A 55,085-nucleotide genomic window follows, 5' to 3' on the forward strand; every position below is an offset into this window, starting at 1 on the left:
ATAGAGCGGCAACGTGGCTCAGATTTCAACGTGAAAGCGTCCCGAAATGGCCCAGCTTTGGAAATGAATCAACAACGAGCGGAAAGGCCGAAATCTGATCAGCAGCATTGGCGTCGCGATCGGTGTGGTGTTCGAGAACTCCGCGCATCCGCTGAGGGTGGTGACGTGGCTGGGCATTCTGGCTGCGCTCGCGAACATTGTGTACATCTTCTACATCTTGCTGGTCTACCTGTTCAAGGAAGACGTCATGCCAGGTTGGACCACCATCTCTTTCCAGATGGCCGCTCAGTTCTGTTTCATCACTGCGATTCTTGCCGCCCTGGCCGAATACATCGGTCGGATCATGAGTCGATTGCAGGATCGGCCCAAGTATTTCGTGATGGACGAGCACGAGGGCACCATGAACTTGCCTGGGCAGAAGGGTTGGAACGTGGTCGACACTGCGGGCACTTCTGGTCCGCGCCAGGCGGTTGAAGAGGTCACACTGGTTCTGGAGAAACACCGTGACTGACGCCGGCTCTAGCGCCCTGGTCGGCCATACGGGGTTTGTCGGTGGCAACCTTCTGCACCAAGCGGATTTCGATGCCTTGTACAACTCCCGCAACATCGATGAGATCGATGGCAAGGTTCATTCGCACATCGTCGTCAGCGCTGCACAGGCCAAGAAGTGGTGGGCGAACCGGAATCCGCAGGAGGACTGGAGTGGCATCGAACGGTTGCTCGGTTCGCTCGCACGCTGCAAAGCAAGACGGGTGACGCTCATTTCCACCATTGATGTGCTGGGGTCGGCCGCCGGATTGACCGAACGCGACTCGCCTGCCTCGGAAGAGATGACAGCCTATGGGCTGCATCGATTGAAGCTCGAACAGGCGGTTCGATCACAGTTCGAGCAGGTGCTGGTGGTTCGTTTGCCAGGGCTCTTCGGGCTCGGGTTGAAAAAGAATGTCATCTTCGACCTGCTTCAACACAACGCGCTCGAGAACATCAACCCTCGCAGCAGCTATCAGTACTACGACCTTAGCAATCTCTGGCGTCATATCCAGATCGCGTGGGCGCAGAGGCTGGAACTGGTCCACCTATTTCCTGCACCGATCACGACGAGCGAGCTGATCGACACGTTTTTTCCAGGAACTGCAGTCGGTGCGACGGCCGCGCCGGAGGCGCACTACGACCATCGGACCATTCATGGCGCTTTGTTCGGTGGCGACGACAAGTACGTTTCGGACAAGGCGACCGTGATGCGACAGCTTGAGCACTTTGTCGAGTCCCAACGGAGCCACACCCCGTGAAACTTGCCGTCTCGAACATCGCCTGGACCGATGAGCTGCACGATCAGGCCCTGGCGGTGCTGCTCAGGCATGGGGCCCAGGGCATCGAAGTAGCGCCGACCCGTCTCTGGCCGGCCTGGGAGGGCATGTCCGTGGCCAGCGCTGCGGCGATGCGCGAGAAAGTGGGCAACTCTGGTCTTCAGATTCCCTCCATGCAGTCGCTGCTCTACGGCATGCCGCACCTCAATGTCTTCGGGGACGAAGACACGAAGTCGGCCCTGCTGGCTCATCTGGAACGTCTTTTCCCCATCGCACAGGCATTGGGCGTACGAGCGCTCGTTTTCGGTTCGCCCCGAAATCGCGATCGTTCAGGGCTCACCGACGCAGAGGCGCTGTTCCAGGCGGTGGCGTTTTTCAGGCGCGTCGCTCGACTGGCTCACCAGAACGAGGTGGTTCTGTGCGTTGAGCCCAACCCGCCTCAGTACGGCGCCAACTTCGTCACAGACTGGAGAGAGGCGCTGACCTTGGTGCAAGCCGTTGATGCGCCAGGATTTGGCCTCCATCTCGACACCGGTTGCATTCACATGAATGGCGATGACCCTGCGCAGGCGATTCGCGAATGTGGTGATGCAATTTCTCATTTCCATGTCAGCGAGCCGCAATTGTCCGACTTCTCGAAGCCTGAGGTCGATCATCGCAGCGCGGCGCAAGCGCTGGATAGCGTGGGCTATTCAGGATGGATTTCCATCGAAATGCGTTGCGGCGAAGCGCCTTTGACGGCGCTGGATGCGGCGCTGGGCCTGGTGTCAAAGACCTATCTGCACGTTCAGGCACCGATATGACCACGCAAGAGAAAAACCTGGGCCTGGCCTCCATCGTCATCCCGGCCTACAACGAAGGTGAAACCCTGACCCGGACCATCGAGGATCTGGTCAGCGCCCTTCGAAAGGCGGGGACGCGGTTCGAAATCGTGATCGTCAATGACGGCAGCAAAGACAACACCGCCGAGGTGATCTCGCAGCTGCAGATCAGCTATGCCGAGGTCAAGGGGTTCTACAACGCGCCGAGGCATGGTTACGGTTACGCGGTTCGCAAGGGCATCGACAGTGCGATCGGCGATACCGTGGCGATCGTGATGGCCGATGGATCGGACAGTCCCGAAGATCTGCTCCGGTATCTGGACTTGATTGCCCAAGGCTACGACTGTGCGTTTGGCTCGCGCTTCGGAGGAGGCGCGGTGGTTGAAAACTATCCCCGGCTGAAGCGGATCGTCAACAGGGTCGGCAACTTCGTGCTCGCGAAACTGGCGCGATCTGAATACGACGACTTCACGAATGGATTCAAAGCCTACCGGCGAGAGGTACTGGACAAGATTCAACCTTTGCGCTCAGGGCAGTTCAACCTGACGGTGGAAATGTCCATGAAGGCCGTGCGCACGGGAGCTCGATTTGCGGTCACCCCCAATGACTGGCGACAGCGGGAAGCAGGGGCATCGAGCTTTGCAGTCGTCAAGCAGTCTTTGTTGTACCTGATGACGATCCACTGGGTGGTGACGGGGCGCACCCGGTACATGCCACACATCGAAAAAGCTGCACGCGTCGACCGCGCGTGACGGATGGGTGCCATGACGCCATACCGCAAGACACCGACTGGAAACGCACTGTGGCTCGGCGCGATGCTGACAGGCGTGTTGATGTACCTCTTCTACACGCTCTACATCGACTGGACACTCGGCGGGAATTCCTGGAAGCAGGGCGACTGGTTGATCCATAGCCTGGGCGAGCCGATCCGGCGCGGGCCATTCGGCAGCGCGCTGCTGACGCTCTCTGATGCATTGGGGGGCAATCCGCTCGCGCTCCTGCTTGTTTTTCAGGGGATGGTCATTGCCCTGATCTTTTCGGTGGTCGGCGCCGCTGCATTCAAGCTCGGTGCCCCCGTCAAATTGCTGCTTGTCCTGCTTTCCCCGGCATTTGTGGTGTTGTTCTGGTTCAACGACCCACAGGGGTCGGTGCGCAAGGAAATGCTGGCGTACCTGGCGTTCCTTCCGCTCATTGTGGTCTCGATGACGGGGCGTGGACGCACTTTGGCGCTCGTGCTTTCCGTGGTGGCTTATGGGATCGCCGTCATCGCGCACGAAGGCAATGTGTTCTTCCTGCCATTCCTCTGGCTGGCCATGTGGCTGGTGTTGCCGCCTCACACCAGTCTTTACGTACGCCTCTCCATCCTTTCGGTGCCTGGCTTGCTGGCCTTGGGAGCGGGCATCTACGCCGTCGTTCATCCCAACGTATCGGACACGAAGCTGATCTGCACGCATCTCATCCAGAGAGGCATGGATGCGTCGGTCTGCGATGGCGCCATTGCCTACATGGAAACGACGCCGGAGGAAGGCCGGATGCATCCGGGGCGTTTGTTGTCAACGCATTTCAGAAGCTTCCTGTTGCTCTACGCGGCTTGCCTGCTGTCATTTCGCCTGCTGTTCCAGGGAGCGCGACGTCCGGACGCCTGGTTTGGGGCCGCCCTGGCTTCCGGTCTGGCCTTCCTGCCTCTGTATCTGGTAGCGGGTGACTACGGCCGCTGGCTGAATTTTCACATCAGCGCGATGGTGCTCGTCTTGCTGGTGTTCTTGTCCAGGGAACGTCCTGACTGGCTCTACGAGGTGCCCCGGAAACTGGATATCGCCTGCGTCCTCGTGTTGCAGTTGCTGATCGTCGGCGTATCCCATTCACCCGGTGAACTGATCGATGGCTTCGTCGTCAAGCTCGCCCGGGGGATGGCGTCCTTGATTTGATGGCGTCGACGAGCGTGTGCAGCGGGATGTCATGCTCCAGCGCCAGCCGATCGAGCTGAGCACGTGTGCGCCCCAGAAGGAAAGTCGCGATGGCTGCGTGAGCTTCCGGCTGGAACATGGCCAACGGTCCTGACATCGTGAACGCTGCTGCCTTGCACAAGGCTGCGGCAAAGTGCGGCTCCAGCGCCGCGACCGCCACGCGACCGTCGCGGCAGGGATAAACACGATATCCAGCGTGTGCGCCGCCCACAGCGCCTTGGGGTTGTGTGAGGCCCCACGCGCGGGGCAGGGCCAGCCAATTGGCCGCCTCGGACAGGGCGACTTCCTGGAAAGATCCTTTCCGTCTGGTTTTCTGCACCAGCACGGCGCTCAGCACCGCTTCGCTTGCCATGAGCGCTCCGCCCATGTCGGCGAACAGGGTCGGGGGTAGATCCAGTCCGGTGATCAAGTCCGCGTCGGCCAGGTAAGTGAGGTCGTGCCCTGGTTCCTCGGCGCGCTCGGCGGGCGCGCCCACGATGGCCACCACTGAAAGCGCGGGATGCCGCGCGTGCAACGCCTTCCAGCCAAGGCCCAGCTTGGCCAGTGCGGAAGGGCGGAACGAGGTCAGCAGCACATCGGTGCGCGCCAGCTCCTTGTGCAGCGCCGCCTGGCCACGCTCGGCCTTCAAATCCCAGCTCACGACCTTGATGCCTTCGTGCAAGGTGGAGTAGGCGGTTTTGTTGTATTGCCCCATGGGGTCGCCAGAGGCACCCGCAGGAGCTCCTTTGGGTGCGGGCGGTTCGGCCTTGAGACAAGTCGCGCCCATCTCGCGCAGACGCATGAGCGCCGCCGGACCGGGCAGGTTGAGCGCCAGGCTGAGCACGCGCACACCGCGCAGGGGCCGGGCAGTGGATCTGGAGCGGGAAGTCTGGGTCATGGGAGGTTTTTTGCGGTGGGCATGTCCCGCACTTTACCTACAACCCCCGCGGGGCCGCTCGTTACTCGCCGAAGTTCAGCGGTAGCCCCACGTAATTTTCAGCGATGGTGCGGCGGCCATGTTCAGAATGGATGAGATAGTCCAGTTCGGCTTGCTGCAGCTTGGCCACGATGGGGCCATCTTCGGGGAAGTTGTGCATGATGCCGGTGAACCACCAGGAGAACCGCTCGGCGCGCCAGATGCGCTTGAGGCAGCGTTCGGAATAGCCGTCGATGCCAGCCTCGCTGCGCTCCTGGTAGAACTCGGCGATGGCGGTGCTGAGGTACTTCACGTCGGTCGCCGCCAGGTTCAGGCCCTTGGCACCGGTGGGCGGCACGATGTGGCCGGCGTCACCCGCGAGGAACATGCGGCCAAAGCGCAGTGGCTCGGTGACGAAGCTGCGCAGCGGTGCGATGCTCTTTTCCAGACTTGGACCGGTGACCAGATGCTCAGCGGCTTCAGCGTCCAGGCGCAGGCGCAACTCGCTCCAGAAGGCGTCGTCCGACCACGCCTCCACCTTGTCGGTCAGCGGCACCTGCAGGTAATAGCGGCTGCGCGTGTGGCTGCGTTGCGAACACAGAGCAAAGCCTCGGTCGCTGCGCACATAGATCAATTCATGGTGCACGGGCGGCGTGTCGGCCAGCATGCCCAGCCATCCGAAGGGGTAGACCTTCTCGAACTCGCGGATCGCACCACGTGGCGCACTGGCGCGGCACACGCCGTGAAAGCCGTCGCAGCCGGCAATGAAGTCGCATTCAATGGTGTGTGTCTGGCCGTCCTTTTCGTAGGTGACGCGCGGCTTCGTGGTGTCGAAGTCATGCACCTGCACGTTGACCGCTTCGTAGACGGTGGTGCGTCCCACCTTCTCACGTGCTTCCATCAGATCTCGCGTAACCTCGGTCTGACCATAGACGGTCACGCGCTTGCCACCGGTGAGGGCTTCGAGGTCGATGCGGTGGCGTTGGCCATCGAAGAGCATGTCGAAGCCCACGTGGGGCAGGCCTTCCTTCAGCATGCGCTCGCCCACGTCCACTTCCTGCATCAGATCTGTGGTCACCTGTTCGAGCACGCCGGCACGAATCCGGCCCAACACATACTCCCCGCTCTGGCGTTCGAGGATGATGTTGTCGATACCGGCCTTGTGCAGCAACTGACCAAGCAGCAAGCCGGAAGGGCCGGCGCCGATGATGGCGACCTGGGTGCGCATGGGATGTCTCCAGTAGGGTGATCTGCCTTGGAGCATAGGAAATCCCACCGGCTGGCGCCATGCATTGAGGAGGTGATTGCGCGATCATCGGACCGATTGCGCGATGATCGCGCAATTTGAGAGGGCGGGGCATAATGCCGCGGATGAACAGCGTTCACCCGGTCATTGCCAAGGCCGATTTCATCGAGGGCATGGCCAAGGGCATGGCCGTGCTCGAGAGCTTCGACACCGAGCGCCAGCGCCTCAACGCCACTCAGGCCGCCGAGCGCGCCGGCATCACGCGTGCCGCCGCTCGCCGACACCTGCTCACGCTCGCGCATCTGGGCTACCTGGAGTCCGACGGAAGCCACTACTGGCTTTCGCCGAAGGTGCTGCGCTTCTCGGGCAGCTACCTTGCCTCTGCACGCCTGCCACGCCTGCTGCAACCCACGCTCAACCGCCTCGCGTTCATGACAGGGGAATCGTTTTCAGCGGCGGTGCTCGATGGCGACGAGGTGGTGATCGTCGCGCGCAACGTCTCTCTTGTTGGTCAGCGGCTCATGGCCTATGGCCTGCACCTGGGTGCACGCCTGCCTGCGCACGCCACATCCACCGGCCGCGTGCTGCTCTCGGCCATGCCACGCGCGGCTTTCAATGCCTGGCTCAAGGGCCGTGAGCTGCCACGCCTGACGCCCCGGACTACCGTGGATCACAAGATCTTCCGCGCACTCATTGCGCGTGTGCGCGAGGACGACTTGTGTGAGGCCCAGGACGAGCATGAATTGGGTGTGCATGCCTTGGCCGTTCCGCTGCGAAACATGCAGGGCCGCACGGTGGCGGCACTCAATGTGGTGACGTCGCCAGAAAGACTTGAACTGGCCCGCCTGCAGAAAGACCTGTTGCCCTTGCTGCTGGACGCGGCGCGGGAATTGCGGCCGTTGCTGTAAAGGAATCACACCCCGAGGTGCTGCTCCAGCAATTCCGGCTGTGCATGCAGTTGCGCTGAACTTCCTTCGAACACCACTTCTCCCTTGACCAGAATCACGTTGCGGTCGGTGATCTGGGTGACGTGTTTCCAGTTCTTGTCGACGATGATGCTGCTGATGCCGCTCTCGCGAATCAGGCCGCAGATACGCCAGATCTCGCGCGCGATCAGCGGCGCCAGGCCTTCGGTGGCTTCGTCGAGGATCAGCAGATCGGGATTGGTCATGAGCGCACGGCCAATGGTGAGCATCTGCTGTTCGCCGCCGCTGAGTTGCTGGCCGCCGTGATTCAAACGTTCGGCCAGGCGCGGGAAGGTCTCCAGCACACGGTCGTAGGTCCAGTCGCGCTGACCCTGGGTTCCGGCACGGGCCGACATCACCAGGTTCTCGCGCACGCTCAGGTTGCCGAAGATGCCGCGGCCCTCGGGCACATAGGCCAGACCCTGGCGCGCGATCTCGAAAGTGGGGGCGCCGGTCATGTCGCGCCCCTTCACGTGCACCTGGCCACCGCTCGGCTTGACGATGCCCATGAGTGACTTGAGCAGCGTGGTCTTGCCCATGCCATTGCGGCCCATGAGGCCGATGGTCTGGCCTTTGCCCACGGTGAAATCCACGCCGCGCAGGATGTGGCTGGCGCCGTAGTGGGTGTGCAGGGCAGTGGCCCGGATCAACTCGTTCATCAGTGCTCCTCGCCCAGGTAGGCGGCTTGCACGCCTGCATCACCGCGCACATCGGCCGGCGTGCCGCTGGCGATCACCTGACCATTGACCATCACGGTCAACTGGTCGGCCAGCGTGAACACCGCGTCCATGTCGTGTTCCACGAGCATCATGGCGTGGTCCTTCTTGATCTTCTGGAGCAGTGCCACCATGCTCTCGGCCTCGGCCTGGCCCATGCCGGCCAGGGGTTCGTCGAGCAGCAGCACGGTGGGCTCGGTGGCCAGCGTCATGGCGATTTCCAGCTGCCGTTGTTCCCCGTGGCTGATGGTGCCTGCCACGGTGTGGGCACGGGCGGTGAGGCCGGCGAGTTCCAGTGCACGTTCGCAGCGCTGGTTGACTGCAGACATGCCGTTGGCGGCAGACAGCCAGCGCAATGGATTCCAGGGGCCATGGCGTTCGCGCGACTGCGCGGCCAGGCGCACGTTGTCCCAGACGGTGAAGGGCAGGAAGATGTTGGTCTTCTGGTAGCTGCGGCCCAGGCCCAGGCGCGAGATGCGTTCGGGGCTGAGCCCGGAAGTCTGGGTGCCATTGAGGGTGATGCGTCCGGACGTGGGGGGCAGATCGCCCGAGAGCAGGTTGGTCAGGGTGGACTTGCCCGCACCGTTGGGGCCGATCACCGCGTGAATGCGATCGCGGAAAAGATCCACCGACACGTCGTTCACGGCAGCCAGGCCGCCGAAGCGTTTGGTGAGGTTCTGTGCCGACAGCAGGAGTTCGCTCATGACCCGCTCCGCTTCTTCGAGAGTTGTCCCACGAGGCCGAGCAGCCCGCGCGGCGCGAACACCACCACCAGCACGATGAAACTGCCCATGAGCAGTTGCCAGTGCTTGGTGAGGTCCTTGAAGAAGTGCATCACGTACTCGAAGGCAAACGCACCCACGATGGCACCGGCGAAATTCCCCATGCCCCCGAGAATGACCATCATGATGGCGTGCGCGCTCATGTGAAAACCCATCAGTTCCGGGTTCACGTAGCCGGTCTGCGCTGCCCACAGGAAGCCTGCCACGCCAGCGAGTGCGCCGGCCAGGGTGAAGGCCGCCAGCTTGTAGCCGAAGGTGCCGTAGCCCACGGCGCGCATGCGGTGCTCGTTGACGCGGATGCCCGCGAGCACACGACCGAAGGGCGAGAACAGCAGACGGCGCAGGAAGGCATACACCAGCACGAGCACCAGCAACGTGAAGTAGTAGAAGGTGGTCTTGTTGTCCAGGTCGATGCCGGTCCAGCCGAACAGGGAGGCGTCGGGCCGGAAGTTCACGTACAGACCATCGGAGCCGCCCAGCGCCTTGTTGTCGAAGAACAGGAAGAACACCATCTGCGCGAACGCCATGGTGACCATGATGAAGTAGATGCCGTGCGTGCGCACCACGAAGAAACCGATGACCAGCGCTGCGAGGCCCGCAGCCAGCGCGGAGACGGGCAGCGCCCACCACAGGCTGATAGGCAGGTCGGCTGGCGTGAGGAATGCCAGCGCATAGCCAGCCAGGCCGAAGTAGGCCGCATGGCCGAGTGAGACCAGACCCGTGACACCCTGCAGCAGGTCCAGGCTCATCGCGAAGATGGCCAGAATCATCATCTGCGAGAGCATTTGCAGGTAGAAGTCGGAGCCCGCGATGGGGATCAGCGGAAAGGCTGCGAGTGCGATGGCGCCCAGCAGCAGGATGAGCTGAATGCTGCGAGGCAGCTTTTCGAGTTGTGCTTTCGGAGAGCTCATTGTTTGAAGAGCCCTTCAGGCTTGTAGAGCAGCACGGCGGCCATGAGCATGTAGACGGCCATGCCGGCGATCTGGGGAGCCAGCACCTTGCCAAAGGTGTCCACCAGGCCCACGAGCAAGGCGGCGACCAAGGCGCCACGCACCGACCCGATGCCACCGATGACGACCACCACGAAACACATGATCAGCACCGAGCTGCCCATGCCAGGGTAGACGCTGGAGATGGGCGAGGCGATCATGCCGGCGATGGCGGCGAGGCCCACGCCCAGCGCAAACACCACGCCATGAATCAGGCGGATGTTGATGCCCAGCGACTCGGTCATTTCGCGGTTGAAGGCTCCGGCGCGGATCTTCATGCCCAGGCGCGTTCTGGAGATCAGCAGGTACAGGCCCAGAGCGAGCGCGATGCACACGCCCGACATCACCAGGCGGTAAACCGGATAGGAGAGGTTGTCGGTCAGCGGAATGGACCAGTTGAGCAACTCAGGTACCTGGACCGAGTGCACGTCGTCCCCCCAGAGGATGGAGCGCACCTCCTCGAAGATGTAGATGAGACCGAAGGTCAGCAGCACCTGGTCCAGGTGGTCGCGGTGGTAGAAGTGGCGAAACAGCAGCCACTCCAGCAGCCAGCCAAACACCACGGCCAGAATGGCGCCCAGCACGATGGCCAGCACCAGACTCTCCAGCTGGCCGGCCAGGAACCAGGCGAGGTAGGCGCCCAGCATGTAGAAGCTGCCATGTGCGAGGTTGACCACGCCCATGATGCCGAAGATCAGCGTGAGCCCGGCGGCCAGCATGAACAACAGCAGGCCATACTGCAGACTGTTGAGCAACTGGATCAGGAAGTTGGCGAAATCCATGGTGCGGGATGCAGGCGAGTGGGGAAAAGAGGCGAGCAAAAAGCAGACCAGCGCCGCTGGGGCGCCGGTTTGGAGTGCAATCGGGTGAAGAGCAGCGTGCTCAGCCCATGCGGCAGCCGGCGGCGGAGTCGGCCACGGCCTTCTGGGCGACGCCAATCACCTTGTTTTCCTTTTTCTCGACCTTGCGCAGATAAATGTCTTGCACAGGGTTGTGAGCCTTGCTCATGGTCCACTTGCCACGCGGGCTGTCGATCACAGCACCTTCCATGGAAGCATAAAGCGCCTTCTTGTTGTTGAGGTCGCCCTTGACGGCATTCGCTCCCTTGATGAGCAGCAGGCCGGTGTCATAGCCCTGGACCGCGTAAACGTCCGGTTGCAGGCGGAAGGCTTTGGCGTATTCCAGACGGAATTGCTTGTCGCGCGGCGTGTTCAGCGAATCGCCGTAGTGCATGGTGGTTAGAACGCCGTCGGCGGCCGGGCCTGCGGCCTCGAGCACGCCCTCGGTCAGGAATCCCGAGCCATAGAGCTGAATGGTCTTGTTCAGGCCTGCGGCGGCGTAGTCGCTCATGAACTTGGCCGCACCACCGCCGGCGAAGAAACAGGCCACGGCATCGGGCTTGAGCGAGGCGATCTCGGTGAGCAGCGCCTGAAACTCCACGTTGGGGAAGGGCAGGCCGAGCTTCTTGACGATGGTGCCACCCGCAGCGGTGTAGCTCTGTTCAAAGCCTTCGAAGGCCTCGTCGCCAGCGGCGTAATTCCAGGTGATCCAGACGGCTTTCTTGTGGCCGCGGTCCACCATGGCCTTGCCCAGCGCGAGCGTGGGCTGAGAGTTGGTGAACGAGGTGCGGAACACATTGGGTGCGCACTGGGCACGCGTGGCCACGTGCACGCCAGCGTTCGGGATCAGGTTCAGCACGCCCGTGTCGCGAGCGACTTTGTGAATGCCCATCTGCACGCCGGAGTGCACGGTGCCAATGAGGACATCGACCTTGTCGCGTTGCACCAGACGGGTGGCATTCTCGATGCCCTTGGCCGGGTTGGATTCGTCATCGACCTTGAAGTATTCGATTTCGCGGCCGCCGAGCTTGCCACCTTGTTCATTCACGGCCATACGGAAGCCGTTCTCGATCGCCACGCCGAGCTGGGCAAAAGTGCCGGTGTAGGGAAGCATGAAGCCCACGCGGACCTTGTCCGACTGCGCGCGCACGATCTGGGGCAGCAACAGGCCTGTGGATGCGGCGCCGATCACGGCAGCGCTGCGGGTCAGGACGAGTCGGCGGGTGGTCATGGTGTGTTCTCCTTTGGATGGTTTGCCGGGATGCGATTCACTTTAGACGGCAGGGTGGTGCTTGGCGATCCTGACTTACCCGTACTTTAGATATGAACAATTCAGGAGTGAAATTTGATCGTTTCCTCAGACGCCGCATGAGAAATAGTGCATCTCAATGGCCTGCAATATATTGCATATTTGCTTTGATCAACTGCGGGAAAACCCTCAATCCAAGAGCCGGACGAGCAAGAATTGACGCCATGTTGGCTGCGCCATCGGATCGCAGCTTGCGGCGAAACCTGGCGAGCTTCTCAAGCGTGAGAATTCGCTAGGAAGAAGGTGGTGAAGGTGAAGAGCATGCGCCTCGATGGAGCCAGCGGCGAAGGCTTGGCCTGCCCGGAGGGACTCGAACCCCCGACCTGCTGCTTAGAAGGCAGCTGCTCTATCCGGTTGAGCTACGGGCAGACAGAGTGACTGGTGATACAAAAAAGGCCCACACTGTGGGCCTTTTTGTTTCGATCAATGGTCGGAGCGGCGGGATTCGAACTCGCGACCCTCTGCTCCCAAAGCAGATGCGCTACCAGGCTGCGCTACGCTCCGACTAAGCGGTGGATTGTACCTGTTGCCAGGCACCCCATCGTCCACCTCATCGTTTTTCGTATTGCGTCTTGCCAAACAGCACGTCGCGCGACTTGTCGTCCGTCAGCGGCTTGCGGGCGTCGGCCAGCACGGTCACGGCGCGTTGCACAGCCGGTCGCGCGGCGATGGTGTCGAACCAGACCTTCAGTCGCGGATGGTCGGCCCAGTCGATGCCCTGGTTCTGCCAACTGCGCAACCAGGGAAAGATGGCGATGTCGGCCACGCTGTACTGGTTGCCTGCGATGAACTTGTGTTGGGCCAGTTGGCGGTCCATCACGCCATAGAGGCGCCTGGCTTCATTGGAGTAGCGGTTGATGGCGTACTCGATCTTCTCGGGTGCGTACAGGCGGAAGTGGTGCGCCTGGCCCAGCATGGGGCCCACGCCACCCATCTGGAACATCAACCACTCCAGCACCTTCCATTTCGCGCGGTCCGACCTGGGCAGGAATTTGCCGGTCTTGGCGGCCAGGTACAACAGGATCGCGCCGGATTCGAACAAACTGATGGACTCACCATCCGGCCCCTCTGGATCTACCAGGGCCGGGATCTTGTTGTTCGGGCTGATCTTCAGAAACTCGGGTGCGAACTGATCGCCCTGGCCGATGTTGATGGCGTGCACTTGCCAGTCGCGTCCCAGCCGCAGGCCACATTCCTCCAGCATGATGTGAACTTTGTGTCCATTGGGCGTGGGCCAGGAGTAGACGTCAATCATGAAGAGAGGCCTTTCTGTCAGTAGAGGGCGGTTGGTTATGCTCGGTGGCAATTCACTCTACGGGAAAACACAAGTCCATGTTCGAGCGACTGGGAAAAGCGTTGGGTGCTCTGTTGACATCCTCAGACCCTTCGGGTCCGCTGGCGCACTGGGCCTTGTCGCACGGGCTGGCATTCAAACCCATGTTCGGCGGCGCGTACGCCATGGTGGGTCAGTGGCAGAGCCGAAGTGTTCGCATCGAATGCGGAGCACCTTCGCGGCCCTATTTGCAGGGCATGGAACTCATGGGCCGAGTCGATCTGGGCCTGGCCACGCCGGGCAGTGTGGTGCTGATGAACCGCTCACTCAAGCGTGCATTCGAGCAGCAGGCGACGGCGCTGTATGCCAGCTACACCGACAGCCTGCAGACCAGTGCCGCGATGCTGCCGGAGGAAATCCGGTGGCTGGCGATGTACCGCGATGCGGGTTGGGCCGGGCCCGACGAGGCGTTCTGGGAACGCTATGCCGTGCTCACCGACTCGACCGATGCTGCCAGGTCATGGATCGACGCGAGCGCCGTGCAGCGGCTTATGGACTGGCCGGGCGACACCGTTTCCGCTGCCACGCCGTTGCTGTTCATGCTGCTGCGTGGCAAGGTCTATCTGCGCCTGCAGATCGACCAGACGCGAGACGAGCCCGCGGCGTTGCATGCCATGGAGCTCCTTCGCCACCTGAGCGAGCAGGCCAGCGCGCTGCCCACGTCCTGAGGCGTGGTGAGCGTCTTCAGAAGCCGCGCGTGACCGGCATCTCCACGTCGGTCTTGACCGTCATGTGGCGTGCGAGTTCCAGTTTGGCGATGGACTGGCGGTGCACTTCATCTGGCCCGTCGGCCAGGCGCAGCGTGCGCTGGCTGGCATAGGCGTAGGCGAGCGGAAAATCGCCGCTCACGCCACCGCCGCCATGGGCCTGAATGGCCATGTCGATGACGTCGCATGCCATGTTGGGAGCCACCACCTTGATCATCGCGATCTCGGCCTTGGCCACCTTGTTGCCCACGGTGTCCATCATGTAAGCCGCCTTGAGGGTGAGCAGGCGTGCCATCTCGATGCGGCAACGTGCATCGGCAATGCGCTCGTGCCATACCGATTGCGCTGACACCGGCTTGCCGAAGGCCACACGGCTGTTGAGCCGCTGGCACATCAGTTCCATGGCGCGCTCTGCTGCGCCAATGGACCGCATGCAGTGATGGATGCGGCCGGGGCCGAGCCGACCCTGGGCAATCTCGAAGCCGCGGCCTTCGCCGAGCAGGATGTTGCTGACCGGCACGCGAACGTTCTCCAGCAGCACTTCCATGTGGCCGTGCGGCGCATCGTCGTAGCCGAACACCGAGAGCGGTCGCAACACGGAGATGCCTTTGGTATTCGCCGGCACCACGATCATCGATTGTTGTGAGTGGCGGGGCGCATCGGGATTGGTCTTGCCCATCACGATGTAGACCGCGCAACGCGGATCACCCGCGCCGGAGGACCACCACTTGCGGCCGTTGATCACGTACTCGTCGCCATCGCGCTCGATGCGGCACTGGATGTTGGTCGCGTCCGATGAGGCCACTTCGGGCTCGGTCATCAGGAACGCCGAACGGATTTCGCCGCGCAGCAGGGGTTCGAGCCATTCATCTTTCAATGTTTCGCTGGCGTAGCGCTCCAGCGTTTCCATGTTGCCGGTGTCGGGCGCGGAGCAGTTGAACACCTCTGCCGCGAACGGCACGCGGCCCATGATCTCGCACATCGGTGCGTACTCAAGGTTGGACAGGCCCTGCGGCGCACGCGGGCTGCGTGGCAGGAACAGATTCCACAGGCCTGCGGCCAGCGCCTTGGGCTTGAGCTCCTCAATGATGGCGGTCGGTACCCAGGGGTTGCCCTTGGCCCGATTGGCCGAGATTTCCTCGAAGAAGCGTGCCTCGTTGGGGTACACGTGCTGGTCCATGAACGCGAGCAGGCGCTCGCGCATGTCCTTGACCTTGTCGGTGTAGTCGAAATTCATCGTGTCTCCTGTAGGGTGAGGCTTGGATGCCTGGGAAGGGGATCAGCCGGCGCTGGCAAACTGCCAGGCCAGTTCGGCCATGGGCCGTGCACCTGAGGCCGACTTCACGGCCTGGGCGCTGGATGCGGTGCCGGCCTCCACCCGCTTGGCGATGCCTTGCAGGATGGCCGCCAGGCGGAACATGTTGTAGGCCAGGTAGAAATTCCAGTCCGCCTTGAGCTGATCGGGCTGCACGAAGCCGGTGCGCTCGCAATACAGCGCGATGTAGTCGGCTTCCGATGGAATACCCAGCGCTGGCAGGTCCAGGCCGGCGATGCCGCGAAACGCGCCGGGTGGAATGTGCCAGGACATGCAGTGGTAGCTGAAGTCGGCCAGTGGGTGACCCAGGGTGGAGAGTTCCCAGTCGAGCACCGCGAGCACGCGCGGCTCGGTGGCGTGGAACATGAGGTTGTCGAGTCTGTAATCGCCGTGCACGACAGACAGCAGCGACTCGTCGCGTGCCATGGCCGGCACGTTCTTCGGCAACCACTCCATGAGCCGGTCCATGGCGTCGATGGGTTGCGTGACTGACGCCTGGTACTGCTTGCTCCAGCGGCCGATCTGGCGTTCGAAGTAGTTGCCCGGCTTGCCGTAGCCGTCCAGGCCGATCTCCAGCGGTCGCACGGTGTGCAACGCGGCCATCACGCGGTTCATTTCGTCGTAGATCGCGCCGCGCTGCGTGGGTGTCATGTCAGGCAGGGACTGATCCCACAGCACGCGCCCATCCACACATTCCATGACGTAGAAGGCGCGTCCGATGACCGATTCGTCTTCGCACAGTGCGTGCATCCGGGCCACCGGAACGCCCGTGCCGTGCAGTGCGCTCATCACGCGAAATTCACGTTCAATGGCATGGGCCGATGGCAGCAGTTTCGCCACGGGCCCAGGCTTGGCGCGCATCACGTAGGCGCGTTGCGGTGTGATCAGTTTGTAGGTGGGGTTGGATTGCCCGCCCTTGAACATCTCGACGGTGAGCGGACCGGCGAAGCCAGGGACCTGTGTCTCCAGCCAGGCCGAGAGGGCCGCTTCGTCGAACGCGTGCTGGTCCGCCACGGGCCGGGTACCGGTGAAGTTCTGGTGATCGCTCATGAAGCGGGTCCCCGAGGCGAGGTGAGGTAAGGGGATGACCGCGTCGGCCGTTGACCGACCTTGCTCAGGACTCCGACTCGGCAATGCGCATGAGCATGTCGCGGTTGCGAACCACCAGCCCACCTTGTTCGATGCGGATCGCGTTCTCGCGCTCCATCGACTTGAGCTCCTGATTCACACGCTGGCGCGAAGCCCCCAGCAACTGCGCCAGTTCTTCCTGGGCCAGTTGCAGGCCGATGCGCATCTCGCTGCCATCCGACAGGCAGGGCACGCCGTAACTGCGCACGAGGTGAAGCAACTGTTTGGCCAGGCGTGCGCGCAAGGGTAGGGTGTTGAGGTCCTCCACCAGGCCGAACAGCGTGCGGATGCGCCGCGCCTGCAGGCGCATGAGCGCTTCGTAGAGCTCCACGTGTGTGCTCAGAATCTTCTGGAAATCGGTCCGGGCCACGCAAAGCATGGTCGTGGGTCCGTGGGCGTAGGCATCGTGCGTGCGCTGGTCGCCGTCGAACATCGCCACATCGCCGAACCACACACCCGGCTCCACATAGGTCAACGTGATCTGCTTGCCCGAGAGCGAGGTCGAACTCACGCGCACCGCGCCCTTGGCCACAGCCGACCATTCGGAAGGTGGATCGCCGCGGGCGACGATCAGGTCGCCGTCCTTGAATCGCTTGACGTAGGCGCATCGGAGTATGTCGTGACGCAGGGAAGGAGATAGGCTGCTGAACCAGCGACCGTTGTTGATCGCCTCGCGTTCTTCCATTGTCAGAATCGGTTCGTCCATGGGCTGTCTTTTGAGTGACTGGAAAAGCGATCATTGTCACCACAGGGACGTGGCGGGAGGATCAGGGTATGCGCGCAGGCTCTGCGCTGGGGCGTCGCTCAGCGGTAGCTGGCGGGGCGCTTTTCCATGAAGGCACTGATGCCTTCACCCGCATTGGCGTGGTGCAGGCAGCGCACGAAGTGGTCGCGTTCGGCCGCGAGCTGGGCATGCAGCGCCTGTGTGGATGCGTCGTTGGCCAGCTCCTTGATGCTCGCCAGTGCGTTGGGCGCTCGTGCATTGAGCCGCTCGCTCAAGGCCAGAGCATGGGTCAGGGCCTCGCCGGGTGCGCTGACCTGGTTGATCACGCCCAACTGATGCAGTCGCTCGGCGCCGATGCGGTCCCCGCACATCAGCAACTGCAGCGCGGTGGCGCGTGGCAGGGCGCGCATGAGGCTCCAGGTCGCGCCACCATCTGGCGAGAGGCCGACGGTGCTGTAGGCCATCACAAAAACACTGTTCTGCGCAGCCACCACCATGTCGCAGGCCAACACCAGGGAGAAACCAGCGCCGGCACAGGAGCCTTCCACCGCCGCAAGCACCGGCTTGGGAAAGGTGCGGATGGTCTCGACCCAGTTGTGAAGGCCTTCGATGCTTTGTGCCTGAACCTCGGGCGGTTGCTGGCGATTGTCCAGCAGCCGTTGCAGGTTGCCGCCCGCGCAGAAATGGCTGCCTTCTCCGGTGATCACCACGCTGCGCACTTCGTCGCTGCTCTCGGCCACGTTGAGGGCCTCCACGCCGGCGGCGTACATGTCCGGACTCAGCGCATTCCGGTTGTCGGGGTTGCTGATGGTCAGCACCATGGTCTGGCCATGGCTGTGGCTCTTGAGGCTGGCGGTCATGAACTCTCTCATTCCTCGTGGGTAAGACTCAAGCCCAATGCGCCACGCCGACGCAGCCAGGGAGAAGGGCGGTAGCGTGGATCGCCGTACACGGTCTGCAGGTTGAACAGGATCTCCAGCACGTTGGTCGGCCCGATGCGATCGCCCATGGCCAGAGGCCCTGCCGGGTAGCCCAGGCCGAGTGTGACCGCGATGTCCAGATCGGCGGGTGAGCAGATACCTTGCTGGCACATGTCGGCGGCAATGTTGACGATGGTGGCGACCACGCGCTGCGTGACGAAACCGCCGCTGTCGCGGATTACGCTCACCGGCTTGCCATCGCGCGCGAACAGCGCGTGCGCGGCGTCGCGCATGTCGGCTCGCGTGGCGGGGTTGGTGGCCAGCACGCGACGGCGCGTGGCGGCGTCTTCCAGCATCATGTCGATGCCCAGGGTGCGTGTGGCGTCCAGCCGCTCCACCGCGGCCAGTGTGGTCACGTCCAGACCCAGAGGCGCCACCAGGATCAGCGCGCTGGCCGAGGGGGTGGCCCCGGTCTCGATGCTTGCACCCAGGTTCTTGAGCAACTGGTAAAGCTCCTGGCGCCTGGCTGCCTTGGGCGAGACCCACACAGGTGGAAGTTCAGCGATGCTGGGGGTGGGTGGCTCGGCGGACAAGCGGGCCACGCCCTTGTCGTAGACGTAGAAACCTTCGCCGACTTTCTTGCCCACCACACCGCCAGCGAGGCGCTGGGCGGTGATGACGCTGGGCCGGTAGCGTGGTTCTTCGAAGTACTGGTGGTAGATGGATTCCATCACCGGGTGCGAGACGTCCAGCGCGGTCAGGTCCATCAGTTCGAACGGACCAAGGCGAAATCCCATCTGGTCCTTGAGGATGCGGTCGATGGTGGCGAAATCGGCCACCTGCTCCCCAACCACCCGCAGCGCTTCGGTGCCATAGCCGCGCCCGGCGTGATTGACGATGAACCCGGGCGTGTCCTGGGCCACCACCGGGGTGTGACCGAATTGGCGTGTGTAGTCGGTGAGGCGCTGGCACACCTCGGCACTGGTCTTCAGGCCAGCAATGACCTCGACCACTTTCATCAGCGGTACGGGGTTGAAGAAGTGATAGCCCGCGAGTTGCGTTGGGCGCTTGAGTGCCGCGGCGATCGCGGTGACCGAAAGCGACGAGGTGTTGGTTGCGAGAACCGCGTCGGGCTGCACGATGCCTTCGAGGTCGGCAAACAGCCGTTGCTTCACATCCAGCCGCTCGACCACTGCCTCGACCACCAGATCGCACGGAGCGAGGTCGGTCAGCGCCTGGGCCAGATGAAGGCGTTCCAGGCAGGCCTGCATGGTGGCGGCGTCCATGCGGTTCTTGCCCACGAGTGTCTGCCAGGTGGTCTGCAGGGCGTCCCGAGCGGCCTGGGCGGCACCGGCCTGCACGTCGAAAAGCCAGACCTGGCTGCCGGCCTGTGCCGCCATCTGGGCAATACCGCGGCCCATGGCACCGGTTCCAACAATGCCTGCCGACGGAAAAATGGGTTGCATAAGTGTGTCGTATTTGGAATAAGAGGCCCGGCGGCTATGACAAAATGACCGAACGAAAGAACGAAGGACATCCAACGTGCGCCAGACATGGACAGCCTGTATTTTGCTATCAACTGCCATGGGCAGTTCGGCAGTGACCTTGGGAAGGCACAGTGGCGCAGCCCTCATTGGTCAACCGCTTGATGTCCGGGTGCAGCTTCTGGTCGGTCCTGATGAGGACGCCACCAACCAGTGCGTGACCACCGACGTGTTCTATGGCGACGCCCAGGTCTCGCCGGGCACCGTTCGCAGCACGCCCCAGAAGGCCGCCGGGGCCGATGCCCAGGCCTCGGTCCGCATCCAGTCGACCTTGCCGGTGAACGAGCCCATCGTCACGCTTTATGTGAAGGCAGGTTGCAGCAACCCTTTCACCCGACGCTATGTGCTGCTGGCCGATTTGTCATCGGAACCCGCAACGACCAGTTCTGCTGCACCCTCTGCTCCCTTGGCTGCACCCGTGCGGCCTCCCGCTGCCGAATCGGTGACGCCACCACCCCGTGCCGCGGCGGCGCCACGCTCTGATCGCGGTGCCAGAACCCCTGGCGCTTCCACGCGACCCGCCCCCGGGGCTGCGAGCCAGGCCAATGACCGGTCGGCTCCTGCCTCGAGGCCTCCCAGCGTGGTGCGCCGAGCGCCCACTCCCGTGGCAGCGCCGCGCCTTCAACTCGACCCGGTGGATCTGGACCCCGGCATCGAGCGCGATCCGACGCTCAGGCTCTCACCGTTGATGCTCAGCGAACCTGGAAGCTCCGAAGAAGCGCGGGCCGCCGCGACCGAGCGCTGGAAGGCCATCAACGCCTCGCCCGAGGACATCTTGCGCGATGCCCGCAAGCTGGGCCTCCTGGAGGCCGAGGCTACCGAGCTGCGCAACGCGCAAACCAGGGACCAGGCCAGCCTTGCCGAGCTGAAGTCCCAGCTGGAACAGGCGCGGGACCAGCGGTACAGCAACCCGCTCGTTCATGTGCTGGGTGGCTTGCTGCTGCTCGCGCTGCTGGCGTTGTTGTGGATCTGGCGGCGCAAGGCTCCGGCGGCAGGTTCCGAGGCTTCGCGTGCGTGGTGGTCATCTCATCCCGATGACAAGACGGCGGCCGACAAGCTTGGCGAACCTGTGGTGCGCAGTCCGCCGACGCCTGCCCCGATCGTCGATGAAGGCAAAGAGATCGACTTCAATCTGGACGACGATTCTTCATTTGATGTGCTGACCCCCCCCAGGGCGGGCACGGTGCGCAGCGGCAGGCCTCCCCTCGCAGCGGAGCAGGCTCCAGCTCTGCCCACCCGCGACAAACGCGAATTTTCGTCCAGCGCCATCGGCGGCTCGCGTTCCATCGCTACCGAAGAGTTGTTCGATATCCAGCAGCAGGCCGACTTCTTCGTCTCGCTGGGCGAGGATGGACAGGCCATTGAGGTGCTGCGCAATCACCTTGCCGAAAGCCATGAGCCCAGCGCCTTGGCCTACCTCGATCTGTTCAAGCTGTACCACCGGCTTGGCCGGCGCCACGATTACGACCAGTTGCGCGACGAATTCAACCAGGTCTTCAACGCCGGCGCACCACCTTTCGATCACTACACTGACGCCGGGCGAGGGCTGGAAGCCTATGAGACCGCGTTCAGCCGCATCCAGTCGCTGTGGCCGGAGCCCCGTGTGCTCGATCTGATCGAGCAATCGATCTTTCGCGATGCTTCCGACGACGAAGTCGAAGTCTTCGACCTTGAGGCTTACCGCGAACTCCTGCTGTTGCATGCGATAGCGAAAGATCTCATCAAGCGCGATGGAACCCAGACCGCAGGCAACAGCGAATTCCGCCACACCGCCGTGCAGCCCCTCAAGGCGGCTGGTCGCCTGCTTGAGGGCTCGCCGATTGCCCAGACAGGATCTGCCCACGACGTTCGCGAGCGCAACACCCAACCCATGGGGCTGGACACGATGACACCTGCATCCTCGCGCCTGGGGCTGGACGTGAATCTGGACGACCTCTCGGAGTTTTCGGCATTCGAAGCCTCGCTGCCGGAAGTGGACGTGACCATCGAGCCAACCGTCAAGCCTCCTGAAGAGGAGCCACCTGGCGATTCGGGTGGCAATCTGATTGATTTCGAAGTGCAGGACTTCATGCCGCCCGAGCACCAGGACACCGACCGTCGCGACGGTGATCCCGACAAGAAGCCCTGAACGGCACCGCCGCTCAGCGCCTGACCTGCAGGGCTCCGGGATTGACGATGTTGGTGGGCGTGCCCTTGATGAAGTTGACGACGTTGTCGAACGCCGCTGCGAAATACATCTCGTAGCTGTCCTGCTCCACGTAACCGATGTGGGGAGTGCAGATACAGTTCTCCAGGCGGAGTAAAGCGTGCCCTTGCAGGATGGGCTCCGATTCAAAAACGTCGACGGCAGCCATGCCGGGATGGCCGCGGTTGAGGGCGGCAATCAGGGCTTCGGGTTCGATCAATTCCGCGCGCGAGGTGTTCACCAGCAGCGCACTGGTCTTCATGCGCGCCAGGTCTTCCGCCTTTACACAACCCGCACTCTTTTCACTCAGGCGCAAGTGCAGTGAGAGCACGTCGGAATCTGCGAACAGCGTCGCCTTGCTGTCAACCGTCTCGTGGCCGTCTTCCCTGGCGCGTGCCCGTGCTTCCTCGCTGCCCCAGACCACAACACGCATGCCGAAGGCCCGGCCGTAGCCGGCCACCAGTTGGCCGATGCGGCCATAACTCCAGACGCCAAGGGTTTTGCCACGCAGCACCATGCCCAAACCGAAATTGGCAGGCATTGCCGCCGCCTTGAGCCCGGCCTGCTGCCAGGCACCGTGCTTGAGGTGTGACACATACTGCGGAATGCGGCGCATGGCGGCCAGCACGAGACCCCAGGTGAGTTCGGCAGTGGACACTGGAGAGCCCACACCTTCGGCCACGGCAATGCCTCGCTCGGTACAGGCGCCTACATCGAGATGACTGCCCACACGACCGGTCTGGGCGATCAGTTTGAGTCGGGGGAGTTTCTCGATGAGTTGCCGCGTGACCTGCGTGCGCTCGCGGATGAGAACCAGCACATCCGCATCGCGCAGTCGGATGGAGAGTTGACCCACACCTTTGACCGTGTTGGTGAACACCTTCGCGGGATAGGGTTCCAGTTTCTCGGCGCATCGCAGTTTGCGCACCGCGTCTTGATAGTCATCAAGGATCACAATATTCATGGCCCTATTGTGCCTTCACCACCATCTTGATCGCCCCGCCGCACGGGCGCAGTGCGCTCAGGCGGCGCGCGCAGAAACCTGGGTTTCCTGATCTGCAAGCCGATCCAGTTCGGCGCACACATCGTTGATGCGGCCCGAGATCACCAACCGCACGCCAATCGACGGTGAGGGCAGCGGATCCGTCTGGCGCAACACCCGGACACGGCACGAGCCGGGGTTTTCTGACCGCTTCAGCGGCGGAATGTGCGCTTCTTGTTGTGCGGACACATTCGCCGAGCGGCTCAGCCAGCCGGCACGAGAGAATCGCTGCACCGCACGGCTGGCCAGCGGTTCATTGGCCGCTGGCGTGCGGTGTGTGGAAGGCGCAGGCAGCCAGCAATCGATGAGCTGAAGCGGCGCGCGCCAGGTGTTGGTGTTGAAGAGGATTCCCATGCGAAACTCCTTGGTGGGGTTGAACACAGGCAGGATTGATGGAGAGTTGCCAACGCAGGGATGTGTCCTTGTGCAGGCTGCAGAAGCCCGCTGGACCAAACGCCCGCCACCTGCTGAGGCAACGCTGACCGGAACCGGTCAGAGCTGGAAACTGTTGCGGATCAACCCCACCGCCAGCCCCTCGATCTCGAAGGGCTCGCCTGGTTCGACCACGATGGTCTTGTAGTCGGGGTTTTCGGCATGCAGTTCGATCAGGTGCTGGCGCCTCATGAACCGCTTGACGGTGACGTCGTCGCCCAGGCGAGCCACCACGATCTGGCCATTCTTGGCTTCCTTGGTCGCCTGCACGGCAAGCAGGTCGCCGTCCATGATGCCGGCGTCCCGCATGGACATGCCGCGCACCTTGAGCAAGTAGTCTGGCGCACGCTGAAACAGGCTGCGCTCGACGTGGTAGGTCTGGTCCACATGCTCCTGCGCCAGGATGGGGGAACCCGCTGCCACGCGGCCGATCAGGGGCAACATGAGCTGGGAGAAACCAGGGAGCGGCAGTGTAAGCTGGCGAGCCCTTGAATCATTGATGGAGCGCAGGTCTTCGCTGCGCAACCGGATTCCACGGGACGTTCCACTGACCAGCTCGATGACGCCTTTGCGAGCCAGTGCCTGAAGGTGCTCCTCGGCAGCGTTGGCCGACTTGAACCCCAGTTCGCTGGCGATTTCGGCCCGCGTGGGTGGCGCACCTGTGCGGGCAATGGCGGTCTGGATCAATTCCAGAATCTGCTGCTGCCGGGCAGTGAGCTTCGGGGTGGCATGGGGCATGTCGGACATGAAAACCTCGTCTGGAACGTGGAGAGGGGCCGGAGGACAAGCGGGCTGGGACTGTATACCTATACCTGTTTTCTTATCCAGTGGCTGTATTTTTAACCAGTTTGGGAGACTTGGCAAGTGGCGCAGGCAAATCGGGCTGATCGATTGGTGTTGTTGGGCACGGGTGGGACCATCGCGGGGCGGGCTGCCGAGGCAGCGGACAACGTGGGTTACGTGGCGGGCCAGGTTGACGTGGCCGAATTCGTTGCTGCGGTGCCTGCACTTGATGAGGCGCCTCTCGACGTGGAACAGATCGCCCAGATCGACAGCAAGGACATGGGGCTGGGCGTCTGGCAAGCCCTGGTGCGGCGCATCGCTGCGCATCTGGAACGCCAGGAGGTGAAAGCGGTGATCGTCACCCACGGCACCGACACCATCGAAGAGACCGCCTTCCTGCTGCAAAGCTTGCTGCGACCGGCAAAACCCGTGGTGCTCACGTGCGCCATGCGGCCGTCCACGGCCCTGATGCCAGATGGCCCTCAGAACCTGAGCGATGCCGTGGTGGTGGCTCGTTATGAAGGTGCGGTGGGTGTCGTTGTGGTGTGTGCGGGGCAAGTGCACGGCGCCCGCGACGTGGCCAAGGTCCACACGTACCGGCTGGACGCTTTCGATTCGGGCGATGCAGGCCCGCTGGCATGTGTCGAGGAAGGGCGGGTGCGGGCGTTTCGCAACTGGGATTCGGCGGGTGAAGACCGGCCGTTTGATACAAAAGCGCGGGCGCGCTTTCTGGCCATCAAGGAGCTGCCGCGCGTTGAGCTGATCACCAGCCATGCCGACGCCGACGGCAGTCTGGTGCGGGGCTTGCTCGCACTGCGGCACGAAAGACCTTTGCGCGGCATCGTGGTGGCAGGCACAGGCAACGGCACGGTGCACAGTGCGTTGACGAAGGCCTTGAACGACGCGCAGGCGCAAGGGGTTCGGGTGAGGCTGACCAGCCGCTGTGTGAATGGTCGCGTGGTACCTCATCCAGGACTGGCTTTCGAGGACGCTGGCGGCCTTTCCCCGGTCAAGGCGCGGTTGGCGTTGGCGCTGGACCTGCTGGAGGTCTGATCGTGCTGGCCGCGCTCGGCGCCCATCCTTGGGCCTATCCCATGCTCGAGGTGGCGCATCTGTTGGGCGTCGCGCTGCTGCTGGGCAACCTGGTGCTTCTGGAGCTTCGCGTCTTCGGCTGGGGCGCGGCTCTGCCGGTGGAGCCCCTGGCACGCCTGAGCCTGGGATTGGCGATCAGTGGCTTTGCACTCGCTGCGGTCTCGGGCTTGCTGATGTTTGGCACGCAACCCGGGGAACTGTTGGCAAACCGTGTGTTCACAGCCAAGATGGTGCTGATCATGCTGGCGGGCTGCAACGCTGGCTGGTTCCATGCGCGTCGGTCGTTGCAACGGCAGGACGGCACGGCCCGCGCCTTGATGACGCTGTCGACCGTCTTGTGGCTGCTGGTGCTCACGTGCGGTCGATGGATCGGCTATGTGTGAATCGAAACCTGAAGGAGAACCGCATGCAAAGACGTGAACTGGTACAGGCGGGTGCACTGCTCGGTCTGACGGGCTGGAGCTCCGGTGCCCTGGCTCACCACGGATGGAGCAGCTTCGACCAGGACCGCCCGGTCTACCTCGAAGGCAAGGCCGCAGAGGTGAAATGGCGCAATCCGCACGCGGAACTGGTGCTGGAAGTGGCGGAGAACCTGACGCTGCCGGCCGACCTGGCGCGACGCCCTTTGCCAGCACAGACGGCCGGTATCGATGGGCCGGCCTTGCTGGCCAAGACCGTGTTGCCGAGTCGGCGCGACAAGCGCTGGGAAATCGAACTGGCACCGCTGTTCCGCATGGGCCAGTGGCAGGTGCCTGAGATCAAGAACGGCACCGCGATGGCCGTGGTGGGGTTCACGTTCAAAGAAGAAAAGGGCGAGGCGATCATCCGCGCCGAATACATCTTCGTTGATGGGAAAACCTACGGGCTGCGATCCAGCCCGGCTTGAGGTCTTACTTCGACAGCGCCTCGAAGGCGCGCGTGGTGATATCGTCCACCGAGCCCATGCCGCTGATGGCGCGGTACTTCGGCGCGCCGGCCGGGTCGACGCGGGCCCAACCGCTGTAGTAATCCACCAGCGGACGGGTCTGGGCGCTGTAGACCTCCAGGCGTTTTTTCACGGTTTCTTCCCGGTCGTCGTCGCGTTGGATCAGTGGTTCGCCGGTGAGGTCGTCCTTGCCTTCCACCTTGGGTGGATTGAACTTGACGTGGTAGGTGCGGCCCGAGGCGGGGTGCGAACGGCGACCGCTCATACGCTCGACGATGGCTTCGAAAGGCACGTCGATCTCCAGCACGTAGTCCAGCTTCACGCCGGCGGACTTCATCGCATCGGCCTGCGGGATGGTGCGCGGAAAGCCGTCGAACAGGAAGCCATTGGCGCAGTCGGGCTGGGCAATGCGTTCCTTCACGAGGTTGATGATGAGGTCGTCGCTCACCAAGCCGCCCGATTCCATGACGGCTTTGGCCTGCAGGCCCAGCGGCGTTCCGGCCTTCACGGCGGCGCGCAACATGTCACCGGTGGAGATCTGGGGAATGCCGTACTTCTGGCAGATGAACGTGGCTTGCGTTCCTTTGCCGGCCCCCGGAGCACCCAACAGAATCAGTCTCATCGCTTTCCTTGTTCAAAGTTTTCAATGGCTTGGCCGCTGTCTCCAGCAGCGCGCCCGGACCTGGAATCCGGGGCAACCTTTCGAGGATAGCACGGGCATTCCGGAGTCTGGCTTACAGCATCTGGAGCCGATCCACCCCGGAAAATGGCGATTTCAGCTAGCGCGAAGGAGGGCTCGCACACGTTCCAGATCAGCGGGCGTGTCGACACCCGGGCCGGGCGAAAGCCCCGTCACATGCACGGCGATGCGGTGGCCATGCCAGAGCACGCGCAATTGCTCCAGCGACTCGGTGGCCTCGAGCGGGGCAGGCTCGAGGCGCGGGAACGTGCGCAGGAAATTCACCCGGTAGCCGTAGATGCCGATGTGACGAAGCGGTGCAGGCGAGGGAAGGGCTGCCAGGGCTTTTCCCGCTGCAAGCGAACCCATGCCGTCCCGCCACCATGCGATCGGTGCTCGGCTGAAATACAGCGCCGTGCTGATCCGGTCGAGCACCACCTTGACGACGTTGGGGTTGAGAAACTCGTCCGGTTGCGCGATGGCGTGGGCCGCAGTGCTCATCACGCAGTCGGTGCGACGTGCCAGTTCGGCGGCCACCGCGTCGATCAGCGCCGGCTCTATGAGTGGCTCATCTCCCTGCACGTTCACCACCACTTCGTCATCGTCCAGACCCAGCAACTCACAAGCTTCGGCCAGCCGGTCGCTGCCCGAGGCGTGGTCGGTGTTCGTGAGCACGGCCTCGATGGCGTGGGATTCGCATGCCTGGACGATGCGCGCATCGTCCGCGGCCACCACGCAGCGTCGTGCCGAACTCTGTTGCGCACGCCGGGCCACGCGCACCACCATGGGCAGGCCGCCAATGTCGGCCAGGGGTTTGTCGGGCAGGCGGCTGGATGCCAGACGCGCTGGAATCAACACGGTGAAGCCAGCGCCGGCCACGGCCGAGGGCATCATCCCAGTGGTGCGGGTGCCGAAGGTCGCGCCGCTTCCTCTTCCGTCAGTGGACGCGCTTCGTGTTCGAGCAGGACCGGGATGCCGTCCCGCACCGGGTAGGCCAGCCGCGCGCTGCGCGAGATCAGCTCCTGTTTCTCGCGGTCGAAAATCAAAGGCCCCTTGGTCACGGGGCAGACCAGCAGCTCAAGCAGTTTGGTGTCCATGGCGCGATGATAGTCGGGAGAGGTGTGCATCAACCGCCGCAAAGAAGGTAGGGTCTGGCACCAGTTCCAGCGGTATGGCCCACGCCGGCAGCGAGCCGTCGGGCGGCAGCATCGGGAACAGTTTGACAGCGTCTTTCTCGGTGCAGATCAGGGGATGGCGCGCGGTCTTGACCACGTCTGCATAGGCTGAGACGTCCGCATGGTCTGGCAAGGCGACGCAATCAGCCAGTTTGAAGCCGCGTTCACGCAGCATGTTGAAGAACACTTCAGGGCGCGCGATGCCGGCGACAGCGATCAGCGGTTGCTCCCGCAGTTGGGCCAGCGTCGGGTTTTCACCTGCAGGCCCGACGGCAGAAGCCGCGAGTTGGCGCACGGCGTTGAAGATGGGTATGCCATTCAGCACCGGCGGACGGTTGGCCGCTGCGTTGGTACGGCCTTGCTGCAGCACCATATCGGGTCGGCCCGGTGCCCCGGCGCGGAGCGGCCACGGCTCACGCAGCAAGCCTGCGGGCAGAAGCCAGCCGTTGCCGATCCCACGGTCGTCGAACACCGCCACCGTCAGGTCGCGACCCAGGGCCAGGTGTTGCATGCCGTCGTCGCAGACCAGCAGGTTCACCTCGGGATATGTGGCCAGCAGGGCATGCGCAGCTTCCACCCGATAGCGTGCCACACAGACGGGTGCTCCGGTGCGCTGCCGGATGAGCAGCGGCTCGTCGCCCGAGTGGTGGGCAGGCGTGTCCGGCTCGACATGCACAAGGCCGTCACCCTGTCGACCATGTCCACGCGAGATCACGCCCGGACACCAGCCGCGGGCCTGCAGGTGGGACACCAGGGCCATGGTGGTGGGCGTCTTGCCTGCGCCGCCCACCACGACGTTGCCGATCACGATGACTGGCACGCCCGGCTTGACCGACACGAACAGGCCAAGCGCGTAGAGTGCCCGGCGAGATGCAATGAGGGTGCGGTACACGAGAGAGAGGGGCCACAGCAGGCAGGCCAGTGCCCCACGGCGTTGCGCGCTTTGAAGCCACGCCGACTGCCAGCGCGCATGCCACTTGCCCTGGCTCATGGCTGGCGCCGTGCGGACACGGCCTGCTTCAGGGTTTGCCGCGGGCGGCAGATGCACCCGACTGCTGCGTGGCAAACGTGATCTGCACCAGGCCGGCGCGGCGTGCGGCGTCCATCACGTTGATGACCGACTGGTGGGTGGCGGCCGCGTCGGCACTGATGACGATCACGGTCTCGCGGCTGCTCTGGGCGGCCAGCGAGAGCACGCGGGTGAGAGCCTCTACGCCCACACCTTCAAGCACTTGCTTGTTGATCGAGTAGCGGCCATCGGAGCCAACGGCCACCACCACCTCGCGCGGGTTCTGCTTGGGGGCCTGGGCATCGGCCACGGGCAGGTTCACCTGGAGTTCGGTGAACTTGCTGTACGTGGTGGTGAGCATCAGGAAGATCAGCACCACCAGCAGGATGTCGATGAACGGGATCAGGTTGATCTCGGGCTCATCGCGCGTTCCGGGCCGGAAGTTCATAGCGGCGTCCTGCGCAGGCTCAGCAGGTGGCGGGTGAAGCGTTCGGCGGCCAGTTCCATGCCCAGCAGGTAGTCATCCACACGCGCGCGGAAGTAGCGCCAGAAGATCAGTGCAGGGATGGCCACGATCAGGCCGAACGCGGTGTTGTACAGAGCGATCGAGATGCCGTGGGCCAGTTGCCCGGGGTTGCCCACGCCAGGCACCACGCCTGCGCCTTCGGAGGCTTGCGAGCCGAAGATTTCGATCATGCCGATGACGGTGCCCAGCAGGCCCAGCAAGGGCGCGGCCGAGGCAATCGTGGCCAGGGCCCCCAGGTAGCGCTGCAGTTTGGCGGCGGCCTGACGGCCCGCACCTTCCAGGCTGGCGCGAAGGTCGTCCTCGCTGGCGCGTGGGTTGCTGTTGAAGGTGCGAAAACCGCTGGCCAGCACCGAGCCGAGCACCGAGTTCTGCTCGAGCTGGGTCACCACATCCGGGCCAGGGATGCCATTGCGTGACACCATGATGGCTTCGTCGAGCAGCTTGGGCGGCATGATCTTGCTGGATTTCAGGCTGATGAAGCGCTCGATGACCAGGGCCAGACCCAGCACGGAACAGATGATCAGAGGCCAGATCGGCCAACCGGCGGCTTGTATGATGGAAAACAAATCAGGGCTCCAGTCGACGGCCGCCCGAAGGGGGGCCCGTACGGTCGGACGATTATGTCTCAGCACCTGATGCATCCCTCGGTGGCCATCCCCCCGAACGCACCGGGTGTCGGACCAGTTCCACACGACATGGAGACCGAACGCCATGCACAGATTCTGTGGATAACTTTGTGAAGAAATCACCTGAATGGGCTATCGAGGGCGCGTCTGGCGCGGCCTGCGACAGATCGATGACAAAACAGGCAGGTCAAAAGACTTTGAAATCAACGCACTTGCCGCAACGCCGTGGGTCTTCTGGGTGCAGGCATGCGAAATCCAGTCACGGCGCGGCTTGTGGACACATTTGCATGGGAAAGCCCCGTGGCTGAATCATTTTCTGACGATGATGCGCGCGCGACGCGGCGCGTGTGGGCAGTTGGGCCGCTGATGCGAGCGGTGGCGGACACCCTGGCCGCGCGCTTCAATCCGGTAGCGGTCCGCGGCGAACTTTCCGGCTTCTCGCGCGCGGCCAGCGGGCATTGCTACTTCTCCCTGAAGGACGACGGCGGACAAGTGCGCTGCGCCATGTTCCGGCGAGCCGCCGACCAGCTCGACTTTGCACCGCGCGACGGGCAACTCGTTGAGGCGCGCGGCAAGCTCGATGTCTACGGACCTCGGGGCGACTTGCAGCTCATTGTGGAGAGCCTAAAGCCCGGAGGGCAGGGCACGCTTTTCGAGCAGTTCCTCCAGCTCAAGGCCCAGCTGGAAGACGAGGGTCTGTTCGAGGCGGCGCGCAAGCGGCCGCTGCCTGCCCAGCCACGTGGCATTGGCGTGGTGACTTCGCTGGGCGCCGCTGCGCTGCGCGACGTGGGGACTGCGCTGCGGCGACGAGCGCCGCACATTCCCGTGGTGATCTACCCCGCCGCGGTGCAGGGCCAACAGGCGCCCGGCGAACTGTGTGCGGCACTGCGCACGGCCTACGCACGCGCCGAATGCGATGTGCTCCTGCTCGTGCGCGGGGGCGGGTCGCTCGAAGACCTGTGGTCCTTCAACGATCCCACGCTGGTGCGCACCATTGCCCAGGCACCCATGCCGGTGGTCTGTGGCGTCGGCCACGAGACCGATTTCACCCTGGCCGATTTTGTCGCCGACCTGCGCGCACCCACGCCCACCGCCGCCGCCGAGCTTTGTGCGCCGGCCCGCGAGCAACGTCTAGGCGAACTGGAATACATCCATGAGCGCCTGAGCTCGACGGTTCTGGGCGTCCTTGACCAGCAAGGCCAGCGACTGGATCGGCTGGCGCAGCGGCTCGGTCGCCCATCGACCCGCCTGCACGACAGCCAGCAGCAACTCACCCGTCTGCAACACCGTCTGCAAAGTGGCGTCATGCTCGCGGCGCAGTTGCAGCGCAATCGCCTTCGTGCCTTGCAGACGGCCCTGCCGCTGGCGCGGCAACGGGCGCTGGATCGCCAGCACACCCGACTTCAGCGTGCCGAGGTGGCGTTGGGCATGCTTGACCCGCGCCTCGTGCTGCAGCGGGGTTACGCCTTCCTCACCGACGAGGGTGGACATGCGCTCACGCGCGCCGCGCAGGCCCAGCCAGGGCAAGCTTTGCGCGCCACCCTGGCCGACGGTGAACTCGGGCTGCACGTCGATCCCTGAGACGTGGGGACGGCGCGAGAAACCATGCTCGCCTTGCCGTTAGTGGCCTTGCCTACAATGCATCGCTGTTGACCTGCTGCTCCTTCGCGTGGCAGTCAGGCACGTTTCACAACACCAACACAAGAGGACCCCATGGAACACACGCTCCCCGCACTGCCTTACGACCTCGATGCCCTGGCTCCCCATTACAGCCGCGAAACCCTGGAGTTTCACCATGGCAAGCACCACAACGCCTATGTGGTGAACCTCAACAATCTGCAGAAGGGGACCGAGTTCGAAAGCCTCGACCTCGAATCCATCGTGAAGAAGTCCAGTGGCGGCATCTACAACAACGCCGCGCAGATCTGGAACCACACCTTTTTCTGGAACTGCATGAAGCCCAATGGCGGCGGCGAGCCTTCCGGCAAGCTGGCTGAGGCCATCACCGCCAAGTGGGGCAGCTACGCTGCATTCAAGGAAGCCTTCGTCAAATCGGCTGTGGGCAACTTCGGCTCGGGCTGGACCTGGCTGGTGAAGAAGGCTGACGGCACCGTCGATATCGTCAACATGGGCGCCGCCGGCACCCCGCTGACCACGGGCGACAAGGCCCTGCTGACCGTGGACGTGTGGGAACACGCCTACTACATTGACTACCGCAACCTGCGTCCGAAGTTTGTGGAGACCTATCTGGACAAGCTGGTGAACTGGTCCTTCGCCGAAAAGAACTTCGGCTGAGCCACCGTCGATGCACAAGCCGGGCTCGAAGGGCAACCTTCGGGCCCTTTTTGTTGAGTGCAGCTGAAAAAAAATGAAGATTTTCGAGTCGCCTTTCTGCATTGTGGGAATGGCGTTCCAAAATGGGCACTCCTGCCGGACCGCTGAAAGCAAAATCACGGATGGTGCCGAGCCCGAGCCCGGACAACACAGCCGGCCCGGCCGGCGGCATACCCCAACAATCTCTGGAGATACGCAATGAGCAGCCAGCAACCCACCATCATCTACACGCTTACGGACGAAGCACCCCTGCTGGCCACCAGTGCGTTCCTGCCCATCATCCGCACCTTCGCGGCTCCCGCTGGCGTGAACGTGGCCACCAGCGACATCTCTGTGGCTGCGCGTGTGCTTGCCGCCTTCCCGGAGAGCCTGACCGAAGCTCAGCGCGTCCCGGATCATCTGGCCGAACTGGGCAAGCTCACGCTCAAGCCGGAAGCCAACATCATCAAGCTGCCCAACATCAGCGCCTCTGTGGCGCAACTCATGGCCTGCATCAAGGAGTTGCAGGCCAAGGGCTACAAGATCCCGGATTACCCCGAGAACCCGAAGACGGACGAGGAAAAGGACATTCGTGCGCGCTACGCCAAGTGCACCGGCAGTGCGGTGAACCCTGTGCTGCGCGAAGGCAACTCGGATCGGCGTGCGCCCAAGGCGGTGAAGGAATACGCGCGCAAGAATCCCCACAGCATGGGTGAGTGGAGTCAGGCCTCCCGCTCGCACGTCTCGCACATGCACGCGGGCGACTTCTACCATGGCGAGAAGTCCATGACCTTGGACAAGGCGCGCGACGTCAAGATGGAACTGCTCACCGCGAGCGGCAAGACCATCGTCCTCAAGCCCAAGGTTTCGCTGCTGGACCGCGAGATCGTGGATTCCATGTTCATGAGCAAGAAGGCCCTGCTGGCCTTCTACGAGAGGGAAATCGAGGACGCCCACAAGACTGGCGTGATGTTCTCGCTGCACGTCAAGGCCACCATGATGAAGGTGTCCCACCCCATCGTTTTCGGCCACTGCGTAAAGATCTTCTACAAGCAGGCCTTTGAGAAACACGGCAAGCTCTTCGACGAGTTGGGCGTCAATGTCAACAACGGCATGGTCGATCTGTACAACAAGATCGGCACCCTGCCGCAGAGCAAGCAGGACGAGATCAAGCGCGACCTGCATGCCTGCCACGAAGGCCGGCCGGAACTCGCCATGGTTGATTCTGCCAAGGGCATCACCAACTTCCATTCGCCCAACGACGTGATCGTTGACGCGTCCATGCCGGCCATGATCCGCAACAGCGGCAAGATGTGGGGCGCCGATGGTCGCCTGAAGGACGTCAAGGCCGTGATGCCCGAGTCGACCTTCGCCCGCATCTACCAGGAGATGATCAACTTCTGCAAATGGCACGGCGCGTTCGATCCCAAGACCATGGGCACCGTGCCCAACGTGGGCCTGATGGCCCAGCAGGCCGAGGAATACGGCTCGCACGACAAGACGTTCGAGATTCCCGAAGACGGCGTGGCCAACATCACCGACCTGGCCACCGGCGAGGTGCTGATGAGCCAGAACGTGGAGCAGGGCGATATCTGGCGCATGTGTCAGGTGAAGGACGCTGCCATCCGCGACTGGGTCAAGCTTGCCGTCAACCGCGCGCGCAACTCGGGCATGCCGGTGGTGTTCTGGCTCGATCAGTACCGCCCGCATGAGGCACAGCTGATCACCAAGGTGAGGATGTACCTGCACGAGCACAACACGGCCGGCCTGGACATCCAGATCATGAGCCAGGTGCGCGCCATGCGCTACACCCTGGAGCGCGTGATCCGTGGCCTGGACACCATCAGCGCCACCGGCAACATCCTGCGCGACTACCTCACCGACCTGTTCCCCATCATGGAACTCGGCACCTCGGCCAAGATGCTGTCCATCGTGCCGCTGATGGCCGGCGGTGGCATGTACGAAACCGGTGCCGGCGGCTCCGCGCCCAAGCACGTGCAGCAGCTGGTGGAAGAAAACCACCTGCGCTGGGATTCGTTGGGCGAGTTCCTGGCACTCGCGGTTTCGCTCGAGGACCTGGGCCTGAAAACGGGCAATGCGCAGGCCAAGATCCTGGCGCGCACGCTCGATTCAGCCACCGGAAAACTGCTGGACAACAACAAGAACCCGTCGCCCAAGACCGGCCAGCTCGACAACCGGGGCAGCCAGTTCTACCTGGCGCTGTACTGGGCGCAGGAACTGGCGGCTCAAACGGAAGACCCGGCCCTGGCCGCCAGGTTTGCGCCGCTGGCGAAACAGCTGGCGGACAACGAGAAAACCATCGTGGCCGAACTGGCCGAGGTGCAGGGCAAGGCCGTGGACATCGGGGGCTACTACAAGCCCGATTTCGACAAGCTCGAAACCATCATGCGCCCCAGCAAGACCTTCAACGCCGCGCTAGCTTCGATGAAGGCCTGAAGTTCCCTGGGCCGCGGGAAACCGCGGCCTATCGGGTGAAGGGCGAGCCGGCCAGCTTCGAGCCGGCCTTGAGACCGCGCTTGGCGAACCAGCCCTGGTGCATTTCCAGTACGAAGCGCACCGGTTTTGCCGAGCAATGGGAGTCCAGGCTTTGCGGGTGCATGTCCGCCAGGTTGACAATGGTGCCGTCGTCGGCGATGAAGGCGGCCGTCAGCGGAAGGAAGGTGTTCTTCATCCAGAAACATTGCCCGCCCGGCTGCTCGAACACGAACAGCATGCCCTCGTTGGCCGGCATTTCCTTGCGGAACATGAGGCCGGTGGCTCGCTGCTCCGGCGTGGACACCACCTGAGCGTTGATCAGGTACATCCCCGCCGACAGCTGCACCCTGGGCAGTTGCAACTGCGGCGATTCCGACTGCGCCCAGGCCGGACCGGCGAAGACGATGAGCAGGCAGAACAGGTGGATGAGCAGGCGTTTCATGGGGGCAGGGCGGTAGATCGCATCGACGTTGCATTGTGCGTCAATCGACCTTGTCTCCAGGGGCGCAGACTAGAATTTCCCTTTCCCTCGACTCCATTCCCTCCCAGAGACGCCCGTCCATGTACCAGCACATCCAGGTTCCCGCCCAGGGCCAGAAGATCACCGTCAACGCCGACATGTCCCTGAATGTGCCCGACGAACCTATCGTGCCATTCATCGAAGGCGACGGGACGGGACTGGACATCACGCCGGTGATGCTCAAGGTGGTGGACGCCGCCGTGGCCAAGGCGTATGGCGGGAAGCGCAGAATCCACTGGATGGAGGTGTACGCGGGCGAGAAGTCGACCCGGGTCTATGGTCCGGATGTCTGGCTTCCCGAGGAGACCCTTGCGGTGCTGCGTGAGTATGTGGTTTCCATCAAGGGGCCACTGACGACGCCGGTGGGTGGTGGCATCCGCTCGCTCAACGTGGCTCTGCGCCAGGAACTCGACCTCTACGTCTGCCTGCGCCCCGTGCAGTACTTCAAGGGCGTGCCCTCGCCGCTGAAGGAGCCCGAGAAGACCAACATGGTGATCTTCCGCGAGAACTCCGAAGACATCTACGCCGGTATCGAGTACGAGGCCGAATCCGACAAGGCGAAGAAGCTGATCAAATTCCTGACCGAAGAAATGGGTGTCACCAAGATCCGTTTCCCCAACACGTCGGGCATTGGCGTCAAGCCGGTCTCGCGCGAGGGCACCGAGCGCCTGATGCGCAAGGCCATCCAGTACGCCGTCGACAACGACAAGCCCAATGTGACCATCGTGCACAAGGGCAACATCATGAAATACACCGAGGGCGGCTTTCGCGACTGGGCCTATTCACTGTCGCAAAAGGAGTTCGGCGCCCAGCCGATTGATGGTGGCCCCTGGTGCCGGTTCAAGAATCCCCGCACCGGACGCGACATCATCATCAAGGACAGCATTGCCGATGCCTTCCTGCAGCAGATCCTGTTGCGCCCCGCCGAGTATTCGGTGGTGGCCACGCTCAACCTCAACGGCGACTACATCTCCGACGCCCTGGCCGCGCAGGTGGGCGGCATCGGCATCGCCCCGGGTGCCAATCTGTCGGATACCGTGGCCTGCTTCGAGGCCACGCACGGCACGGCCCCCAAATATGCGGGTAAGGACTATGTGAACCCGGGCTCGGAAATCCTTTCTGCCGAGATGATGCTCCGGCATATGGGCTGGAAGGAGGCCGCAGACCTGATCATCAGTTCCCTGGAGAAAGCCATCCTCAGCAAGAAGGTCACTTACGACTTTGCCCGGCTGATGGATGGCGCCACGCAGGTGAGTTGCTCGGGTTTTGGCGAGGTGATGATCGACAACATGTAGGGGGGTAGTCGCCGACTCCTGCTACAGGCTGCGCCAGCCTGCGAACAAGCGTTCAAATGACGCTTTTCTTCACGGTTTTCCTGTCCGCTTTGGATTCACAATGAGGCATGGACGATCGCGCCGCCACCGCTGCTCCACGGAGTCCGGGTCAAGCCATCTCATGCTCGATCCAGGTTTTCCCATTCCCGCACGTCGCTGCGGACACAGGCGCGCCGCTAGAATCATTTTCATGGCCACCCAGAACCCGAAAAAACCACCCAACCCCGTCGCTCCACCCAGCGTGGGCAGCGACGACGCGGTGGTGCTTGAGCGGCGCGCTCAGCGCACGCTCCCACCCCAGATGTTCCAGGTGGTGCTGCTCAACGACGATTTCACACCCATGGAATTCGTGGTGCACGTCATCCAGGAGTACTTCAGCAAGGACCGTGAAACCGCCACCCAGATCATGCTCAAGATCCATCTGGAAGGGAAAGGCATCTGCGGGGTGTATTCCCGCGATGTGGCCAGCACCAAAGTGGACCAGGTCCTGCAGGCAGCCCGCGCGTCGGGGCATCCACTGCAATGCATGAGTGAGCCTGTTGAATAAGCCCGAACCCCCCCCATCTGCACGCCGTACCCCATACTTGTATCCAACCGATTGCTTGTCAAATCATCCCCATCCCAAAGGACGTGCCCATGATTGCCCAGGAACTTGAAGTCAGCTTGCATATGGCCTTCGTTGAGGCCAGGCAGCAGCGGCACGAATTCATCACCGTCGAGCACCTGCTGCTCGCGCTGCTCGACAACCCCAGCGCCGCTGAGGTCTTGCGCGCCTGCTCGGCCAACATCGACGACCTGCGCAAGTCCCTGACGAACTTCATCAAGGACAACACCCCCCAGGTGGCTGGTACCGACGAAGTGGATACCCAGCCCACGTTGGGTTTCCAGCGCGTGATCCAGCGCGCCATCATGCACGTGCAGTCCACGGGCAACGGCAAGAAGGAAGTCACTGGCGCCAATGTGCTGGTGGCCATCTTCGGCGAGAAGGACTCGCACGCTGTGTATTACCTCCACCAGCAGGGAGTGACCCGGCTGGACGTGGTGAACTTCATCGCCCATGGCATCCGCAAGAGCGATCCGCCCGAACCCACCAAGTCGGGTGAGAGTGCGGCTGAGAACGAGGAAGCTGGCGAAGCCAAAGGCAACGAGAAGGCCTCGCCGCTGGAGCAGTTCACCCAGAACCTCAACCAGCTTGCCAAGGACGGCAAGATCGATCCGCTCATCGGACGTGAGTATGAAGTCGAGCGTGTCATCCAGATCCTGTGCCGCCGCCGCAAGAACAACCCGCTGCTGGTGGGCGAAGCCGGTGTGGGCAAGACCGCGATTGCCGAGGGCCTGGCCTGGCGCATCACCCAGGGTGACGTGCCTGAGATCCTGGCCGAGTCGGCTGTGTACTCGCTCGACATGGGGGCGCTGCTGGCCGGCACCAAGTACCGCGGTGATTTCGAGCAGCGCTTGAAGGGCGTGCTCAAGTCGCTCAAGGACAAACCCAATGCCATCCTTTTCATCGATGAGATCCACACGCTGATCGGGGCCGGTGCGGCCTCAGGCGGCACGCTGGACGCGTCCAACCTGCTCAAGCCGGCGCTCTCCAGCGGCCAGCTCAAGTGCATCGGCGCCACCACGTTCACCGAATACCGTGGGATCTTCGAGAAGGACGCTGCCCTGTCCCGTCGCTTCCAGAAGGTCGACGTGGTCGAACCTACGGTGGAACAGACCGTGGACATCCTCAAGGGACTGAAGTCGCGCTTCGAGGAGCACCACAACGTGAAATACGCCCTGGCTGCCCTGCAGGCTGCGGCAGAGCTCAGCGCCAAGTACATCAATGACCGTCACCTGCCCGACAAGGCCATTGACGTCATCGACGAAGCGGGCGCGGCACAGCGCATCCTGCCGGTGTCCAAGCGCAAGAAGACCATCAGCAAGGCCGAGGTCGAGGAAATCGTGGCCAAGATCGCCCGCATTCCCCCGGCCAACGTGTCCAACGACGACCGCAGCAAGCTGCAGACGCTGGAACGCGACCTCAAGAGCGTGGTGTTCGGCCAAGACAAGGCACTGGAAATCCTGGCCTCGTCGGTCAAGATGGCGCGCTCTGGCCTGGGCAAGAGCGACAAGCCGATTGGCGCTTTCCTGTTCAGCGGCCCCACGGGCGTGGGCAAGACCGAAGCCGCCAAGCAGCTGGCCTACATCATGGGCATCGACCTGATCCGCTTCGACATGTCGGAGTACATGGAGCGCCACGCCGTGAGCCGCCTCATCGGCGCGCCTCCCGGCTACGTGGGTTTCGACCAGGGCGGTCTGCTGACCGAGGCCGTCACCAAGAAGCCGCACTGCGTGCTGCTGCTTGATGAAATCGAAAAGGCGCATCCGGACATCTTCAACGTGCTGCTGCAGGTGATGGACCATGGCACGCTGACGGACAACAACGGACGCAAGGCCGACTTCCGCAACGTCATCATCATCATGACGACGAACGCGGGTGCCGAGACCATGAACAAGGCGACCATCGGATTCACCAATCCGCGCGAGTCGGGCGACGAGATGGCCGATATCAAGCGCCTGTTCACGCCCGAGTTCCGCAACCGTCTGGATGCCACGGTCAGCTTCAAAGCGCTCGATGAGAACATCATCATGCGCGTGGTCGACAAGTTCCTGCTCCAGCTGGAAACGCAACTGGCCGAGAAGAAGGTGGAAGTCACCTTCACCGATGCGTTGCGCAAGCATCTGGCCAAGAAAGGTTTTGATCCGCTGATGGGCGCGCGTCCGATGCAACGCCTGATCCAGGACACGATCCGCCGTGCCCTGGCCGACGAACTGCTGTTCGGTCGCCTGACCGAGGGTGGGCGCCTGACGGTGGACATCGAGACCAAGCTCGACGAAGCCGGCAAGGAAACGCAGGAAGTCCAGCTCGACATCCAGCCCTTGCCGAAGAAAGAGGGCAAGGCCAAGCCCGAGGAAGCCACCGCGGGTTGAACGCGGCGGTTCACAGAAACAAAAAAAGCCCGGTGCAAACCGGGCTTTTTCTTTTCCAGCAGCTCGCGGATCAGCGTGACTTGCCGCCCAGCAGTCCACCCAGCACGCCACGCAGGAGTTGCCTGCCCAGGCCGCTGGCGACGGTTCGCGCAGCGGTCTTTGCCATGGTCTGCACGAGCCCGTCGTACTGACCGCCTCGAGGACCGGTCCGACCGAAGAGCACCTCGTTGATTGCGCTTTTCTCTTCTGCAGGCGCTTCTCTGGACGCGCCCGGAATGCGGGGCGCCTTGGCCGCAGGTTTGCCGGCCGCCTCGGGTGTTTCCGCTTCGCCGCGTGCGCTCGCGTGCGACTGGAACATCTCGTAAGCGCTTTCGCGGTCCACCACCTTCTCGTACACGCCGGCCACCAGGGAATTCTGGCGCAGTTGCCGGCGCTGGTCGTCTGTGATGGGGCCGAGCTGGCTGCCCGGCGGGATAACGAAGACCCGCTCGGTTTCGCTCGGCCGGCCCTTGGCGTCGAGCAGGCTCACGAGCGCCTCGCCAACGGCGAGCTCGGTGATGGCAGCTTCGATGTCCAGCCCGGCCTTGGGTCGCATGGTTTGCGCGGTGGACTTCACGGCTTTCTGGTCGCGCGGGGTGAACGCACGCAGCGCGTGCTGCACGCGGTTGCCGAGCTGGCCGAGCACGCTGTCGGGGATGTCCAGCGGGTTCTGCGTCACGAAGTAGACCCCGACGCCCTTGGAGCGCACCAGGCGCACCACCAGTTCGATGCGTTCGATCAGCACCTTGGGCGCCTCGTTGAACAACAGGTGGGCCTCGTCGAAGAAGAACACCAGCTTCGGTTTTTCCGGGTCACCGATCTCGGGCAGCGTCTCGAACAGCTCGGAGAGCATCCAAAGCAGGAAGGTGGCGTACAGGCGCGGCGCGTTCATGAGCTTGTCGGCCGCCAGGATGTTGATCACGCCCTTGCCGTCCACGGTCTGCATGAAGTCGCTGATGTCGAGCATGGGCTCGCCGAAGAACTTGTCGCCGCCTTGCTGCTCGACCTGCATCAGCCCGCGCTGGATGGCGCCGATGCTGGCCGCGCTGATGTTGCCGTACTCGGTGGTGAACTGCTTGGCGTTGTCACCGATGTGCTGGAGCATGGCCCGCAGGTCTTTCATGTCGAGCAGCAGCAGGCCGTTGTCGTCGGCGATCTTGAAGACGAGATTCAGCACGCCGGCCTGCGTGTCGTTGAGGTTGAGCATGCGCGCGAGCAGCAGCGGGCCCATGTCGCTGATGGTGGCGCGCACCGGGTGGCCGAGTTCACCGAACACATCCCACAGCGTGGTGGGGCAGGCCTGGGAAGCGGGCAGGGTGATGCCACGGTCCTGCAGCACCTTGGCCAGCTTCTCGCCAAAGCTGCCTTTCTGGCTGATGCCCGAGAGGTCGCCTTTCACGTCGGCCATGAACACCGGCACACCGATGTTCGAGAACTGTTCGGCCAGGGTCTGCAGCGTCACGGTCTTGCCGGTGCCGGTGGCGCCGGTGATGAGACCGTGGCGGTTGGCCAGCCCGGGCAGCAACTGGCACGTGGTGTTGGCATTCTGGGCGATCGGCATCGGTTCGGCCATGGTGATGTCTTCCTGGAGGGGCGTTGTTCGGGGCGCAGTGGGTGAAAACGTAAAATCGCAGGCTTATTAGATCAAAGCCAGAACAGGCTGAAGGACAATTTCGTGGCCGGACACAGCAAATGGGCAAATATTCAGCACCGCAAGGGACGCCAGGACGAGAAGCGGGGCAAGATCTGGACGCGAGTCATCCGTGAAATCACGGTGGCAGCCCGCCAGGGTGGCGGCGACCCTGCCATGAATCCTCGCCTGAGGCTGGCCATCGACAAGGCCAAGGCCGCCAACATGCCGGCCGACCGCATCAAGTACAACGTGGACAAGGCCTCGGGCAATCTGGAAGGCCAGGCGCTGGAGGAAATCCGCTACGAGGGCTACGGCATCGGCGGCGCAGCGGTGATTGTCGACACCATGACCGACAACCGGGTTCGCACCGTGGCCGAGGTGCGTCATGCCTTCAGCAAGTACGGCGGCAACCTGGGCACCGACGGCTCGGTGTCCTTTCAGTTCAAGCACTGCGGCCAACTCATCTTCGCGCCTGGCACCTCCGAGGACAAGGTGATGGAAATCGCCCTGGAAGCGGGTGCGGACGACGTGATCAGCGACGACGAAGGTGCCATCGAGGTGTTGACCTCGCCCATCGAGTTCGAGGCGGTGAAGAACGCACTGGAGGCCGCAGGACTCAAGTCCGAGGTGTCCGAGGTCACCATGCGCGCCGAAAACACCATCCCGCTTGCCGGTGATGACGCAGCGCGCATGCAGAAGCTGCTGGACGTGCTGGAAGACCTGGACGATGTCCAGGAAGTCTTCCACAACGCTGAAATCTCGGAATAAGGCGACCGCTGATGAAAGTTCTCGTGATTGGCAGCGGTGGCCGCGAACATGCGCTGGCCTGGAAACTCAAGCAATCTGAAGGCGTGAGCCAGGTCTTTGTGGCGCCGGGCAATGCCGGCACCGCCCGCGACGCGGACCTGCGCAACCTGGCGCTCACCGACAAGGTGGTCCTGCGCGAATGGGTGCAGGCCAATGGCATCGGTCTCACGGTGGTCGGCCCCGAAGCGCCTTTGGCCGCGGGCGTGGTGGACGAATTCCGCGCCCATGGCCTGGCCATCTTCGGTCCCACCAGGGCGGCCGCGCAACTGGAGAGCTCCAAGGCCTTTTCCAAGGCCTTCATGGAGCGCCACGGCATTCCCACGGCCAGGTACCAGAGCTTTACCGATCCCACTGCCGCGCATGCCTACGTGGACGCCGAAGGTGCCCCCATCGTCATCAAGGCCGACGGCCTGGCCGCTGGCAAGGGTGTGGTGGTGGCCATGACGGTGGCCGAGGCGCACGAAGCCATCGACTTCATGCTGGTGGACAACACCCTGGGCGTGGCGCACAACGAAGGTGGTGCGCGGGTGGTGATCGAAGAATTCCTGAGCGGTGAAGAAGCGAGCTTTATCGTGTTGTGCGATGGCGAGCACGCCCTGGCCCTGGCCACCAGCCAGGACCACAAGCGCCTGCTCGATGCCGACCAGGGACCCAATACCGGCGGCATGGGGGCCTATTCGCCCGCACCGGTCGTCACGCCTGCGGTGCACGAGCGCGCCATGAACGAAATCATCCTGCCGACGCTGCGTGGCATGGCGGCCGACGGCATTCCTTACACCGGCTTCCTGTATGCGGGCTTGATGATCACGCCGGACGGGCGGGTCAGGACGCTGGAGTTCAACTGCCGCATGGGCGACCCCGAAACCCAGCCCATCCTGATGCGTCTGCGCAGCAATCTGGCGCAAGTGCTTCTAAGCGCCACTCGCGCCGAACTGGACCGTGTCAGCCTCGAGTGGGACCCGCGCGTGGCGCTCGGTGTGGTGCTGGCTGCCGCCGGCTATCCGCTGAATCCGCGCAAGGGTGATGCCATCGCCGGCCTGCCGGCCGACGCATCCGACTGCATGGTGTTCCACGCAGGCACCGCGCAGGTGGACGAGCAAGTGCAGGTGTCGGGAGGGCGCGTGTTGTGCGTCACCGCGCTGGCAACTTCGGTGGCCCAGGCGCGAGAGCGTGCCTACGAGGCGATCGGATCCATCGGTTTTGACGGCATGCAGTACCGCCGCGACATCGGGTACCGCGCACTTTGAACGCGCCCGCCGACTACCCCGGCCCGCACGAAGTTCGCTTCAAGGGCTCGGCCCTGGCTCGATGGCTCCTGGGGTGCGCTGGCTGGAAACTGCAATACGAAGGCTTCCCCTCGCTTCAGGGGGTGGCCATCATCTATCCCCACACCAGCAACTGGGATTTCGTGGTGATGATCCTGGCCAAATGGACGATCGGCGTGCCGGCCCACTTCTGGAGCAAGGATTCGCTGTTCCGCGTGCCGCTGCTCGGGCGCTGGCTGAGCTGGCTGGGCGGTATCGCCTTGCAGCGTGGGTCGCCGCAGGGCATGGTCGGCAACATGGTGAATCTCATGAACCAGCACCGGCAAGAAGGGCGTGTGCTCTGGCTGGCGCTCTCGCCCGAGGGCACGCGGCGGCGCATGCCGGGCTGGCGCAGCGGGTTCTACCGCGTGGCCCTGGGCGCCGATGTGCCCGTCGCGCTGGTTCACCTGGACTACAGTCGCAAACAGGTCAAGGTCATGGATTTTCTGCGCATGAGTGGTGATATCGACGCCGATCACGCCCGCATCGCGGCCGCCTACGAAGGCGTGGGTGGGTTGCGGCCGGAAGGCGCCAGTCCGGTGCAACCTTTGTCCAAGGCTTTTTCTGCCGATACGGTGTGAGCATGCAACAGACCCCTCAGTCCCTGGTTCGTGAGTACCTCGTCGATCTGCAGGAGCGCATCACCTCCACGGTGGCGCTGGTCGATGGCGGTCGATTCCTCGTGGACAGCTGGACCAAACCGCGCGGCGACAAGCTGCAAGGCAGCGGCATCACCCAGATCCTCGAGGACGGTGTGGTCTTCGAGCGCGCGGGCTGCGGCTTCTCCCATGTGAGCGGGCCACGCCTGCCGCCCTCAGCCACCCAGCACAGGCCAGAACTGAGTGGCGCACCCTTCGAAGCCATGGGCGTCTCACTGGTGTTCCATCCGCGCAATCCCTACGTGCCCACGGTGCACATGAACGTGCGCATGCTGGCGGCCACGCCTGCGGGCGGTGAGCCGGTGTGCTGGTTCGGTGGTGGCATGGACCTCACGCCGTACTACGGCTTCGAGGAAGACGCCGTGCATTTCCATCGCTCAGCGAAACAGGCCCTCGATCCCTTCGGTGTCGACAAGTACCCTCGCTTCAAGCGGTGGTGCGATGAGTATTTCTACCTCAAGCACCGCGAGGAGCAGCGTGGCATTGGCGGCGTGTTCTTCGACGACTTTTCCGAGCTCGGTTTCGATGGCAGCTTCGCCATGATGAGTTCGGTGGGCGATGCCTTCCTCGACGCGTACCTGCCTCTCGTGGATCGTCGAAAGAACACGCCCTATGGCGAGCGCGAGCGCAGCTTCCAGCTCTACCGGCGTGGCCGCTACGTTGAATTCAATCTGGTGTGGGATCGCGGCACGCACTTCGGTCTTCAGTCTGGCGGGCGCAGCGAGTCCATCCTGCTTTCCATGCCGCCGCTGGTCAGCTGGGCCTACAACCGCAAGACGAAGAAGGGCACGCCGGAAGAACGCCTCTACAAGGATTTCCTGGTGCGCAAGGACTGGATCTGATGGCCGCCCGGCGAGTGGGCATGTTCGGCGGCGCCTTCGACCCGCCCCACCGCGCCCATCGCGCGCTGGCCGAGACGGCGCTCGAGCAACTGGAGCTGGACGTCCTGCACATCCTGCCCACTGGCCAGGCCTGGCACAAAACGCGCGCACTCTCACCCGCAAAAGACCGCGTGGCCATGTGCCAGCTAACTTTTGGAGATTTGCCGCGTGTGGTGCTCGACGAGCGAGAGATTCATCGCGAAGGACCCAGCTACACCGCCGACACCCTGAGCGAACTGCAGCGTGAGTACCCGGGAGCCGAACTCTTCCTGGTGCTGGGCGCCGACCAGTTGCTCGCCTTCAAGACCTGGGTGCGCTGGCAGGAAGTGTTGCAACTGGCCACGCTGGCGGTGGCCAACCGTGCCACCGACATCGGCGCCCACGCGTCCCTGGACCAGACCACCGAGACCGATCTCTCGGCGGTGGATATTCCCTTTCAATCGCTGCGCATGCCGCTGAAAAACATCAGCGCCACCGACGTGCGGGCCCGCGTGGAACGGTCCACGCTGGACATCGGAGCGCTGGACGTTCTGGTGCCAGAGGCCGTCGCACGCTATATTTCACAACACCACCTTTACCAGCCTCCTCAATGACCAGCGAAACCACAGCCAAAAAAGACATCCAGAAACTCCAGCGAGCCATCGTCGACGGCCTGGAGGACGTGAAGGGTCAGGACATCGTGGTCTTCAACACCGAGCACCTCTCCCCCCTGTTCGAGCGGGTCATCGTCGCCAGTGGCACTTCCAACCGGCAAACCAAGGCCCTGGCCGCGAGCGTGCGCGATTCGGTGCGCGAAGCCGGCTTCGACAAGCCGCGCATCGAGGGTGAGGAAAACGGCGAATGGATCATCGTGGACTGTGGTGCGGCTGTGGCGCATGTGATGCAGCCCGTGATTCGGCAGTACTACCGCCTCGAAGAAATCTGGGGCGCCAAGCCGGTTCGTTTGAAGCACGGTGCTGAAAAGCCCGCTGCGCCAGTGAAACCTGCTGCGAAAAAGAAGCCGTCGAAAAAGCCTGAAGCTGCACCTGTTTCTGCCAGGACCGTGGTGCGCAAGGCCGCTTCCAAAGCCGCCCCGGCTCCGGTGGCTGCAAAGAAGGCGCCGGCGCGCAAGGCCACGCCGGTCAAGACCTCCTCGCCCAAGAAGGTGGTTGTGGTTGGGAAGCCGGTGGCGAAGAAGTCCCCTGCGAAGCCCGCTGCCCGCACCACCAGCAAACCGGCCGCCAAGAAGAAGACATGAAGCTGCTGATCGTCGCGGTCGGGCTGAGGGTGCCCGACTGGGCCCAGACCGCCTACGACGATTACGCCAAGCGCTTTCCCCCCGAGTTGCGGGTGGAGATCAAGACCGTCAAGACCGAGCCGCGGGCTTCCCGCACGCTGGAGACTTTGCTCACGGCCGAACGTGAACGCATTGAAGCCGCCATTCCCCGGGGCAGCCGCGTGGTCGCGCTCGACGAGCGCGGCACCACGCTCACCACCAAGGCGCTGGCCCTGCAACTGCAGCAGTGGCAACTGGAGGGCGACGACGTGGCGTTGGTCATCGGCGGGCCCGACGGGCTTGACCCCGCGTTTCGCGCCGCGGCGCACCAGCGCATCCGCCTGTCTGACCTGACGCTGCCGCACGCCATGGTGAGGGTGCTCCTCATCGAACAGCTCTACCGAGCCTGGTCCGTCAACGCCAATCACCCCTACCACCGCGAATGACCGACTTCATTTATCTCGCCTCCCAGAGCCCGCGCCGCAAGCAGTTGCTGGAGCAATGGGGCGTGCGCTGCGAACTGCTGCTGCCTGACGCCTCAGAAGATGCGGAGTCGCTCGAAGCGGTGTTGCCTGGCGAGGCTCCGGCGGCGTACGTCCAGCGGGTCACCGGGCTCAAGTTGCAGGCTTCTCTGGCGCGGTTGAAGCGCCGGGGCCTACCGAGTGCACCCGTGCTGTGCGCAGACACCACCGTGGCCCTGGGGCGGCGCATTCTGGGCAAGCCGGGCGATGCCGCCGAGGCGCGTCGCATGCTGGCCGATCTGGCGGGGCGTCGCCATCGCGTGCTCACTGCTGTGGCGGTGGGGAAACCCGGCGCGCGCACCAACCGCACCTGGGCCGCCCTGTCTACGTCGTGGGTGAGTTTCGAGGCGTTGAGTGCCGCGCGCATCCGTCGCTACGTGGACAGCGGTGAACCCATGGGCAAAGCCGGCGCCTATGCCATCCAGGGCAAGGCTGGCCTCTGGGTCAGCCACATCAGTGGCAGTTATTCGGGCATCATGGGCCTGCCCGCGCACGAAACCGCCCAGGTGCTTGAAGCGGTCGGTGTTCAGCTGGACTGAATCCATCAAAAACAACGCCACGGAGACGGCCTTCATGAGCCAGGACATTCTGATCAATTGGTCGCCGCAGGAGACGCGCGTGGCCGTGGTGGAGCAAGGCGCGGTGCAGGAAGTGCACCTGGAACGCACGCTGGAACGCGGGCTGGTGGGCAACATCTACCTGGGCAAGGTTTCGCGCGTGCTGCCGGGCATGCAGTCGGCGTTTATCGACATCGGCCTTGACCGCGCGGCCTTCCTGCACGTGGCCGACCTCATGCCCAACATCGCGGCCAAGCACGCCGCGCCACGCGAGCGCGCGCCGCAGCAGACTTCTCCGGACGCGGAGGCCTCTGCGCCAGCCGTGCCTGCCGCGGTCGTCAACAGCGCGCCGAAGGTGCTCACACCCAACCCGGTGCTGCCGATCGAACGGCAGATCTTCGAAGGCCAGGCCCTGATGGTTCAGGTGCTCAAGGACCCGATCGGCACCAAAGGCGCGCGTCTGACGGCGCAGATCAGCATCGCGGGGCGCCTGCTGGTGTTCCTGCCGCAGGACAACCACATCGGCGTGTCGCAGAAGATCCCGCCGGCCCAGCGCGAGGCCTTGCGCCAGCGCCTGGTGCGGCTCACCGCCACGGCCGACGGCAGCGCAGCGGGCGGCTTCATCCTGCGCACCAACGCCGAAGACGCCACCGACGAGGAGCTGGTGGAAGATACCGCGTACCTGCGCAAGACCTGGCTGCGCATCAAGGAAGCGTCCACGCGGCAGCCTTCGGCGACCTTGCTGCATGAAGACCTGAACCTCATGCAGCGTGTGCTGCGCGACCTGGTGGGCGCGCAGACGCAGTCGATCCGCATCGACTCGCGCGAGCAGCACGGCCTGTTGACCACCTTTGCCGCCGAGTTCATGCCCGACACCGTGACCAAGCTGCAGCACTACAGCGGCGAGCGTCCGATCTTCGATCTGTTCAACATCGACGAAGACATCGTGCGCGCGCTCAGCCGACGCGTGGACCTCAAGTCCGGCGGATATCTGGTGATCGACCAGACCGAAGCGCTGACCACGGTGGATGTGAACACCGGTGGCTTCGTGGGAGCGCGCAATTTCGACGACACCGTCTACCGCACCAATCTGGAAGCGGCGCAGGCCATCGCGCGGCAATTGCGACTGCGCAACCTGGGAGGCATCGTCATCGTGGATTTCATCGACATGGTGCGCGACGACCACCGCGAATCGGTGCTTTCCGAATTCCGCAAGCAGCTCGCGCGCGACCGCGTAAAGACAATGACCGGCGGATTCTCCCAGCTCGGCCTGGTGGAGATGACGCGCAAGCGCACCCGCGAATCGCTGGCCCACATGCTGAGCGAATCCTGCGTGGCGTGTTCCGGGCGCGGCGTGGTGAAGACAGCGCGCAGCGTGTGCTACGACATCCTGCGCGAGATCCTGCGAGAGGCGCGAGCCTTCAATCCGCGCGAGTTCCGGGTGGTGGCCTCGCCCAAGGTGATCGAGCTTTTCCTGGACGAGGAACGCGCCCACCTCGCTGGCCTGTCGGATTTCATCGGCAAGCCGATCTCGCTGCAGAGCGAGAACTCGATGACGCAGGAGCAGTACGACATCGTGCTGCTTTGACGGGGCCCCGTGCGTTCAGGTACCGGTGCTCAGACCTTGCGAGTGCAGCCTGGCGTACAGGCCATCGGCTGCCAGCAGCTGCGCATGCGTACCCTGCTCGGTGATGCGACCCTCTGCCAGCACCACCACGCGATCGGCATGTTCGATGGTGGAGAGCCGGTGCGCGATTACCAACGTGGTGCGGCCCTTCATGAGGCGGGCCAGGGCGTCCTGCACCAGCCGCTCGGACTCGTTGTCCAGCGCGGAGGTGGCTTCGTCCAGGATCAGGATGGGCGCGTCCTTGTAGATCGCGCGGGCGATGGCCAGCCGTTGGCGCTGACCACCCGAGAGTTCGGTCGCGTTGTGGCCCACGGTGCTGTGAATGCCCTGGGGCAGGCGAGCGACGAGCTCGCTGAGGTTGGCTGATGCCAGCGCGGCGTGCACGCGCTCGAGGTCAATCTCGGCATCGGATGCACCCAGGGCCACGTTGGCCGCGAGCGAGTCGTTGAGCATCACCACGTCCTGGCTGACCATGGCGAACTGGCGCCGCAGGCTGGCGAGTTCCCATTGTGTCAGGGCCACGCCGTCGAGCAGGATCTCGCCTTCATCCACTTCCACGAAGCGCGGAAGCAGGTTCACCAGCGTGGTCTTGCCCGAGCCGGACGGGCCTACCAGGGCCAGCACTTCGCCTGGGGCAATGTCGAGCGAGATGCCGCGCAGCGCGGTGCGGCCCTGTTCGGCGGCTTCGTTCTGCGCCGAGCCCTCTTTGGCCGGATAACGCACCCACACCGAGTGCAACTCGATCTGGCCCCGAACGCGATCGGCCTGGTGCCTGCCTCCGGCCTGCTCGGGTGTGTGCTCGATCAATTCGAGCCCACGCTCCAGCGCGACCAGGCCGCGCGTGACGGGTGCGGTGATTTCGGCCAGGTGCCGGATCGGTGTGATCAGCATCAGCATGGCGGTGACGAAGGCGACGAAGTTGCCCACCGTCACGCCGCTGGAACTGCTTTGCCACAGGGCCACGGTGATCACCGCCGACAGCGCCGCCGAGGCCAGCAGCTGGGTGAGTGGCGTCATGGCGGCCATCGCCACGGTGGATTTGAGCGCCAGGCGCCGCAGCGCCACGCTGAGCACACCGAAGCGTTCGGACTGGCGCCGCTGCGCGCCGTGCAGGCGCACCATGCGGTGGGCGAGGGCGTTTTCCTCCACCACGTACGCCAGTTCGTCGGTGGCGTGCTGGTTGTCGCGCGTGAGCTGGTAGAGCCGGCGCGAGAGCACGCGCATCATGAAAATGAGGGCCGGAAACACCGTGAGCACGATCAGTGTGAGGCCCCAGTTCAGGTAAAAAAGGTAGCCCAGCAGCGCCACCACGGTCAGGCTGTCCTTGGTGAGCGTCAGGATGGCCGAGACCAGCATCTGCGAACCGTTCTGCACCTCGTAAACGAGCGTATTGGAGAGCTTGCTCGCGCTCTGGCGCGAGAACAGCGTCATCTGCGCATCGTTGAGTTTGGCGAACATCGCGCGCCGCAGGTTCAGCAGCCCGAGGCTGGCGGTGTACGAGAGCGAGTATTGCGCCACGAAGGTGGCCATGCCCCGAATGCCAAAGAGGCCCATGAGCGCCACCGGCACGGCCCACAGGGGAATGTTGCCCTCGGTGAAGCCTTCGTCGAGCAGGGCCTTGAGCAGGATGGGAATCATCGGCTCCGTCAGCGCGCCCACCAGGGTGCTCACGGCCGCCAGCACGATGCCTGCCTTGGCCGATCGGAAATAGGGCCACAGGCGCATGAGGCGCTGAGACAGCGTGCCCTCCAGAGGCTTGTGCGGGGTGTTGGTGTCGTTCAAGAGCAGGTCGATTCGGGAATTCGCAGGAATCTGCGGAACATTGCGGGTCGGTCGGGATCAAGAAGCCACGGCGCGAACCCTTGGTCGCGCTCACATCTTGTCACGGGACGGGGTAAACCCTCCGTTATTATCAGCCGGTTGGATTTGGCAACCCGAGCCGAGCCGCCACCCAGGAAAAAGCGACACACACAGGATGCTGGATTTGACCCCAACCAAAATGCTGGCCACCCTTCCAAGACGACGCGTGCTCGGCCTGGTTTCTTCCTTGCCGTTGCTCACCTGGCCGTTGACCGATGCCCGCGCCCAGTTCCGCGTCGAGGTCTCCGGCGTCGGCCTGACCCAATATCCGATTTCTGCCGTCGCTTTTCGGGGCAACGACGTCGCCACCGAGAACATCGCGGCCATCGTTCGCGCCGACCTGGAACGCAGCGGCCAGTTCCGTTTTGTTGAGCCGGTCAGCTCGGGCCTGGACGAGACCTCGCGCCCCGACCTCGGACCGTGGCGCGAGAAGGGCGCCGATTCGCTGTTGACGGGCAGCGTCACCCGGCTCGCCGATGGACGCTTCGACGTGCGTTTCCGCCTCTGGGACGTGGTGCGCGGACAGGATCTTGGCGGCTTGAGCTATCCCGTCAGTGCCCAGGATCTGCGTCTTGCAGCGCACCGCGTTGCCGACCACATCTTCGAGAAGATCACCGGCGTGAAAGGTGTCTTCTCCACCCGCATCGCCTACGTGACCAAGGCCGGTCCACGTTACAACCTCTGGGTGGCCGATGCCGATGGCGAGAACGCCCGTGCTGCGCTCACCAGTCCCGAACCCATCATCTCGCCGAGCTGGGCGCCCGGCGGTGCGCAACTCGCCTACGTTTCGTTCGAGGCGCGCAAGCCGGTCATCTACGCCCACGATGTCGCCTCTGGAAAACGCCGCCTGCTGGCGAACTTCAAGGGCTCGAACAGCGCACCTTCCTGGTCGCCCGACGGCCGCTCCGTGGTGGCCACGCTTTCCCTCTCGGGCAACACGCAGATCTATTCCATGGATGCCGCCGGTGGCGAGCCCCGCCGCCTGAGCCAGACCGCCAGCATCGACACCGAGCCGGTCTTCAGCCCCGACGGCAACAACATCTATTTCGTGAGCGACCGCGGTGGCTCCCCGCAGATCTACCGCATGAGCGCGCAAGGCGGCAATGCGCAGCGGCTCACCTTCAACGGCAACTACAACATCTCACCCGCCCCCAGCCCGGACGGGCGATGGCTCGCGTTTGTCTCGCGCATCGGCGGGGGCTTTCGCCTGCACGTAATGGAACTTGCCAGCGGCACCGTGACCGCCTTGAGCGAATCCAACGCCGACGAAAGCCCGAGCTTCGCCGCCAACAGCCGCATGATCATCTACGCCACGCGCGATCGCGGGCAGGAAGCGCTCATGACCACCACCGTCGATGGCCGCATCAAGACCCGCCTGGCGGGTTCGCAAGGCGACATCCGTGAGCCGGAATGGGGCCCGTTCCTGCGCTGAGTTGACGCTCGCCAGCCGGCCCGAATCCTGCATAGTTTTCCCATTTTTTTCACCCATTCGTTTCAGAGGAATTTCCATGTTCAATACCGACTCATCCGCTCGACTTGCTCCCCGCAACCGGCTGACCCAGCGCTGGCTGCGCTTGATCGCTGGCCTGGGTCTTGCCGCCGTGCTGGCTGCCTGCAGCTCGGGCGTCAAGCTTGACGACGTGCCCGTGGAAGACCGCACGGGCACCTCCACAGGAGCTGGCGCCGGCGGCGCCGGTGGTCAGGGCGGTGCGGTGGACCCCCGCGGTGTGTCAGGCGTTTCGGTGGCCGGTTCCGACGCCGCTCAGCCCAATGCCCTGACCCGCGTGGTGTACTTCGACTACGACAGCTTCGAGGTGAAGGCCGAGTTCGCTGCCACGCTGGAAGCCAATGCGCGCTACCTCAACGCCAACCGCACCCGCCGCGTGAACCTCGAAGGTCACACCGACGAACGTGGTGGCCGCGAATACAACCTCGCTCTGGGCCAGAAACGTGCAGAAGCCGTGCGCCGTGCGCTGAGCCTCCTGGGTGTGAGCGAGGCGCAGATGGAAGCCGTGAGTTTCGGCGAAGAAAAGCCGGCACAGACGGGGCTGGACGAAGCCGCCTTCGCCAAGAACCGTCGCGTTGAACTGACCTACCGCTGATCCCTATGGTGAACCCACTGCGCTCCGCATCCGGCCTGCTGGGCTTTTGCTCCCTAGCCATCGCAGCTGTCTGGCCCCTGCAGGCTCACGCGATCTTTGGAGACGACGAGGCGCGCCGGGCCATCATTGAATTGCGTCAGAAGGTCGACAAGAACCAGGCAGATACGGCGGCCGCGAACGCGGAGGCCAGAGAGAACGCCGCCGCCACCCGGCGGAGTTTGCTGGAGCTGTCCAACCAGATCGAGCAGTTGCGCGCCGAGCTTGCCCGCCTGCGCGGACAAAACGAGCAACTGGCGCGCGAAGTCTCCGAACTGCAGCGGCAGCAGAAGGATGTGCAGGCGGGGGTCGACGAGCGCCTGCGTCGGGTCGAACCGCTGCGCATCGAGCACGATGGGCAGGCCTTCAATGCCGCGCCCAATGAAAAGCGCGACTTCGACGCAGCCATGGATCTGCTGCGCAAGTCCGACTTCGTCCCCGCCGCGACCGCCTATGCGGTCTTCCTGCAGCGCTACCCCTCCAGCGGCTACACACCCTCGGTGCTCTACTGGCAGGGCAATGCCCAGTACGCCAGCCGTGCGTACAAGGAAGCGGTGGAGAGCCACCGCCGTCTGCTGCGCGATTTCCCCGATCACGTGCGCACGCCAGAGGCCATGCTTGCCATGGCCAACAGCCAGTTCGAACTGAAGGACCCCAAAGGGGCGCGCAAGACGCTCGAAGATCTGGCCAAGGCTTATCCGAACTCTGAAGCCGCTGCCGCAGCGCGCGACCGTCTGGCTCGATTGCGCTGAAGTCCAGCGCATGTCCTCGCGGACATGCGGCTGAGGGGCCGCCACCTACAATGGCGGCCATGGAAATTGCCGATCTTCTCAAGCTGCAGACCCAGGTGCTCTGGGCTGCCTTCGCCGTGGCCATGGCCTTCGGCTTCATTGCCCAGCGCACCCACTTCTGCACCATGGGTGCCGTCAGCGACATCGTCAACATGGGCGACTGGACCCGCATGCGCATGTGGGGCATGGCGGTCGGCGTGGCCATGATCGGGTTCTATGGCATGGCCTGGCTCGGCTGGATCGACGCCGGCAAAACCATCTACACCTCGGGTCGCATCATCTGGCTGTCGGCGCTGGTGGGCGGAGTCCTGTTCGGTTTCGGCATGGTGCTGGCCTCGGGCTGCGGCAGCAAGACGCTGGTGCGCATCGGCGCGGGCAGCCTGAAATCGCTGGTGGTGTTCTTCGTGATGGGTTTTGCCGCCTTTGCCACACTGCGCGGCGTCATGGCGGTGCTGCGCGTCAACACGGTGGATCGGGTTGCCTTCGAGATTCCCGCTGGCGGCGCCATCCCTTCGTGGTTTTCCAATGGCCTCGGGCTTGACCCGGCCATCACCGGTCTGGCGGTGGCACTGCTGGTGGGTGGTGCGCTGGTGATCTGGGCCCTGGCCGGGCCTGGCTTTCGCACCTTCAACAACCTGCTTGCCGGCCTGGGCATCGGCCTCGTGATCGTGACCATGTGGTGGGTCAGCGGCAGTTTCGGTTTTGTTCCCGAACACCCCGAGACGCTGGAAGCCGTCTACCTGGCTACCAACACCGGCCGCATGGAGTCGCTCACCTTCACTGCACCCATGGCCTACACGCTGGATTGGGTCATCTTCTTCAGCGACACCTCCAAGTTGCTCACCTTCGGCGTGGTCACTGTCGCGGGTGTGGTGGTCGGGTCTCTGGTCTGCGCACTGATCGAAGGCAGCTTTCGCTGGGAGGGCTTTCGCACCACACAAGACACGGCATTGCACCTGGCCGGTGGTGCCTGCATGGGCGTGGGCGGCGTGACGGCACTGGGCTGCACGGTGGGGCAGGGCCTCTCGGGCCTGTCCACACTGAGCATCACCAGCGTGATTGCCGTCACCGGCATCATGCTGGGTGCGGTGGGTGGTTTCCGCTTCCAGATGTGGCTGCTGGACCGAGAGTGAATCGCACAACCGCCGACGAACAGTTCGAGCGCCGTTTCGGCGGGCTGCGCCGCCTCTACGGCATGGAGGGCGTGCAGCGCATCTTCAACGCGCACGTGGTGGTGGTCGGCATCGGTGGTGTGGGCTCCTGGGCGGTGGAAGCCCTGGCACGCAGCGGCGTGCACCGCCTCACGCTGATCGATCTGGACCATGTTTCCGAATCCAACATCAACCGCCAGATCCATGCGCTGGAGCCCACGCTGGGTCGGGCCAAGGCCGAGGCC

The 55,085-nt window shown here is 63.6% G+C and carries 56 protein-coding genes and 2 tRNA genes (1 of these 58 running past the window's edge); 31 read left to right on the forward strand and 27 right to left on the reverse strand.

What is annotated here, in order from left to right:
- The first annotated feature begins 127 nt into the window (after nt 1-127).
- Genes ACTIF6_RS18745 through ACTIF6_RS18765 form a run of 5 tightly spaced genes read left to right on the forward strand, consistent with a single transcriptional unit; the run spans nt 128 to nt 4,056 of the window.
- Nucleotides 128-511, forward strand: coding sequence for a hypothetical protein (locus ACTIF6_RS18745; RefSeq protein WP_439589448.1), 384 nt, complete (start codon nt 128-130; stop codon nt 509-511).
- On the forward strand, nt 504-1,289 hold the full coding sequence (locus ACTIF6_RS18750; RefSeq protein ID WP_439589449.1) for an NAD-dependent epimerase/dehydratase family protein: 786 nt from the start codon (nt 504-506) through the stop codon (nt 1,287-1,289). Before ACTIF6_RS18745 ends, ACTIF6_RS18750 begins: the two co-directional genes overlap by 8 nt.
- The gene (locus ACTIF6_RS18755) at nt 1,286-2,110 is read left to right on the forward strand and encodes a sugar phosphate isomerase/epimerase family protein (protein WP_439589450.1); all 825 of its coding nucleotides are present in this window, start codon (nt 1,286-1,288) and stop codon (nt 2,108-2,110) included. Before ACTIF6_RS18750 ends, ACTIF6_RS18755 begins: the two co-directional genes overlap by 4 nt.
- Complete coding sequence (locus ACTIF6_RS18760; protein WP_439589451.1) at nt 2,107-2,880, forward strand: glycosyltransferase family 2 protein; 774 nt, start codon at nt 2,107-2,109, stop codon at nt 2,878-2,880. The genes ACTIF6_RS18755 and ACTIF6_RS18760 overlap by 4 nt, the downstream gene beginning before the upstream one ends.
- Nucleotides 2,881-2,892: 12 nt before the next feature.
- Nucleotides 2,893-4,056 carry a hypothetical protein gene (locus tag ACTIF6_RS18765; RefSeq protein WP_439589452.1) on the forward strand — a complete coding sequence of 388 codons (1,164 nt, stop codon included), beginning with the start codon at nt 2,893-2,895 and terminating at the stop codon, nt 4,054-4,056.
- Here ACTIF6_RS18765 and ACTIF6_RS18770 read toward each other — a convergent pair.
- Entirely contained in the window at nt 4,022-4,972 is a 951-nt protein-coding gene (locus ACTIF6_RS18770) for a CoA transferase (RefSeq protein WP_439589453.1), read from the reverse strand. The genes ACTIF6_RS18765 and ACTIF6_RS18770 overlap by 35 nt on opposite strands.
- Nucleotides 4,973-5,033: 61 nt before the next feature.
- Nucleotides 5,034-6,218: a 4-hydroxybenzoate 3-monooxygenase gene (gene pobA / locus ACTIF6_RS18775; RefSeq protein ID WP_439589454.1), complete on the reverse strand. Its 1,185-nt coding sequence runs from the start codon at nt 6,216-6,218 to the stop codon at nt 5,034-5,036.
- A 143-nt stretch (nt 6,219-6,361) separates the two neighbouring features.
- On the opposite strand from pobA, the gene ACTIF6_RS18780 reads away from it, so the two are divergent.
- Nucleotides 6,362-7,144 carry an IclR family transcriptional regulator domain-containing protein gene (locus tag ACTIF6_RS18780; protein ID WP_439589455.1) on the forward strand — a complete coding sequence of 261 codons (783 nt, stop codon included), beginning with the start codon at nt 6,362-6,364 and terminating at the stop codon, nt 7,142-7,144.
- 5 nt (nt 7,145-7,149) lie between these two features.
- On the opposite strand, the gene ACTIF6_RS18785 is transcribed toward ACTIF6_RS18780, so the two are convergent.
- From ACTIF6_RS18785 to ACTIF6_RS18820, 8 genes are all read right to left on the reverse strand, one after another.
- Complete coding sequence (locus ACTIF6_RS18785; protein ID WP_439589456.1) at nt 7,150-7,860, reverse strand: ABC transporter ATP-binding protein; 711 nt, start codon at nt 7,858-7,860, stop codon at nt 7,150-7,152.
- On the reverse strand, nt 7,860-8,621 hold the full coding sequence (locus tag ACTIF6_RS18790; protein WP_439589457.1) for an ABC transporter ATP-binding protein: 762 nt from the start codon (nt 8,619-8,621) through the stop codon (nt 7,860-7,862). Before ACTIF6_RS18790 ends, ACTIF6_RS18785 begins: the two co-directional genes overlap by 1 nt.
- The gene (locus ACTIF6_RS18795) at nt 8,618-9,610 is read right to left on the reverse strand and encodes a branched-chain amino acid ABC transporter permease (RefSeq protein WP_439589458.1); all 993 of its coding nucleotides are present in this window, start codon (nt 9,608-9,610) and stop codon (nt 8,618-8,620) included. Before ACTIF6_RS18795 ends, ACTIF6_RS18790 begins: the two co-directional genes overlap by 4 nt.
- A complete protein-coding gene (locus ACTIF6_RS18800) occupies nt 9,607-10,470 on the reverse strand; it encodes a branched-chain amino acid ABC transporter permease (protein WP_439589459.1) in 864 nt (287 codons plus the stop codon). Before ACTIF6_RS18800 ends, ACTIF6_RS18795 begins: the two co-directional genes overlap by 4 nt.
- Nucleotides 10,471-10,570: 100 nt before the next feature.
- Nucleotides 10,571-11,758 carry an ABC transporter substrate-binding protein gene (locus ACTIF6_RS18805; RefSeq protein WP_439589460.1) on the reverse strand — a complete coding sequence of 396 codons (1,188 nt, stop codon included), beginning with the start codon at nt 11,756-11,758 and terminating at the stop codon, nt 10,571-10,573.
- Between the two features lie 370 nt (nt 11,759-12,128).
- Nucleotides 12,129-12,205: transfer RNA gene (locus tag ACTIF6_RS18810), tRNA-Arg, on the reverse strand.
- 58 nt (nt 12,206-12,263) lie between these two features.
- Nucleotides 12,264-12,340: transfer RNA gene (locus tag ACTIF6_RS18815), tRNA-Pro, on the reverse strand.
- A 46-nt stretch (nt 12,341-12,386) separates the two neighbouring features.
- Nucleotides 12,387-13,091, reverse strand: a complete 705-nt coding sequence (locus tag ACTIF6_RS18820; RefSeq protein ID WP_439589461.1) for a glutathione binding-like protein — start codon at nt 13,089-13,091, stop codon at nt 12,387-12,389.
- Between the two features lie 113 nt (nt 13,092-13,204).
- Between ACTIF6_RS18820 and ACTIF6_RS18825 the strand changes: the two genes are divergently transcribed.
- Entirely contained in the window at nt 13,205-13,837 is a 633-nt protein-coding gene (locus ACTIF6_RS18825; RefSeq protein ID WP_439589462.1) for a hypothetical protein, read from the forward strand.
- Nucleotides 13,838-13,853: 16 nt separating this feature from the next.
- Here ACTIF6_RS18825 and ACTIF6_RS18830 read toward each other — a convergent pair whose 3' ends face one another.
- From ACTIF6_RS18830 to ACTIF6_RS18850, 5 genes are all read right to left on the reverse strand, one after another.
- The gene (locus ACTIF6_RS18830; RefSeq protein WP_439589463.1) at nt 13,854-15,113 is read right to left on the reverse strand and encodes an acyl-CoA dehydrogenase family protein; all 1,260 of its coding nucleotides are present in this window, start codon (nt 15,111-15,113) and stop codon (nt 13,854-13,856) included.
- Between the two features lie 42 nt (nt 15,114-15,155).
- Nucleotides 15,156-16,241 (reverse strand): phosphotransferase family protein, encoded by a 1,086-nt coding sequence (locus ACTIF6_RS18835; protein ID WP_439589464.1) that lies wholly within the window; start codon nt 16,239-16,241, stop codon nt 15,156-15,158.
- A gap of 64 nt (nt 16,242-16,305) precedes the next feature.
- Complete coding sequence (locus tag ACTIF6_RS18840) at nt 16,306-17,025, reverse strand: Crp/Fnr family transcriptional regulator (protein WP_439589465.1); 720 nt, start codon at nt 17,023-17,025, stop codon at nt 16,306-16,308.
- A gap of 98 nt (nt 17,026-17,123) precedes the next feature.
- Nucleotides 17,124-17,903 (reverse strand): oxepin-CoA hydrolase, alternative type, encoded by a 780-nt coding sequence (locus tag ACTIF6_RS18845; protein ID WP_439589466.1) that lies wholly within the window; start codon nt 17,901-17,903, stop codon nt 17,124-17,126.
- Nucleotides 17,904-17,911: 8 nt separating this feature from the next.
- Complete coding sequence (locus ACTIF6_RS18850) at nt 17,912-19,429, reverse strand: 3-hydroxyacyl-CoA dehydrogenase (RefSeq protein ID WP_439589467.1); 1,518 nt, start codon at nt 19,427-19,429, stop codon at nt 17,912-17,914.
- A 190-nt stretch (nt 19,430-19,619) separates the two neighbouring features.
- Here ACTIF6_RS18850 and ACTIF6_RS18855 point away from each other — a divergent pair, with 190 nt between their 5' ends.
- Nucleotides 19,620-21,635 (forward strand): type IV pilus assembly protein FimV, encoded by a 2,016-nt coding sequence (locus tag ACTIF6_RS18855; protein WP_439589468.1) that lies wholly within the window; start codon nt 19,620-19,622, stop codon nt 21,633-21,635.
- Nucleotides 21,636-21,648: 13 nt separating this feature from the next.
- Here ACTIF6_RS18855 and ACTIF6_RS18860 read toward each other — a convergent pair whose 3' ends face one another.
- The 3 genes from ACTIF6_RS18860 to lexA form a co-directional block, all read right to left on the reverse strand.
- Nucleotides 21,649-22,656: a D-2-hydroxyacid dehydrogenase family protein gene (locus tag ACTIF6_RS18860; RefSeq protein WP_439589469.1), complete on the reverse strand. Its 1,008-nt coding sequence runs from the start codon at nt 22,654-22,656 to the stop codon at nt 21,649-21,651.
- A gap of 57 nt (nt 22,657-22,713) precedes the next feature.
- Nucleotides 22,714-23,088 carry a hypothetical protein gene (locus ACTIF6_RS18865; protein ID WP_439589470.1) on the reverse strand — a complete coding sequence of 125 codons (375 nt, stop codon included), beginning with the start codon at nt 23,086-23,088 and terminating at the stop codon, nt 22,714-22,716.
- A 138-nt stretch (nt 23,089-23,226) separates the two neighbouring features.
- Nucleotides 23,227-23,904 carry a transcriptional repressor LexA gene (lexA, locus tag ACTIF6_RS18870; protein WP_439589553.1) on the reverse strand — a complete coding sequence of 226 codons (678 nt, stop codon included), beginning with the start codon at nt 23,902-23,904 and terminating at the stop codon, nt 23,227-23,229.
- Between the two features lie 156 nt (nt 23,905-24,060).
- On the opposite strand from lexA, the gene ACTIF6_RS18875 reads away from it, so the two are divergent.
- Genes ACTIF6_RS18875 through ACTIF6_RS18885 form a run of 3 tightly spaced genes read left to right on the forward strand, consistent with a single transcriptional unit; the run spans nt 24,061 to nt 25,927 of the window.
- Nucleotides 24,061-25,002, forward strand: a complete 942-nt coding sequence (locus tag ACTIF6_RS18875; protein WP_439589471.1) for an asparaginase — start codon at nt 24,061-24,063, stop codon at nt 25,000-25,002.
- A 2-nt stretch (nt 25,003-25,004) separates the two neighbouring features.
- Complete coding sequence (locus ACTIF6_RS18880; protein ID WP_439589472.1) at nt 25,005-25,424, forward strand: hypothetical protein; 420 nt, start codon at nt 25,005-25,007, stop codon at nt 25,422-25,424.
- Nucleotides 25,425-25,447: 23 nt separating this feature from the next.
- The gene (locus ACTIF6_RS18885) at nt 25,448-25,927 is read left to right on the forward strand and encodes a DUF6152 family protein (RefSeq protein WP_439589473.1); all 480 of its coding nucleotides are present in this window, start codon (nt 25,448-25,450) and stop codon (nt 25,925-25,927) included.
- Nucleotides 25,928-25,931: 4 nt separating this feature from the next.
- On the opposite strand, the gene adk is transcribed toward ACTIF6_RS18885, so the two are convergent.
- From adk to ACTIF6_RS18915, 6 genes are all read right to left on the reverse strand, one after another.
- On the reverse strand, nt 25,932-26,588 hold the full coding sequence (gene adk, locus ACTIF6_RS18890) for an adenylate kinase (RefSeq protein WP_439589474.1): 657 nt from the start codon (nt 26,586-26,588) through the stop codon (nt 25,932-25,934).
- 153 nt (nt 26,589-26,741) lie between these two features.
- On the reverse strand, nt 26,742-27,539 hold the full coding sequence (kdsB, locus tag ACTIF6_RS18895; RefSeq protein ID WP_439589475.1) for a 3-deoxy-manno-octulosonate cytidylyltransferase: 798 nt from the start codon (nt 27,537-27,539) through the stop codon (nt 26,742-26,744).
- Nucleotides 27,536-27,742, reverse strand: coding sequence for a Trm112 family protein (locus ACTIF6_RS18900; RefSeq protein ID WP_439589476.1), 207 nt, complete (start codon nt 27,740-27,742; stop codon nt 27,536-27,538). Before ACTIF6_RS18900 ends, kdsB begins: the two co-directional genes overlap by 4 nt.
- Nucleotides 27,723-28,811 (reverse strand): tetraacyldisaccharide 4'-kinase, encoded by a 1,089-nt coding sequence (gene lpxK, locus ACTIF6_RS18905; RefSeq protein ID WP_439589477.1) that lies wholly within the window; start codon nt 28,809-28,811, stop codon nt 27,723-27,725. Before lpxK ends, ACTIF6_RS18900 begins: the two co-directional genes overlap by 20 nt.
- A gap of 28 nt (nt 28,812-28,839) precedes the next feature.
- Nucleotides 28,840-29,277 (reverse strand): ExbD/TolR family protein, encoded by a 438-nt coding sequence (locus ACTIF6_RS18910; protein ID WP_439589478.1) that lies wholly within the window; start codon nt 29,275-29,277, stop codon nt 28,840-28,842.
- The gene (locus ACTIF6_RS18915; RefSeq protein ID WP_439589479.1) at nt 29,274-29,921 is read right to left on the reverse strand and encodes a MotA/TolQ/ExbB proton channel family protein; all 648 of its coding nucleotides are present in this window, start codon (nt 29,919-29,921) and stop codon (nt 29,274-29,276) included. Before ACTIF6_RS18915 ends, ACTIF6_RS18910 begins: the two co-directional genes overlap by 4 nt.
- A 360-nt stretch (nt 29,922-30,281) precedes the next feature.
- Between ACTIF6_RS18915 and xseA the strand changes: the two genes are divergently transcribed.
- From xseA to ACTIF6_RS18930, 3 genes are all read left to right on the forward strand, one after another.
- Nucleotides 30,282-31,562, forward strand: coding sequence for an exodeoxyribonuclease VII large subunit (gene xseA / locus ACTIF6_RS18920; RefSeq protein WP_439589480.1), 1,281 nt, complete (start codon nt 30,282-30,284; stop codon nt 31,560-31,562).
- Between the two features lie 132 nt (nt 31,563-31,694).
- Nucleotides 31,695-32,276 carry a superoxide dismutase gene (locus ACTIF6_RS18925; RefSeq protein ID WP_439589481.1) on the forward strand — a complete coding sequence of 194 codons (582 nt, stop codon included), beginning with the start codon at nt 31,695-31,697 and terminating at the stop codon, nt 32,274-32,276.
- Between the two features lie 237 nt (nt 32,277-32,513).
- The gene (locus ACTIF6_RS18930; RefSeq protein WP_439589482.1) at nt 32,514-34,751 is read left to right on the forward strand and encodes an NADP-dependent isocitrate dehydrogenase; all 2,238 of its coding nucleotides are present in this window, start codon (nt 32,514-32,516) and stop codon (nt 34,749-34,751) included.
- Between the two features lie 28 nt (nt 34,752-34,779).
- On the opposite strand, the gene ACTIF6_RS18935 is transcribed toward ACTIF6_RS18930, so the two are convergent.
- Nucleotides 34,780-35,232, reverse strand: a complete 453-nt coding sequence (locus tag ACTIF6_RS18935; RefSeq protein WP_439589483.1) for a DUF192 domain-containing protein — start codon at nt 35,230-35,232, stop codon at nt 34,780-34,782.
- A 119-nt stretch (nt 35,233-35,351) separates the two neighbouring features.
- On the opposite strand from ACTIF6_RS18935, the gene icd reads away from it, so the two are divergent.
- The 3 genes from icd to clpA all read left to right on the forward strand — a co-directional run bounded on the left by icd (nt 35,352) and on the right by clpA (nt 39,617).
- Nucleotides 35,352-36,605: an NADP-dependent isocitrate dehydrogenase gene (gene icd, locus ACTIF6_RS18940; protein ID WP_439589484.1), complete on the forward strand. Its 1,254-nt coding sequence runs from the start codon at nt 35,352-35,354 to the stop codon at nt 36,603-36,605.
- A gap of 229 nt (nt 36,606-36,834) precedes the next feature.
- Complete coding sequence (gene clpS, locus ACTIF6_RS18945) at nt 36,835-37,191, forward strand: ATP-dependent Clp protease adapter ClpS (RefSeq protein ID WP_439589485.1); 357 nt, start codon at nt 36,835-36,837, stop codon at nt 37,189-37,191.
- A gap of 89 nt (nt 37,192-37,280) precedes the next feature.
- On the forward strand, nt 37,281-39,617 hold the full coding sequence (clpA, locus tag ACTIF6_RS18950; RefSeq protein WP_439589486.1) for an ATP-dependent Clp protease ATP-binding subunit ClpA: 2,337 nt from the start codon (nt 37,281-37,283) through the stop codon (nt 39,615-39,617).
- Nucleotides 39,618-39,687: 70 nt separating this feature from the next.
- On the opposite strand, the gene ACTIF6_RS18955 is transcribed toward clpA, so the two are convergent.
- Nucleotides 39,688-41,229 carry a helicase HerA-like domain-containing protein gene (locus ACTIF6_RS18955; RefSeq protein ID WP_439589487.1) on the reverse strand — a complete coding sequence of 514 codons (1,542 nt, stop codon included), beginning with the start codon at nt 41,227-41,229 and terminating at the stop codon, nt 39,688-39,690.
- Between the two features lie 102 nt (nt 41,230-41,331).
- Between ACTIF6_RS18955 and ACTIF6_RS18960 the strand changes: the two genes are divergently transcribed.
- From ACTIF6_RS18960 to ACTIF6_RS19000, 9 genes are read left to right on the forward strand one after another with little or no spacing between them, the layout of a single operon-like run.
- Nucleotides 41,332-42,057 (forward strand): YebC/PmpR family DNA-binding transcriptional regulator, encoded by a 726-nt coding sequence (locus ACTIF6_RS18960; protein WP_439589488.1) that lies wholly within the window; start codon nt 41,332-41,334, stop codon nt 42,055-42,057.
- An 11-nt stretch (nt 42,058-42,068) separates the two neighbouring features.
- Nucleotides 42,069-43,343, forward strand: a complete 1,275-nt coding sequence (gene purD / locus ACTIF6_RS18965) for a phosphoribosylamine--glycine ligase (RefSeq protein ID WP_439589489.1) — start codon at nt 42,069-42,071, stop codon at nt 43,341-43,343.
- Nucleotides 43,340-43,981: a 1-acyl-sn-glycerol-3-phosphate acyltransferase gene (locus ACTIF6_RS18970; protein ID WP_439589490.1), complete on the forward strand. Its 642-nt coding sequence runs from the start codon at nt 43,340-43,342 to the stop codon at nt 43,979-43,981. Before purD ends, ACTIF6_RS18970 begins: the two co-directional genes overlap by 4 nt.
- Before the next feature lie 2 nt (nt 43,982-43,983).
- The gene (gene hemF / locus ACTIF6_RS18975) at nt 43,984-44,901 is read left to right on the forward strand and encodes an oxygen-dependent coproporphyrinogen oxidase (RefSeq protein ID WP_439589491.1); all 918 of its coding nucleotides are present in this window, start codon (nt 43,984-43,986) and stop codon (nt 44,899-44,901) included.
- Complete coding sequence (gene nadD, locus ACTIF6_RS18980) at nt 44,901-45,533, forward strand: nicotinate (nicotinamide) nucleotide adenylyltransferase (protein ID WP_439589492.1); 633 nt, start codon at nt 44,901-44,903, stop codon at nt 45,531-45,533. The genes hemF and nadD overlap by 1 nt, the downstream gene beginning before the upstream one ends.
- On the forward strand, nt 45,530-46,177 hold the full coding sequence (gene rsfS / locus ACTIF6_RS18985) for a ribosome silencing factor (protein WP_439589493.1): 648 nt from the start codon (nt 45,530-45,532) through the stop codon (nt 46,175-46,177). Before nadD ends, rsfS begins: the two co-directional genes overlap by 4 nt.
- Nucleotides 46,174-46,641, forward strand: a complete 468-nt coding sequence (gene rlmH / locus ACTIF6_RS18990) for a 23S rRNA (pseudouridine(1915)-N(3))-methyltransferase RlmH (RefSeq protein WP_439589494.1) — start codon at nt 46,174-46,176, stop codon at nt 46,639-46,641. The genes rsfS and rlmH overlap by 4 nt, the downstream gene beginning before the upstream one ends.
- Entirely contained in the window at nt 46,638-47,255 is a 618-nt protein-coding gene (locus ACTIF6_RS18995; protein WP_439589495.1) for a Maf family protein, read from the forward strand. Before rlmH ends, ACTIF6_RS18995 begins: the two co-directional genes overlap by 4 nt.
- Before the next feature lie 34 nt (nt 47,256-47,289).
- Nucleotides 47,290-48,861 carry an Rne/Rng family ribonuclease gene (locus ACTIF6_RS19000; protein ID WP_439589496.1) on the forward strand — a complete coding sequence of 524 codons (1,572 nt, stop codon included), beginning with the start codon at nt 47,290-47,292 and terminating at the stop codon, nt 48,859-48,861.
- Between the two features lie 15 nt (nt 48,862-48,876).
- On the opposite strand, the gene msbA is transcribed toward ACTIF6_RS19000, so the two are convergent.
- Complete coding sequence (gene msbA, locus ACTIF6_RS19005) at nt 48,877-50,625, reverse strand: lipid A export permease/ATP-binding protein MsbA (RefSeq protein ID WP_439589554.1); 1,749 nt, start codon at nt 50,623-50,625, stop codon at nt 48,877-48,879.
- Between the two features lie 250 nt (nt 50,626-50,875).
- Here msbA and tolB point away from each other — a divergent pair, with 250 nt between their 5' ends.
- From tolB to ACTIF6_RS19030, 5 genes are all read left to right on the forward strand, one after another.
- Complete coding sequence (gene tolB / locus ACTIF6_RS19010) at nt 50,876-52,192, forward strand: Tol-Pal system beta propeller repeat protein TolB (RefSeq protein ID WP_439589497.1); 1,317 nt, start codon at nt 50,876-50,878, stop codon at nt 52,190-52,192.
- 76 nt (nt 52,193-52,268) lie between these two features.
- Nucleotides 52,269-52,862: a peptidoglycan-associated lipoprotein Pal gene (pal, locus tag ACTIF6_RS19015; RefSeq protein ID WP_439589498.1), complete on the forward strand. Its 594-nt coding sequence runs from the start codon at nt 52,269-52,271 to the stop codon at nt 52,860-52,862.
- Nucleotides 52,863-52,867: 5 nt separating this feature from the next.
- Nucleotides 52,868-53,650: a tol-pal system protein YbgF gene (gene ybgF, locus ACTIF6_RS19020; protein ID WP_439589499.1), complete on the forward strand. Its 783-nt coding sequence runs from the start codon at nt 52,868-52,870 to the stop codon at nt 53,648-53,650.
- Between the two features lie 59 nt (nt 53,651-53,709).
- Nucleotides 53,710-54,822: a YeeE/YedE family protein gene (locus tag ACTIF6_RS19025; protein ID WP_439589500.1), complete on the forward strand. Its 1,113-nt coding sequence runs from the start codon at nt 53,710-53,712 to the stop codon at nt 54,820-54,822.
- Nucleotides 54,819-55,085 carry the 5' portion of a tRNA threonylcarbamoyladenosine dehydratase gene (locus ACTIF6_RS19030; RefSeq protein ID WP_439589501.1) on the forward strand. It continues 570 nt past the right edge of the window, so 267 of the gene's 837 nt are visible here — the first part of the coding sequence; the start codon lies at nt 54,819-54,821; the stop codon falls past the right edge of the window. The genes ACTIF6_RS19025 and ACTIF6_RS19030 overlap by 4 nt, the downstream gene beginning before the upstream one ends.

It is taken from the genome of Hydrogenophaga sp. (assembly GCF_051860785.1).
Taxonomy (GTDB): Bacteria; Pseudomonadota; Gammaproteobacteria; order Burkholderiales; family Burkholderiaceae_C; genus Hydrogenophaga.

What these genes read in the sequence shown, in the direction of transcription:
- ACTIF6_RS18760 (WP_439589451.1), top strand. Translation starts at nt 2,107, where the DNA reads ATGACCACGCAAGAGAAAAACCTGGGCCTGGCCTCCATCGTCATCCCG.
- ACTIF6_RS18765 (WP_439589452.1), top strand. Translation starts at nt 2,893, where the DNA reads ATGACGCCATACCGCAAGACACCGACTGGAAACGCACTGTGGCTCGGC.
- ACTIF6_RS18770 (WP_439589453.1), bottom strand. Translation starts at nt 4,972, where the DNA reads ATGACCCAGACTTCCCGCTCCAGATCCACTGCCCGGCCCCTGCGCGGT.
- pobA (WP_439589454.1), bottom strand. Translation starts at nt 6,218, where the DNA reads ATGCGCACCCAGGTCGCCATCATCGGCGCCGGCCCTTCCGGCTTGCTG.
- ACTIF6_RS18780 (WP_439589455.1), top strand. Translation starts at nt 6,362, where the DNA reads ATGAACAGCGTTCACCCGGTCATTGCCAAGGCCGATTTCATCGAGGGC.
- ACTIF6_RS18785 (WP_439589456.1), bottom strand. Translation starts at nt 7,860, where the DNA reads ATGAACGAGTTGATCCGGGCCACTGCCCTGCACACCCACTACGGCGCC.
- ACTIF6_RS18790 (WP_439589457.1), bottom strand. Translation starts at nt 8,621, where the DNA reads ATGAGCGAACTCCTGCTGTCGGCACAGAACCTCACCAAACGCTTCGGC.
- ACTIF6_RS18795 (WP_439589458.1), bottom strand. Translation starts at nt 9,610, where the DNA reads ATGAGCTCTCCGAAAGCACAACTCGAAAAGCTGCCTCGCAGCATTCAG.
- ACTIF6_RS18800 (WP_439589459.1), bottom strand. Translation starts at nt 10,470, where the DNA reads ATGGATTTCGCCAACTTCCTGATCCAGTTGCTCAACAGTCTGCAGTAT.
- ACTIF6_RS18805 (WP_439589460.1), bottom strand. Translation starts at nt 11,758, where the DNA reads ATGACCACCCGCCGACTCGTCCTGACCCGCAGCGCTGCCGTGATCGGC.
- ACTIF6_RS18820 (WP_439589461.1), bottom strand. Translation starts at nt 13,091, where the DNA reads ATGATTGACGTCTACTCCTGGCCCACGCCCAATGGACACAAAGTTCAC.
- ACTIF6_RS18830 (WP_439589463.1), bottom strand. Translation starts at nt 15,113, where the DNA reads ATGAATTTCGACTACACCGACAAGGTCAAGGACATGCGCGAGCGCCTG.
- ACTIF6_RS18835 (WP_439589464.1), bottom strand. Translation starts at nt 16,241, where the DNA reads ATGAGCGATCACCAGAACTTCACCGGTACCCGGCCCGTGGCGGACCAG.
- ACTIF6_RS18840 (WP_439589465.1), bottom strand. Translation starts at nt 17,025, where the DNA reads ATGGACGAACCGATTCTGACAATGGAAGAACGCGAGGCGATCAACAAC.
- ACTIF6_RS18845 (WP_439589466.1), bottom strand. Translation starts at nt 17,903, where the DNA reads ATGACCGCCAGCCTCAAGAGCCACAGCCATGGCCAGACCATGGTGCTG.
- ACTIF6_RS18850 (WP_439589467.1), bottom strand. Translation starts at nt 19,429, where the DNA reads ATGCAACCCATTTTTCCGTCGGCAGGCATTGTTGGAACCGGTGCCATG.
- ACTIF6_RS18860 (WP_439589469.1), bottom strand. Translation starts at nt 22,656, where the DNA reads ATGAATATTGTGATCCTTGATGACTATCAAGACGCGGTGCGCAAACTG.
- ACTIF6_RS18865 (WP_439589470.1), bottom strand. Translation starts at nt 23,088, where the DNA reads ATGGGAATCCTCTTCAACACCAACACCTGGCGCGCGCCGCTTCAGCTC.
- lexA (WP_439589553.1), bottom strand. Translation starts at nt 23,904, where the DNA reads ATGCCCCATGCCACCCCGAAGCTCACTGCCCGGCAGCAGCAGATTCTG.
- ACTIF6_RS18885 (WP_439589473.1), top strand. Translation starts at nt 25,448, where the DNA reads ATGCAAAGACGTGAACTGGTACAGGCGGGTGCACTGCTCGGTCTGACG.
- adk (WP_439589474.1), bottom strand. Translation starts at nt 26,588, where the DNA reads ATGAGACTGATTCTGTTGGGTGCTCCGGGGGCCGGCAAAGGAACGCAA.
- kdsB (WP_439589475.1), bottom strand. Translation starts at nt 27,539, where the DNA reads ATGATGCCCTCGGCCGTGGCCGGCGCTGGCTTCACCGTGTTGATTCCA.
- ACTIF6_RS18900 (WP_439589476.1), bottom strand. Translation starts at nt 27,742, where the DNA reads ATGGACACCAAACTGCTTGAGCTGCTGGTCTGCCCCGTGACCAAGGGG.
- lpxK (WP_439589477.1), bottom strand. Translation starts at nt 28,811, where the DNA reads ATGAGCCAGGGCAAGTGGCATGCGCGCTGGCAGTCGGCGTGGCTTCAA.
- ACTIF6_RS18910 (WP_439589478.1), bottom strand. Translation starts at nt 29,277, where the DNA reads ATGAACTTCCGGCCCGGAACGCGCGATGAGCCCGAGATCAACCTGATC.
- ACTIF6_RS18925 (WP_439589481.1), top strand. Translation starts at nt 31,695, where the DNA reads ATGGAACACACGCTCCCCGCACTGCCTTACGACCTCGATGCCCTGGCT.
- ACTIF6_RS18930 (WP_439589482.1), top strand. Translation starts at nt 32,514, where the DNA reads ATGAGCAGCCAGCAACCCACCATCATCTACACGCTTACGGACGAAGCA.
- ACTIF6_RS18935 (WP_439589483.1), bottom strand. Translation starts at nt 35,232, where the DNA reads ATGAAACGCCTGCTCATCCACCTGTTCTGCCTGCTCATCGTCTTCGCC.
- icd (WP_439589484.1), top strand. Translation starts at nt 35,352, where the DNA reads ATGTACCAGCACATCCAGGTTCCCGCCCAGGGCCAGAAGATCACCGTC.
- clpS (WP_439589485.1), top strand. Translation starts at nt 36,835, where the DNA reads ATGGCCACCCAGAACCCGAAAAAACCACCCAACCCCGTCGCTCCACCC.
- clpA (WP_439589486.1), top strand. Translation starts at nt 37,281, where the DNA reads ATGATTGCCCAGGAACTTGAAGTCAGCTTGCATATGGCCTTCGTTGAG.
- ACTIF6_RS18955 (WP_439589487.1), bottom strand. Translation starts at nt 41,229, where the DNA reads ATGGCCGAACCGATGCCGATCGCCCAGAATGCCAACACCACGTGCCAG.
- purD (WP_439589489.1), top strand. Translation starts at nt 42,069, where the DNA reads ATGAAAGTTCTCGTGATTGGCAGCGGTGGCCGCGAACATGCGCTGGCC.
- hemF (WP_439589491.1), top strand. Translation starts at nt 43,984, where the DNA reads ATGCAACAGACCCCTCAGTCCCTGGTTCGTGAGTACCTCGTCGATCTG.
- nadD (WP_439589492.1), top strand. Translation starts at nt 44,901, where the DNA reads ATGGCCGCCCGGCGAGTGGGCATGTTCGGCGGCGCCTTCGACCCGCCC.
- rsfS (WP_439589493.1), top strand. Translation starts at nt 45,530, where the DNA reads ATGACCAGCGAAACCACAGCCAAAAAAGACATCCAGAAACTCCAGCGA.
- rlmH (WP_439589494.1), top strand. Translation starts at nt 46,174, where the DNA reads ATGAAGCTGCTGATCGTCGCGGTCGGGCTGAGGGTGCCCGACTGGGCC.
- ACTIF6_RS18995 (WP_439589495.1), top strand. Translation starts at nt 46,638, where the DNA reads ATGACCGACTTCATTTATCTCGCCTCCCAGAGCCCGCGCCGCAAGCAG.
- ACTIF6_RS19000 (WP_439589496.1), top strand. Translation starts at nt 47,290, where the DNA reads ATGAGCCAGGACATTCTGATCAATTGGTCGCCGCAGGAGACGCGCGTG.
- msbA (WP_439589554.1), bottom strand. Translation starts at nt 50,625, where the DNA reads ATGCGCCTGTGGCCCTATTTCCGATCGGCCAAGGCAGGCATCGTGCTG.
- tolB (WP_439589497.1), top strand. Translation starts at nt 50,876, where the DNA reads ATGCTGGATTTGACCCCAACCAAAATGCTGGCCACCCTTCCAAGACGA.
- pal (WP_439589498.1), top strand. Translation starts at nt 52,269, where the DNA reads ATGTTCAATACCGACTCATCCGCTCGACTTGCTCCCCGCAACCGGCTG.
- ybgF (WP_439589499.1), top strand. Translation starts at nt 52,868, where the DNA reads ATGGTGAACCCACTGCGCTCCGCATCCGGCCTGCTGGGCTTTTGCTCC.
- ACTIF6_RS19025 (WP_439589500.1), top strand. Translation starts at nt 53,710, where the DNA reads ATGGAAATTGCCGATCTTCTCAAGCTGCAGACCCAGGTGCTCTGGGCT.